Below are 57,323 nucleotides of genomic sequence, written 5' to 3'. Positions count from 1 at the left end.
GATCGAGATCGACACCACCGCGGAGATCAGACAAGTAGAGACGATCCGCCGGACGGTGTTCGGCGGTCTCGCACGGCGGCCGAGGGCGCATCTGGGTGAGGCGCAGACCTGCCACGTGATCCTCAACCGCGCCGAGTTGCGCGGTTCGCATTGGATCAGCGACGACCAGGAAGCCGTGTGCTACGCGAGCAGGCAGGGAATCCCCACGAGGCAGACCGCCGGACTCATGCAGGAAGCCGTGGCGCGGGAGCTGATCGACCCGGACAAGGCGTGGGACGTGCTCATGGACATGCTGCAGGAAGAACGGCACATCCGGATGCCCGCGACGGCGGACGAACTGTTCGGGTAGCGCGCTACTCGCCGTCGGTCCAGGTCGGTGGTGCGATCACGTGCAGGGCGTTGCGGGCGACCGTGAAGCGCTGCGGCGTGGTGGCGACGAGTTCGCCGTCCACGTTGATCGCCAGGTCGACGTCGGTGCGCAGGTCGACCGAGCGGGTCTGCACGTGGGTCACCAGCTTGCTGTCGGTGCTGCTGCCCGTGCGCAGTTCGCGCATCACCGAAAGCAGCTGCAGCGGGCTCCCGTGCCGCAGCACCGAAACGTCGAGGGTGTCGTCGTCGATTCCGGCGTCCTGCCCGGCGACCTGGCCGCCGCCGAAATAGCGCCCGTTGGCCACCGACACCTGCAACAGGTCCGGGAACTCCATCGGCTCGTGGTCGCCGTCGGGGAATTCCAGCGTCGCGGTGAACGGGCGGTGCTTGCGCAGCGCTTGCACCGTGGCGACCGGGTAGGCCAGCGCGCCGACGCGCTTCTTCAGCGACGCCGACATGTGCTGCGCCACGGCGGCACCGAGACCGGCCGAAGCGCGGTTGACGTAATAGTTCCCGCCGCACAGCCCGAGGTCGACGTCCACCACGTGGCCGCGCGCGATGGTGCGGCAAGCGGCGTCGAGATCGTCCGGGATGTGCATGGTGCGGGCGAAGTCGTTCGCGGTGCCCAGCGGCAGCAGGCCCATCGGCACCTCGCGGTGCGCGAGCACGTCGACCACCGAGCTCACCGTGCCGTCACCCCCGCCAAGCACGATCAGGTCGTGCCCGTCGTCGACGGCGGACTCGACGGTCTCCACCAGCCGCGAGGCGTCCTGCAACGGGTACGCCGCGTGCAGCGGCACGTCCAGCTCGCGCAGCCGATCCCGCGCGTACTCGAACGCGCGCCCGCCGGTGCGGGAGTGGGCGTTGACGATCAGAGCGGCCTTGGCCGCGGACCCGTCGTAGCGGATGGTGACCTCCTTCGGCTGCCGCGCGAGACTACCGGGCTCGGACCACCGGGGGTTCGCACCGGTGAGGACGCTCACGCGGGCTGGATGAGCTCGACGGTAGTGCCGTCCGGGTCGCGCGCGTGAGCCCGATCGAGGACCGTCCGGAGCCATCTGGCGGTGCGGTCGGTGGCCGTGATCCGGAACCTCACCCGGGGATGCTCGCGCAGCAACGGACCCCGCCTGCATTCGGGGTAGCAGGCGGGGTCCGTTTCCGGTGTCGCCACCGGTCTGCGGGCCACGACGGTTCGGGGCACGTCGCGGCCTGCGGTTCCGGACGGGGTCAGGCCGCCCGGAACCGCACTGCTCGGCACCTCACTGCTCGGCGAGGTTCTGCAGGTCGCCGACGCTGCCGTTGAAGTGGTCCAGGTCGACCTTGCCCTGCACGCCGTCGACCTTGCCCTTGTCCGTGTACTGCCAGAAGTTCCAGTTGTGGAACCCGGCAGGCGGAGTCGGCTGGTCCACGCCGTAGGAGGCGACCCACAGCGGGTGGTCGGCGAACTTGTCCGTGCCGCCCGCGCATTGCTTCCAGAACGACGGGTTGGCGTAGACGATCACGTCCGTGCCGGTTGCGGCCTTGATGCGGTCGTTGAACTTCTGCGTCCACTGGTGCATCTGGTCGGGCGAGAGGCCGTAGCACTTGCTGCCGGAGGAGTTCGGCTCCAGGTCGAGCACCGGCGGCAGCGTCTTGCCGTCCTTCTTGTAGTCGATGACCGACAGCATCTTGTCGGCCTGCGCCTCGGCGGACTCGTCGGGGCGGGCGAAGTGGTAGGCGCCGGCGATCATCCCGGCGTCCTTCGCACCGTGGTACTGCTGGTCGAACTTGGGACTGGCGAAGTCGGTGCCGTCGGTGGAGAGCACGAACGCGAAGTTCTGCCCGGCGCCGGCGACCCGCTTCCAGTCGATCGGGCCGTTGTGGTTGGACACGTCGATGCCGTGCGCGGGCGGTCCCGGCACCGGCCCTGGGGGCTCCTCGGAGTCGTCGCCGCCGAACAGGCCGCCGCCGGACCCGTCGGCCTGGGACTTCTGCTGGCCGGCCGAGGGCATGTCGTCGACGTGCGCGGCGGTGCGGACGTCATCGGACGAGGAACCGGTGCCGATGCTGACCAGCGCCACGCCGAGCACGCCGACCGCTGCCACGACGCCACCGGCTTGCAACGCCCGCAGCCGCGGGTGCTGCTTGCGGTGTTGCCCGGCGGTCGACTCGGACGTCGCGGAACGGACCCGGCCGGAGAGGTCGCGGGCCAGCGGGCGCACCCGCTGCTCGGCGCGCTGCCAAGCAGTCGTGCCCTGCACGCGCTTCACCAGCGGCAACAGCGCCAGCCAGATGCGGCGCAGCAGCGGAAGGACCCGCTGCCAGGCCCGGTGGGCGTGCGGACGCACCCGGTCGACACCGGAGCGCACCGCGTTGTCGGCGCGCAGCGCCGACGCCCGCCAGCTGTTGTCCGCGGAAACGTCTTGGTTCTGCGGTTGATCGGGGGTCGGGGTCGATGGCCCGCGGCCATCTTCGGGGTTCGTGTGTTGATCGGGGGGTGTCACGAGACCCCAGACTCCGGCACGGAGGGTGTACGTGCATCCCGGTAATTACGTACACAGGTACCTAGTTTGCTCAGTACGGGGGACGAGGTGACGACCAAATCGTCACAGCCCGTGTAGACGATCCGCCTGAGCGGAGAGCGGGCTCACCCTACCGGACCGCCGATCAATGCTCGCGCAGGGTCCGGGCCGCTACTGCTGCCGTCCGCGCAGCCAGTCCTCGATCTGCTCGCGGTCCTGGAAACCCAGCCGCGCCAGCACTCCCTCGAGCAGCTGCTCGGCCGACCGCCTTTCCATGCCCAGGCGCGCGGCGAGGTCGGCGCCGGTGACACCCTCTCCGGACAGGACCGCGGCGCGGAGCTCGTGCGGACTCAGCCCGCCGGGGGCGGAACGACCCGGCTCCGGACGAGCCGGTTCCGGGCGGCCGATGCCTTCCTCCAGCACGTAGGCGAACAGCTCCTCCCGGCTCCATTCCGCTCCGCGCTGGTAGGCCGCCTGGAACTCCCGCTCGCCCAGCACTTGCCGCCCCCACGCGAGCGCCGCCGCGTTGTAGTCGTCGAAGTAGGTCGACTCGCCCATCCGGCCACCGCTGATCCGGCGCAGCGCATCCGCGGCCCCAGTCAGGTGCGCGTTCCGGTGCGGCTGGTCGGCCGCGGTGGTGCACCACGACAGCACGTCCAGGTAGAGCGCCAGCCCGTTAAGGTCCCGCGCCGAGCGGTTCAACCGGACGGCTTGCTGCACCAGCAGTGCCGCCTCCCGGTGATCACCGGCGAGCCAGCGGTGCAGCGCCACCACCCACAACGCGTAGCACTTGGTCCACGTCGCGCCGCTGCTCTCGCACAACCGCAGGCATTCCACCGCTGCGGTCGCGCCCCGCGGATCGCCCGAGACGAAGGCGACGCTGGAGAGCAGGATCATCGCATTGACGTAGCCGAACGCATCGCCGTCCACCTTCTCCGCGGCCGCGGCCTGCTCCAGCAAGTCGGCGGCCTCCCGCATCCGTCCCTCGGACATCGCCACCATGCCGTGCACCATGCCCATCCGGGCGCGCAGTGCCGTTCTGCCGAGCTCGTCGGCGATCTCGTCCGCAGTGACCAGCGAGCTGCGGGCCACGTCCAGCTCCCCCAGGTGCACGGCCACGAATGCAGCGGTGGCCAGACCGACCGCACGAGGTCCGGTCCGCTCGGTGAGCAGCTCCACCGAACGCCGCAACCACCCGTAGCCCTCGCGCAACGCGTTGCCGGAGAACCAGTACGGCCACAGCAGTACGGACGTCCCCACCGCCATCGCCGCCCATTCCGGCTCGCGCAGATCGGCGGCCAGCACTTGGCGGATGTTCGGGTGAATCCGGATCATGTGCTGGATCCACTCGAGCTGCTGCGGCCCGAACTGCTCGGCGCTGAAGCGTTCGGCGAGCTTGTGGAAGCAGTCCCGATGCCGCTGCCGCAGCGAATCCTCCTCACCCGCAATTCGCAGCTGGGACAGGCCGTACTCCCGGATGCTGTCGAACATGCGGTAGTAGGCGCGGCCCTCGTGTTCCTCGCGCAGCACGACCGACTTGGTGACCAGCACGTCGAGCAGCTCCACGACCCGGTGGGCGGGCAACCGGCCGAAGGCGCACACCTGCTGAGCCGCGACACTGTCGAACCCGCCGATGAACACCGCCAAGCGGGCCCACAGCAGTTGCTCGTCCGCCGTGCACAACCCATAGCTCCAGCCGATCGACGCCACCAGCGCATCGTTACGGGACGGACGCTCGCCGCTGGTCAGCAGGCTGAACCGATCGTCGAGCCTGCGCAGCACCTCGCGCGGGGAGCAGTCGGCCAGCTGCGCCGCGGCCAGTTCGATCGCCAGCGGCATCCCGTCCAGCCTGCGGCAGATCCGCACCACCGTGTCCCGGTTGTGCTCGTCGAGCGCGAACCCGGGCTGCACCGCCGCCGCACGGTCGACGAACAGGCGGATCGCGTCGGCGAACACGTCGCCGTGCACCGAGGCCGGCGTGGAACCGCCCTGCGGCACCGAAAGCGGCGCGACCGGCAGCACCCGCTCACCCGCCACGCCGAGCGGCTCGCGGCTGGTCACCAGCAAGCGCACTTCGGACGGCACCGCCAGCACGTCGCGCACGAATCGGGCGGTGGCCTGCAATACGTGGTCGCAGTCGTCCAGGATCAGCAGCAGCCGGGCGTCTTTGAGCATTTCGAGCAGGTCGGCGGTGGGATCGCCCGCTTTCGGGCGCAGTCCGAACACGGCCGCGACCGTCTGCGGCACCAGCTCGGGGTCCTGCAACGCGGCCAGGTCGACCCGCCGCACACCGTCCGGGAACGCGCGGCGGACCTTGCGGGCCAGCCGCAGCGCCAGCCGGCTCTTGCCGACGCCGCCGGGGCCGGTCAGCGTCACCAGCCGCCCGAAGTACATCTGCCTGCGGGCTTCGGCGAGTTCGCGGCGCCTGCCGACGAAGCTCCCGGGCTCGGGCGGGAGTCCGCTGATCGAGCCGCCCGCGGTGGTTGCCGACTCCATGCCCACCTCCCTCGGTGAGGATATTCCGCAGGTCACAGCCGCACTCGCGCGCGAGGACGGCACTGCGACCGACACGCCGACGTGTGTCCCGGGCAGGCGGATTCGCGCGGTCGGGCAGAATGCCGCCGACGACCCCGCGAAGATCAGGAAAGGTCGGTTGGAAATCGTGACGACGGCTGTGCATCAACGGATCGCCGAGGAGCTCGGCGTGCAGGAGCGGCAGGTGGACGCTGCCGTGAACCTGCTCGACGGCGGCGCCACGGTGCCGTTCGTCGCCCGCTACCGCAAGGAGATCACCGGGGCGCTCGACGACGCGCAGCTGCGCACGCTCGAAGAACGGCTGCGGTACCTGCGGGAGCTCGAAGAGCGCCGGAACACCGTGCTGGAGTCGATCGACTCGCAGGGCAAGCTGGACGACGAGCTGCGCGCGCGGGTGCTGGCCGCCGACTCGAAGGCCCGGCTGGAGGACATCTACCTGCCCTACAAGCCGAAGCGGCGCACCAAGGGCCAGATCGCCCGCGAGGCCGGGCTGGAGCCGCTGGCCGACCTGCTGCTGTCGGACCCGCAGCAGGACCCGCAGACCCGCGCCGCCGAGTACGTCGACGCGGACAACGGGGTCGCCGACGCCGACGCCGCTCTCGAAGGCGCCCGCGCGATCCTGGTCGAACGCTTCTCCGAGGACGCCGACCTGGTCGGCGAGCTGCGCGAGAAGATGTGGAAGCAGGGCCGGGTGAGCTCCCGGGTGCGGGAGGGCAAGCAGGAGGAGGGCGCGAAGTTCGCGGACTACTTCGAGTTCGGCGAACCGTTCACCGCGCTGCCGTCGCACCGGATCCTGGCGCTGCTGCGCGGGGAGAAGGAAGAGGTGCTGGACCTGTCGCTGGAGCCGGACGACGGCTCCGAGCCGGACGGTCCCAGCGAGTACGAACGCGCTATCGCCGCCCGCTTCGGCATCACCGACGCGGGGCGGCCCGCGGACCGCTGGCTGAACGACGTGGTGCGCTGGGCTTGGCGCACCCGCGTGCTGACCCACCTGGGCATCGACCTGCGGCTGCGGCTGCGGCAGAACGCCGAGGAAGAAGCGGTTCGGGTGTTCGCCGCGAACCTGCGGGACCTGCTGCTGGCCGCGCCCGCGGGCACCCGCGCCACGATGGGCCTGGACCCCGGCTACCGCACCGGCGTGAAGGTCGCCGTCGTCGACGGCACCGGCAAGCTGGTCGCCACCGACACGATCTACCCGCACAAGCCGCAGCAGCGCTGGGACCAGGCGATCGACACGCTGGCGCGGCTGGCGCGGGAACACGACGTCGAGCTGGTCGCGATCGGCAACGGCACCGCGTCCCGGGAGACCGACAAGCTCGCCGGGGAGCTGATCAAGCGGCACACCGAGCTGAAGCTGACCAAGATCTCGGTGTCCGAGGCGGGCGCCTCGGTGTATTCCGCCTCCAGCTACGCCTCCCGCGAGCTGCCCGAGCTGGACGTGTCGCTGCGCGGGGCGGTGTCCATCGCGCGGCGGCTGCAGGACCCGCTGGCGGAACTGGTCAAGATCGACCCGAAGTCGATCGGGGTGGGCCAGTACCAGCACGACGTGACCGAGTCGAAGCTGTCGCGCTCGCTGGACGCGGTGGTGGAGGACTGCGTGAACGCGGTCGGCGTGGACGTCAACACCGCATCCGCACCGCTGCTGACCAGGGTTTCCGGCATCGGCGCGGGGCTGGCGGAGAACATCATCGCGCACCGCGACGACATCGGGCCGTTCCACTCCCGGCAGGGGCTCAAGGACGTGGCGCGGCTCGGGCCGAAGGCGTTCGAGCAGTGCGCGGGCTTCCTGCGCATCCCCGGCGGGGACGATCCGCTGGACTCCTCCAGCGTGCACCCGGAGTCCTACCCGGTGGTGCGGCGGATCCTCGAATCGACCGGTGACGACCTGGGATCGCTGATCGGCAACACGAAGGTGCTGCGGGGGCTCGCACCGGCCGAGTTCGTCGACGACTCCGTCGGGTTGCCGACCGTCACCGACATCCTCGCCGAACTGGAGAAGCCCGGGCGCGACCCGCGGCCGACGTTCCAGACCGCCACGTTCGCCGAAGGCGTGGAGAAGGTCACCGACATCGAACCGGGCATGCGGCTGGAAGGCGTGGTCACCAACGTGGCCGCGTTCGGCGCGTTCGTCGACGTCGGCGTGCACCAGGACGGCCTGGTGCACGTTTCGGCGATGTCGAAGAACTTCGTCAACGACCCGCACGACGTGGTCAAGTCCGGTGACGTGGTGACGGTGAAGGTGCTGGACGTGGACGTGCAGCGGAAGCGGATCTCGCTGACGCTGCGGCTCGACGACGACGTCACCGGCGGCGGGCGCGGTGGCGACCGCGGTGCTGACAAGGCGAAGGGCGGCGACCGCGCCAAGGGCAAGGACGGCGGGCGCGCCAAGGGCAAGGACGGCGGTCAAGGCCGCGGCGGCGAGCAGAACCGCCCCGGGCAGAACCGCACCGGGCAGGGCCGCAACGAGGGCCAAGGCCGCGGCGGGCGCAAGGGCCGGGACTCGGCACCGGCCGGTGGAGCCCTGGCGGACGCGCTGCGGCGTGCCGGATTCGAGGGCTCGGGCAAGTGAGCGCGCGGGCGTGCTGAGCGGTGCCGGGTCGCGACGGCTGCGCGACCCGGCTCCCCCGCCGCACAGGGTCGGCGGCGGGTTCGGCCGAGCAGGTGCAGCGGATCCGGCCGACGCGGCGCCCCGAGGGGCCACCTCGGACGCTCGGCCATTGCCGCCACGCCTCTAGTTCTGCATGCCCGAGTAGCCGTGTAGCGCTTCGCAGATCATCCACACCGCGAAGTCGATCTCGTCGGCAGCAGGGCGCTGACCACCGGCACCGCGCTCGTGCTGACGCCCGTCGCCCGGCGCACTCGCCACCGCTACGTCTACCGTCTTTGCAGGTCAGTGCGCCCCATCGGGAGTCGTCCCGGGTTCGAGCAGCTCCGCGAGCCGGTCACCGAGCACTTCGGGGATGATCCGTTCCGCTGAACGCGCCGCCGCCGCGTTCAGCGCCGACATCGCCAGCGGCCGCAGCCGCGCGACCACGTCGGAGAACCGGGCGACCTCTTCGTCGTTGAGCGCCGCCCCGGCACCGACCCGCAGCACGTGTTCGCGCACCAGCGACACCAGCAGGGCCGAGACGCGGTCGACGTCCTGCTGCAACTGCTCGGCCAGGTCGAGCACTCGCGCCAGCGGAACGCCGAGCTGCACCAGCTCACGACCGGCTTCCAGCAGCTGCGGCGAAGGGGCCACGAACCGCGCGCCCCAGCGCTCCAGCAGCTTCTGGTCCAGGGCGCGACGGATGTTGCGCTGGGTCAGCTCGCCGCCGAACATCTCCCGCAGCTGCGGCAACGACACCACTTTCGGCGCCTGCTCCGCCCAGGAACGCCCCATCACCTCTTCCACGCCGAGCACGTCGGCGAGGCTGCGTCCGGACTCCCAGGCCGAGACCATCTCGTGGATCTGGGCGAAGGCGTAGCCGCGCTCCAGCATGTTCATGATCAGGCGCAGCCGGACGAGGTGCGCATCCGAGTAGATGGCCCGCCTGCCCTGCCTGCGCGGCGGCGGCAGCAGGTCCCGGTCCTGGTAGACCCGCACGTTGCGCACCGTCGTTCCCGCAGCGCGAGCCAAGTCGTCGATCCGGTATTCGGACACCCGCAGGATTCTAGTTGCTCCGTTGATCACACGGGACCGGTGGCGGTGGCCCGTTCCGCCGGGGGTTCCGGAACGGGCCACCGCCTCCGCGCGGGGTGGGGCTCAGACCTCCACCCGGTCGGACTCGTGCTGTTCGTCCTGCGCACCCGGCCGACGCGGCAGCAACCGGGCCAGCAGCGGCCACAGCAGGATCAGCAGCACGATGACGTAGACCGTGATCGCGAACGGCGTGTTCACCAAACCGGTGACTTCGCCGTCACTGATCTGCAACGCACGCCGCATCTGCTGTTCCGCGGTGGGGCCGAGGATCACCGCGATGATCGCGGGCAGCACCGGAAGCCCGTAGCGGCGCATCGCGAACCCGATGAGCCCGATGATGAACAGCACCACCAGGTCCAGCGGCGAGCCACCGACCGCGTACGCCCCGATCGCGGCGAAGAACAGGATCCCCGCGTACAGGTACGGCCGCGGGATCCGCAGCAGCTTCGCCCACAGCGGGGCCAGCGGCAGGTTCAGCACCAGCAGCAGCACCGAGCCGATGAACATGCTCGCGATCAGCGCCCACACCAGCTCCGATTCCCGTTGGAACAGCAGCGGGCCGGGCTGGATGCCGTACTGCTGGAACGCCGCGAGCATCACCGCCGCGACCGCGGTGGTCGGCAGCCCGAGGGTCAGCATCGACACCATCGTTCCCGCGGCCGAGGCGCTGGCGGTGGCTTCCGGCCCGGCGACACCTTCGATGGCGCCCTTGCCGAACTCATCGCGGCGCTTGGACAGCCGCTTCTCCACCACGTAGGACAGGAACGTCGGGATCTCCGCGCCACCGGCCGGGATCGCGCCGAACGGGAAGCCGATCACCGGCCCGCGCAGCCACGGCTTCCAAGCCCGCCGCAGGTCGTCGGAACCCAGCCACGGCCGCCCGACCGGGATCGCGTTCCCGGAGGTCTGCCGCAGGTGCGCGGCCACCCACAGCGATTCGCCGATGGCGAACAACCCGACCGCGACGATGACCACGTCCACCCCGTCGGCCAGGTGCAGGATGCCGAAGGTGAGCCGCTGCTGGCCGGTCATCTCGTCCAGCCCGATCAGCCCGATCGTCAGCCCGATCAGCAGCGAGGCGAACCCGCGGATGCGGGACTTGCCCAGCACCGAGGTCACCGCGATGAACGCCAGCACCATGACCGCCAGGTAGTCCGGTGCGCCGATGTTCACCGCCACCGAAGCCACCGTCGGTGCCAGCAGCGTCAACAGCGAGATGCCGACGATGGCGCCGACGAAGTGCCCGATCGCGGCCGCTGCCAGCGCTTGCGCGCCGCGGCCCTGGCGCGCCATCGGGTTGCCTTCCATCGCAGCCACCACCGCCGCGCTCTCCCCCGGCGTGTTCAGCAGGATCGAGGTGGTGGATCCGCCGAACATGCCGCCGAAGTAGATCCCGGCGAACATGATGAACGCCCCGGTCGGCTCCAGCGCGTAGGTAACCGGCAGCAGCAGCGCCACGGCCATCGCCGGTCCGATGCCGGGCAGCACGCCGATCGCGGTGCCCAGCAGCACTCCGAGCGCGGCCCAAACCAGGTTCATCGGGGTCAGCGCGGTGGCGAACCCCTGCATCAGCAAGTGCAACGAGTCCACGTCACAACACCCCCATCAGCGGACCGCCCGGCAGCGGAACCCCGAGCAGCTGGTTGAACAGCACGTAGGTCACGACCGAGAGCACCGCCGCGATCAGCGGGTCCCGCGCGGTGTTGCGGCTGCCGAGGGCGTAGGCCGAACCCCAGAACAAGATCATTCCGGACAGCGGGAAGCCGACCACGTTGATCAGCGCTGCGTTGGCGAGGAACGCCGCGGCCAGCAGCAGCACGGTGCGCCAGTCGCTCGGCGCGGTGAGGTCGATGTCCTCGCCCGCTTCGGACTCGCCGCGCCCGCCGCGCAGCACGTCCCGTGCCAGCAGCAAGGACACGACCAGCAGCAGCACGCCCACGACGATCGGCACCGTCTTCGGGCCGAGCGGCCCGCGCTGGGTGAAGTCGGAGGCGATGGTGGCGGCGTCGAGCAGCACGAGCACACCGAGCGCGGCCAGCAGCGCGCAGATGCCGAGTTCGGAGCGCTCCCGCAGCCAATCCCGCCACGAGGTTCCGGTGGTGGTGTTCATGCCAGTCCCAACTCCTTGAGCACCGAGACGACCCGGTCGTTCTCCTGCCGCAGGAACTCGCCGAACTGCGGGCCCGGCTGGAACGCGTCGGTCCAGTTGTTGCGCCGCAACGCCTCTTTCCACTCGGGTGTGGCGCTGAGCCTGGTGAACAGGTCGATCAGCTTGTTGCGGTCGGCCTCGGAAAGCCCGGGCGGGGCGACGATGCCGCGCCAGTTGGTGAACGTGACGTCCACGCCGGCCTCCTGGAGCGTGGGCGCGTTTACGCCGGGGATCCGCTGCGCTCCGGTGACGCCGAGCACGCGCAGCTCGCCGGCTTCGATCTGGTCCCGGTACTCGCCCATGCCGGACACGCCGAAGTCGACCTTGCCGCCGAGCACGGAGGCCAGCAGTTCCCCGCCGCCGTCGAAGGGCACGTAGTTGACCTGCTTCGGGCTCAGCCCGATCGCCTTGGCCATCAGCATCGGGGCCAAGTGGTCCGGCCCGCCCGGCGAGGATCCGCCGCCGACCGGGGTCTGCCCGGGATCACGGCGCCAGTCGGCGATCAGCTGGTCCAGCGAGTGGTACGGCGAGTCCTTGGCGACCACCACCACGTTCGGTTCCTCGACGAGCTTGGCGACCGGCGTGGTGTCTTCCAGCGAAACCGGCGAGTGGTTGGTGTAGACGCTGCCGACCACGCCCAGGCCCATCGACATCGCGAGCTTGCCGTTGCCGCGCTCGTTGACCACCCGGCCGAGCCCGACGGTGCCGCCCGCCCCGGGCAGGTTGAACACTTCGACGTTGCTGTTGAGCTTGGTGTCCTCCATCGCCTTGACCGCGGTGCGGGCGGTGACGTCGTAGCCGCCGCCTGGCGAGTTCGGCACCAGCATCCGCAAGCCGCGGATCTGGTCGGTGCCCTCGTCGGAGCCGGTGCTCATCAGCGGTGGCACCAGCAGCACGAGCAGCACCGAGAAGACCACGGAAAGCGCAGTGCGCAGCCGCACGGGGATCCCGCCTCTCCATCGTGGTGGGACGCAAGTGACGCGGGACATGCTGCACAGCGGCGGTCCGATTGTCTGCGTTGCGGACGTAACGGTGGTTTTGGTCGTTGTGTCACTGAGGCCGGGCGCGATCACAGCAGGTCAGCGGGTTACCGTCAGCATGGTCAACGAGGAGGTGGGCCGGTGCGGGGACCGCTGTCGCGCCAGTTCCTCGGCTGGCAGCTCGTGATCATCTTCCTGCTGCTGACCTCGATCGCGGTGTTCTCGGTGTCGCAGTCGGGCTCGTCGTTCCGGGCCACCGAGGGCCGCCGGATGCTGTCGGTGGCCGAGGACCTCGCCGCCACCGAGGGCGTGCGGATGAGCCTGCTCGACCCGTTCCGGCAGGACGCGCTGCCCGCGTTCGCCGAGAGCGCGCGCAGCCTCTCCGGTGCCGACCACGTGATCATCGCGGATCCGCGGGGAACCGTGCTCACCTCGCCCGATCCGGATCAGCGCGGCCAACCGCTGCCGCTGGGCGCGAGCACCGTGCTGTCCGGGCACGCATGGGTCGGCGAAGTCCGCGCAGGCGGAGTGGATTCGCTGGTCGCGCACGTGCCGGTGATCGGCCCGGGCGCGCGGGTGGTCGGCGTGGTCGCGGCGGGCCGGGAAACCCCGGACTTCTTCGCGGGCGTCAAGCGAGCGCCGGGCGAACCGCTGGGACTGCTGGCCTTCGCCGGGTTCCTCGGCATCGCCGGATCGATCCTGCTGGCGCGCCGGGTGAAGCGGCAGACGCTCGGGCTGGAGCCGCAGGAGATCACCCGCCTGGTCGAGCACCGGGAGGCGATGCTGCACGGCATCCGCGAAGGAGTGCTCGGCGCCGACCAGCAGAACCGGATCACCGTGGTCAACGACCAGGCGCGCGAGCTGCTCGCGCTGCCCGCCGACTGCGTGGGCAGGCACATCGACTCGCTGGGATTGGGCGACCGCGCACGCGACGTGCTCACCGGCCGCACCGGCGGAGTCGACCAGATCGTGCTGCGGCACGGGCGCGTCGTGGTGCTCAACCGGATGCCGCTGCCCGCGGTCGGCGCGGTGGTCACCATGCGGGACCGCACCGAGTTGGTCGACCTGCAACGGGAGCTGGCGGCGCACCGCACGACCTCGGACACGCTGCGGGCGCAGGCGCACGAGTTCACCAACCGGCTGCACACCATCTCCGGGCTGATCGAACTCGGCGAGTACGACGAACTGGCCCGGTTCGTCGACCGGGTCAGCCACACCCACGAACAGTGGCGCGCGGAGGTCGGCAGGCGCATCGCCGACCCGGCCACCGCAGCGTTGCTGGTGGCCAAGTTCAGCCTCGCCGCCGAACGGGGCGTGCAGCTGCGGCTCAGCGAGGACAGCGAACTCGGCGAGCTCGACGAGCAGCTGTCCGCGGACCTGACCACCGTGCTGGGCAACCTCGTGGACAACGCGCTGGACGCGGCCGAAGGCCCGGACGGCCGGATCGAAGCCGACCTGCGCCAGCGCGACGGCGCGATCACGGTCGTGGTCCGCGACTCCGGGCCGGGGGTGGCGCCGGAGATCGTCGAGGAGGTGTTCCGGCACGGTTTCACCACCAAAGCCGCCCGCGACGAGCAACGCGGCCTCGGGCTCGCGCTGACCAGGCAGATCTGCCGCCGCCGCGGCGGCGGGGTGGACGTGCGCAACGAACGCGGCGCAGTGTTCACCGCCCGGCTGACCTCGGAGGTGCGCGCGTGATCAAAGTGCTGGTGGTGGACGACGACTTCATGGTCGCCAAGATCCACAGTGGCTACGTGCAGCGGGTCGCCGGCTTCGAGGTGGTCGCCGTGGCGCATTCCGGCGCGGAAGCACTGCGCTCGGTCGCCGACCTGCGGCCCGATCTGGTGCTGCTGGACATCTACCTGCCGGACATGGACGGGCTCGGCGTGCTGCGCGCGCTGCGCACCGGCGACCGGCCGGCGGCCGAACCGGACGTGCTGGTGATCAGCGCGGCGCAGGACCTGGACACCGTGCGCGGGGCGGTGCGCGGCGGAGCGCTGCACTACCTGATCAAGCCGTTCAGCTTCGACGCGTTGCGCGAGCAGCTGGAGCGCTTCCGGGAACTGCACGAGCGGTTGAGCGAGCTGCCCGGCGACGCACCTGCGGCGCAGCAGGACGTGGACCGGCTGTTCGGCACGCCGCAACGCGGGGCGAGCACGCCGAAAGGGCTCGCCAGCGAAACCGCAGCGGTCGTGCAGCGGGTGCTGCAGGGCACCGAGGGCGACCTGTCCGCCAGCGAGTGCGCGCAGGCCGCCGAACTCTCCCGCGTATCGGCGCGCAAGTACCTGGAGCACTTCGTCGCCACCGGCCGCGCCGAGGTGCGGTTGCGCCACGGCGGTGCGGGACGGCCGGAACGCCGCTACCGGTGGAGCCGCTGAACCGTCTCCCCCGGTCGCGTGCGCCGCCGTTGCGGCCACCGGTCCGGCGGCTGACACTGCCGCTCGTCCAGCACCTTTCGCTCGCCCGCGGGCCGGCCGTGCGCGAGCTCGCACACCTCGGGGAGGTGGCCGCATGACGCTCAGCAAGGCCCGCGCGGTGGCGGACGCCGTGCTGTTCGAGGGTTACCTGCTCTACCCGTACCGCGCCTCGGCGTTGAAGAACCGGATGCGCTGGCAGTTCGGCGTGCTCGCGCCCCGCGGGGCCGGTGCGGCGGAGAACTGGTTCGCACGAACCGAATGCGCGCTCGAGGCCACCCCTTCGACCACAGTGGACATTCGAGTCCGCTGCCTGCAACTGCGCCACCGCGGCGGAGAAAAGCCTTGGGACGAAGGAATCGTGCGCGAGTTCGCCGTGCCGGTGCCGTTGGCCGCGCTGGAGCAACCGCGAACCGTGATGTTCGAGCTGCCCGCCGGAACCGACCGCCGGGACGGTGCGAACTGGCACCGCTACCGCGTTCCCGGCCTGATCCACATCGAGAGCCGGCGCGTGGAGCACTCGCGCGACGTGCGCACCATCCAAGTCCGGGTGGAGAACCGATCCGAGTGGACACCGAGCGCGGCCGACGTGCGCGACGACGTGCTGCGCCGCTCGCTGGCTTCGGTGCACACCATGCTCGCCGTGCGCGACGGGAGCTTCCTCTCGCTGCTGGACCCTCCGGAGTGGGCGCAGGACATCGCGGCCGCCTGCCGCAACACCAACACCTGGCCGGTGCTGGTCGGCGACCCGCAAGACCGGGACGTCGTGCTGTCCTCGCCCATCATCCTCTACGACCACCCCGCCATCGCCCCGCAGAGCCCCGGCGACCTGTTCGACGCCACCGAGATCGACGAAATCCTCACCCTGCGCACGATGACCTTGACCGACGAGGAGAAGCGCGAGGTCCGCGAGACCGATCCGCGCGCCGCGGAACTGCTGGACCGCGTCGAGCAGCTGCCCGCTGAAGCCCTCGAACGACTGCACGGGACGCTGCGCTTCCCGCGGAACGAGCACTGATGCGCGTCCTGGTAGCCGGGATCGGGAACATCTTCCTCGGCGACGACGGCTTCGGCGTCCACGTCGTCGAACGCCTCGCCGAAAGCACGCCACCGGACGGGGTTCGCTTCGCGGACTTCGGAATCCGAGGACTGCACCTGGCCTACGAGCTCCTCGACGGCTACGACGTGCTGGTACTCGTCGACGCCATCGCAGGACGTGGCACGCCCGGCGCGGTATCCGTGATCGAGGCGGAAATGCCCACCACCGCACCGGACGTGCTGGACGCGCACGGCATGACCCCCGACGTCGTGCTCGGCCTGCTGCGCAAACTCGGTGGCACGATCGGCAAAACGTTCGTCGTCGGATGTGAGCCGGTGGATTGTTCCGAAAGGATCGGTCTTTCCGCTGCGGTAAACGCCTCAGTGGACCAAGCCGTCGATCTCACCCGCGGCCTCCTCGACGAGATCATCGACTGCCCAGCGGCATCCTGACACCTTCGGACCACGGTGCCGGTGCGCAGCTAGATCCCCCTGCACCGCAACGAAACCCCGCCTACCGTCGGAGCACGCCGCGGTCGTGGGGCACCGGAGACGCACGCGGCCATCCGACCACACGAGGTGTGCCATGAGTGCGACATCGGCCGAGCAGGACTCGCCGCCGCGGGCCATCGACGAACTGCACATCCTCTGGACCTCCGAGGGAATGAGCTGCGACGGCGACACGGTCTCGGTGACCAACGCGAAGCTGCCGAGCCTGGAGGACGTCGTGCTCGGCACCGTGCCGGGTCTGCCGAAGGTCCACTTGCACAACAAGGTCCTCGCCTACGAAACCGGCGAGGACTTCATGACGGCGTTCCGCAAGGCCGAGCGCGACGAACTCGGGCCGTTCGTGCTCGTCGTGGAAGGCTCCATTCCGAACGAACGGATCAACGGCGACGGCTACTGGACCGCAATGGGCAACGACCCCGAAACCGGCGAACCCATCACGGTCAACGAATGGATCGACCGCCTAGCGCCCAAAGCGTGGGCCGTGGTGGCGATCGGCACCTGCGCCACCTACGGCGGAATCCACGCCATGGCGGGAAACCCGACCGGCTCGATGGGGCTTGCCGACTACCTCGGCTGGGATTTCCGCTCCGCGGGCGGACTTCCGATCGTCAACGTGCCCGGATGCCCGGTGCAGCCGGACAACTTCATGGAAACCCTGCTGTGGGTGCTGCACCAAGCCGCAGGGCTCGCCCCGACGATCCCGCTGGACGACCAGCTGCGGCCCACCTGGCTGTTCGGCAAGACCGTGCACGAGGGCTGCGACCGAGCCGCCTACTACGAACAAGCCGACTTCGCCGCCGACTACAACTCCCCCAAGTGCCAGGTGAAAATCGGCTGCTGGGGCCCGGTGGTCAACTGCAACGTCACCAAGCGCGGCTGGATGGACGGCATCGGTGGCTGCCCCAACGTGGGCGGGATCTGCATCGGCTGCACCATGCCCGGCTTCCCCGACAAGTTCATGCCGTTCATGGACGAGCCTCCCGGCGCCACGTTGTCGTCCACACTGCTGCGCGCCTACGGCCCGTTCATCCGCACGATGCGCGGAATCACCAACCACACCGCGAACAAGGAACCCAAGTGGCGCCACAAGGAACCGGCGCTCACCAGTGGCTACGAGCCACGCTGGCCGAACGGCCGGGCACAGAGCTAAGGAGCCCTCCCGGATGACCACCCACCCCACCACGGACACCGAGCGGCGCACCCTGGTCGACGTCGAATTCGATCCGATCACCCGGATCATCGGCAATCTCGGGATCTACACCAAAGTCGACTTCGCCAACGGAGAAGTCGCCGAGTGCAAGAGCACCTCGTCGCTGTTCCGCGGCTACAGCGTGTTCATGAAGGGCAAGGACCCGCGCGACGCGCACTTCATCACCAGCCGGATCTGCGGGATCTGCGGCGACAACCACGCGGTTTGCTCGATCTACGCGCAGAACATGGCCTACGGCGTGAAGACTCCGCCGCTCGGTGAGTGGATCATGAACCTCGGCGAGGCCGCCGAGTTCATGTTCGACCACACCATCTTCCAGGACAACATGGTCTTCATCGACTTCTGCGAGAAGATGGTCGCCGAGACGAACCCGTCGCTGCTGCCCCGCGCGGAACGCAAGGACGCACCTCGCGGGGACGTGCACGGCTACCGCACCATCGCCGAGATCATGCGCGCCTTCAACCCGTTCGAAGGCGAGATGTACAAGGCGGCGCTGGAAATGTCGCGCATCACGCGGGAGATGTGCTGCCTCATGGAGGGCAGGCACGTCCACCCGTCGACGCTCTACCCGGGTGGCGTGGGAACCGTCGCCACACCGCAGGTATTCACCGACTACCAGGTCCGCCTGGTGCGGGTGCTGGACTTCATCAAACGCGCGGTGGCGATGAACGACGACGTGTTCGACTTCTTCTACGAAGCGCTGCCCGGCTACGAAGAAGTCGGCAGGCGTCGCACCCTGCTCGGCTGCTGGGGCTGTTTCCAGGATCCCGGCGTCGTCGACTACTCGTACCGGAATCTCAACGCCGCGGGAAACGCGATGTTCGTGACGCCGGGAATCGTGGTGGACAATCAGCTGATCACCACCGACCTGGTGGACATCAACCTCGGGATGCGGATCCTGCTGGGCAGTTCGTACTACGAGGACTGGACGGCCGAGCACACCTTCGTCGACCGCGATCCACTGGGGAACCCGATCGACCAGCGCCACCCGTGGAACCAGACCACGTTGCCCGCACCGCAGAAACGCGACCTCGACGGCGGCAATTACAGCTGGGTCATGAGTCCGCGCTGGTACGACAAGCGCACCGACGACCACTTGGCGCTGGACACCGGCGGCGGACCGCTGGCCCGGCTGTGGGCCACCTCGCTGGCCGGCAAGGTCAACACGCCCTACGTCCGCTCCACCGGCCACAGCGTGCAGATCGACCTGCCCCGCGGGCAGGGGCTGCCCGGCATGAGTCTGGAGTGGACACCGCCGAAGTTCCCGAACACCCTCGAACGCAACCGCGCGCGGATGTACTTCGTCGCCTACGCGGCCGGAATGGCGCAGTACTTCCTGGACCGCGCGCTGGCCGAAGTCCGTTCCGGGAACACCAAGGTCTTCGAGGACTTCACGGTGCCCGACGAGGCCATCGGCGTCGGATTCCACGAGGCCGTGCGGGGTGTGCTCTCGCACCACATGGTGATCAAAGACGGCAAGATCGCCAACTACCACCCGTACCCGCCGACTCCGTGGAACGCCAGCCCGCGCGACACCTACGGCACGCCCGGACCGTACGAGGACGCGGTGCAGGGCCAGCCGATCTTCGAGGAGAACGGGCAGGACGACTTCAAGGGGATCGACATCATGCGCACGGTGCGCAGCTTCGACCCGTGCCTGCCGTGCGGTGTGCACATGTCCCTGGGCAACGGTCGCGTGCTGCGGAAATCGCACTCACCGATGTTCGGCAACGGATCCTGACGAGGTTCGCGATGCCTTGGAACGACGAGGAAGCCCGCGACCGGGTCGCACGGACCGAGGCGGAACTGTCCGCACTCGGCGCGGAGACCGGTCTCGTTCCCGCAGCGCAGGCGATGGAAGCCATCGCGCAGATCGTGGCGCTGTACGGAGAAGCACTGACCCGCATGGTCGATCACGCGCTCGAGTCCACTGAGGTCGTTGATGCGTTCGTCGGCGACGAGTTGGTGTCGCATCTTCTCCTGGTGCACGACCAGCATCCGCTGGATTGCGCGACTCGGGTGGAGATGGCGTTGCAGCAGGTTCGGGAACGAGGCGTCGGCGCCGAGCTCACCGGCCTTTCCGGGAACACCGCGCGAATCCGCTGCGAAACAGCGGGATGCCGATCGACGTTGCATAACCTGCGCTCCGCCATTGAGGAACCGCTCGGGCGCCTCGCCCCCGAGATCGAGCACATCGAGATCGACGACGCGGGCGAGAACGGTTCACCGACCGTGATACCGGTAGATGCGCTGTTCACCGGTGGCCGCGTACCGGAAGCGGGGTGAGCCGGATGCCCGGCTCGGTGCTGCGCCGCATCGCACAGCAGGCGAACTCACGTCCCGCGGTTCGCGACGATTCCGCGCCGCGATGCGAACTTTGCGCGGACGCTTTGGACGAACGGCACCGGCACCTGCTCGACACCGGCAGCGGCGCGGTCTCCTGCGCGTGCCCTTCCTGCGGAGTGCTGTTCGACCACGGCAACGGTGGCGGGCAGCGCAGGCTCATTCGGTCACGACCTCGCCGGCTGGGCGATTTCGTGCTCGACGACCTGGCTTGGATCGCCCTCGGCGTACCCGTCGGCTTGGCGTTCTTCGTCCGAGACGGTGCGTCCGGTGCGGTCACCGCCTTCTACCCCAATCCGATCGGGACCATGCGAACCGACGTCGACCCGGAGTGCTGGAAGACCGTCACCGCATCGAACCCGCCGCTGTCCGATATGGACGACGACGTGGAGGCGCTGCTGATCGACCGCTTGCGCCAACCAGCGGAGTATTGGCTGCTGCCGCTGGACGAATGCCACCGCCTCACCGCCGTGCTGCGGACGCACTGGCGCGGTTTCGGCGGAGGCCCCGAGGTGTGGGAGCACGTCGACCGGTTCTTCGCGCGGCTGCGCTGATCCGGGCAAGGAGGAGCGGAACATGAGCAAGATCGAAGTAGGCAGGTCCGGGATCCACCCGGACACTCCGTCGCACATCGACGGCATCGCGGAAGGCAATGAGACCGGCAACTACGAGAAGCAACCCGGGCACCTGCCGGACGGGCACGCCACCGCGCGCCGCTCCACCGGTGTCCGTGCCAAGGACCGGGATCCGATCCTGCCTTCGATGCCGAACCTGTCACCGTCGTGAACGCGCCGAACGCGGACGCGGAACTGGCATTCGCCGTTACCGAGGCGCGCGCGGCGGAACTCGCAGCGGTTCCCACATTGCGCTTTGCGGTCCGGGTTTCGGACACGACGGGCGTGCCGATCCAATCGATCACGCTGAGCACCGCCATCCGCATCGCGCCGGCGAAGCGGCGCTACAGCAAGCGGCAAGCCGCGCTGTTGGCCGACCTCTTCGGCGCACCGTCGCGGTGGGTCGACACGATGCGTCCGCTCACCTGGGCACGTGTGACCACTGTGGTGCCCGCGTTCACCAGTGAGATCGTCGCTGATCTGCCGGTGGAATGCGGGCACGACAACGAGCTCGCGGTCGCGAAGTACTTCCACGCCGTACGCGCAGACGAGGTACCGCTGCAATTCTTGTTCAGCGGCACCATATTCCACACCGACCGGCAAGGATCACTTCGCACCCGGCGCATTTCCTGGTCGAGCGAGGCGCCTTTCGCCCTCCCGGCGGAAGTGTGGCACGACGCCGTCTCCGGCCCGCACGGTCACCGATGGCTCCGGCTGTCCGGAGACCGGTTCGACGCGCTGTGCGCCTACCGCTCGCGACGCGGTTTGACGGATTGGGATGCGGTGGTGGATGCGCTCACCGCAGGCGAAGAGAACGGAACCGCCACATGAACCGCGATCGAGCTTGGCGCGCCGGAACCCGCGTTCGGCTGCGCCCATCCCAGCGGGCCGACATCGTCGACCTGGCGCTGACGGGCCGGACCGCGCTGGTGGATCGCATTGAGGTCGGCAACGACGGACGGATCCACGTCGTGGTCGTACTCGATGACGACCCCGCCCGCGTCCTCGGGCCGATGAGCCAGATCGGACACCGCTTCTTCTTCACACCGGAAGAACTCGAGCGGCTCGACGAGCCCGGCGACACCGGCCCACGAACACTCATCGCAGGGCTGGGTGACGGATTCAATCCGGCCGACGTATTCGGGTCCACAGTGGTACAGCGGCTGCGCACCGCCGAGCTCCCCGGTCGCGTCGACGTCGACGACTTCGGCATCCGCACCGGCGACCTCGTGCACGCGGCACGCGGATACGACGCGGCGCTCGTAGCGTGTACCCGGCGACTCGGGCACCAGCCCGCGACGGTGCGGCTGGTCGACTGCGAGGAACTCCCGCACGTGCACCACGTCGTCGCGTACGAACCCGGCACCGGTGCGGTCCCCGAAACCGCCATCGGCGAGGCGGTGCGGCTCATCGAAGAACTCACGGCCGAACTCGCCGAATCGGCCACGCCAAGCGAGAGGTGAATCCCGTTGCACACCAGGACAAAGATCAAGCACCCGAACCTGCTGCTGATCGCAGGCGCGCTGACCGTCGTGGCCATCGCGGGCATCGCCATGCAGCTGCCCGAGATCCTGCGCTACATCAGGATCGAACGAATGTGATCCGGTCCTTCTTTCAGGCGTCCCGATCGGACTCGGATTGTGCGCGGCTCACCCGCGGTCGACGCTGAAGGTCGTTTCCGCGCGACTCCCCCAGGAATCGAGGTGGCGCACGAATGTCCTGGCAATCCACCGACAGCGCCGGGCAGGCGCTGCAAGACCTGTTCGACCGCCGCGTCGAGCCGGTCGAACGCCTGCTCGGGGACGCCGAAGCGGTGGCGCGGGCCTGCCACGACATGGCACGGCGATTTCATGCGGGCGGCAAGCTCATCGTGTCCGGAAACGGGGGACCGAGCACGGACGCGCAGCACGTCGCCGTGGAATTCGTGCACCCGGTGATCGTCGGCAAGCGCGCGCTGCCCGCGTTGTCGCTGACTTCGGACGTCGCCACCGTCACCGGGATCGCCCGCGGCGCCGGGATCGACGAGGTGTTCGCGCATCAGGTCCGGTGCTTGGGCGAGCCCGATGACATCGCCCTCGGGATCTCGGCCGACGGCGACTGCGAGAACGTGCTGCGCGGGCTCGTCGAGGCCGACCGGCGCGGACTGCTGAGCATCGGGCTAGCGGGCGGCGAAGGCGGTGCGATGGCGGCCACCGGACTGGATCACGTGCTGGTCGCGCACTCCGACGATCCCCGTGTCGTCAAGGAAGTGCACGTGACGATCTACCACGTGCTGTGGGAGCTCGTGCACGTCTTCCTCGAGCAGCCCGGCGTCTGGGAAGCCGCATGAGCGCCGATCTCGGCAACTCCTGCGAGTCCGCCGAGTCCTGCGTCACTTGTTCGGACCAAGCCGTTGCAGTGCGCGTGGAGCGGCTGCTCGGTTCCGGGTTGGCCATCGTGTCGACCACGAACGGCCGCGAAGAGATCAGCGTCGGCCTGGTGAACGCCCGCGAGGGCGACACGGTGCTCGCGCACGCCGGCGAGGCCATCGCAGTCCTGAAGGAGTAGTGACCACTGTGGAACAATCCGCACCCGCCGGGGCGGAAATGCTGTATCCGTTCCTGTCGCCGACCATCGCGGACATCGACGCGCTGCTGGTGGAAGTGCGCGAATCGACCAGGTCGAAAGCACGCGAGATCACCGAGCTGCGGGCGGAATTCCTGCGCCGCGACGGGGCTCGCATCCTCGCCTGCGCCGAAGCGATGGCCGAGCGGTTCGCCGGTGGCGGCCGGTTGCTGGCGTTCGGCAACGGCGGCAGCTCCACCGACGCGCAAGACCTCGCGAGCCTGTTCCTGCACTCCGACCCGGACCGGCGCTCGCTTCCCGCGTTCGGACTCACCAGCGACATCGCCGTGGTGACCGCGCTGTCCAACGACGTCGGCTTCGACGTGGTGTTCGCGCGCCAAATCGGAGCGTTCGGGCGCGCGGGCGACATCGCCATCGGATTGTCCACCAGCGGGAATTCCGCGAACTTGCTCGACGGTTTCGAGGCAGCTGCCCGGATGGGGATGTTGACCGTGGGGATCGCCGGAGACCACGGCGGACGAATGGCGGAATCCGCGAGCATCGAGCACCTCTTCGTGATCCCGTCCACCTCGGTGCACCGCATCCAGGAGGCGCAGACCACGCTGTACCACGCCCTGTGGGAACTGACCCTGCTCGCGCTCGGCGAGCCCGGAACGCTAGCGGGGAGAAGCTGATGTGCCTGGCGATTCCCGGTGAGATCGTCGAGGTACGCGGCGACGGCTCCGATCTGGCCACAGTGGACGTCGGCGGTGTACGCCGCGTCATCAACATCGGGCTGCTGAGCGAACAGCCGCCCGGACCCGGCGACTGGGTGCTGATCCACGTCGGATTCGCCCTGTCGGCCATCGACGAGCAAGAAGCGAAAGCCGTGCTGGAACTGCTCGAATCGGTCGGTCAGGCGTACGCCGACGAGCTCGACGCGCTGAGCGGCACGGACGTCGAGTAGAGGAGGGTCGATGCGTTTCGTCGACGAATACCGGGACGCCGCGAAAGCTCGTGCACTGGCTGCCGAGATCGCCAAGCTCGCGGACCCGGCGCGGGAGTACCGGTTCATGGAAGTCTGCGGCGGGCACACGCACGCGATCTACAAGCACGGCATCGAGGACTACCTGCCGGAGAACATCACGCTCGTGCACGGGCCGGGATGCCCGGTGTGCGTGATCCCGATGGGACGTGTCGACGACGCGATCCACATCGCGCGGCAGCCCGAGGTCTTGATGACCTCGTTCGGGGACATGATGCGCGTTCCCGGTGGCGACGGGAACTTCTTCGATTCCAACGCGGAAGGCACCAACATCCGCGTGGTGTACTCCCCGCTCGACGCGCTGAAGGCCGCGCGGCACAACCCCGGCCAGCACGTCGTGTTCATGGCGATCGGGTTCGAGACCACCGCCCCGTCGACCGCGATGACGCTGCTGCGCGCGCAGCAGGAAGGGCTGAAGAACTTCTCGGTCTTCTGCAACCACGTGACGATCATCCCGGCGATCAAGGCGATCCTGGACTCACCGGACCTGCGGCTGGACGGATTCCTCGGGCCCGGTCACGTGTCCACCGTGATCGGTTGCGCACCGTACCGGTTCATCGCCGAGGAGTACGGGAAACCACTGGTGGTGGCCGGCTTCGAGCCGCTCGACGTGCTGCAGTCGATCCACCTGCTGCTGGTGCAACTCGCCGAGGGCCGCAGCGAGGTCGAGAACCAGTACCGCAGGGTCGTGCCGTGGCAGGGAAACCGGGCCGCGCTGGAAGCCATTTCCCGCACGATGCGGCCGCGGCCGTACTTCGAGTGGCGCGGTCTCGGCTTCATCTCGCACTCCGCGCTGCGGCTGCGCGAGGAGTACTCGCGGTTCGACGCGGAAGAGCGCTTCGAGCTGCCCGGAGTGCGAGTGGCGGACCCGAAGTCCTGCCAATGCGGTGAAGTCCTCAAGGGAGTGCTGAAACCGTGGGAGTGCAAGGTGTTCGGCACCGCCTGCACGCCGGAGACACCGATCGGGACCTGCATGGTCTCCCCCGAGGGCGCTTGCGCGGCCTACTACAACTTCGGCCGGTTCAGCCGGGAACGCGTCCGGGAAGCGAGCAAAGCATGACCGAGAACCCGACCCGCGATGCGGAAGCACTCGTGCTGCACCGGATCGAGCGCGCCCGCGGGGCCCGGCCGCGGATCAAGGAAGAGCGGATCACCCTCGCGCACGGCGCGGGCGGCAAAGCCACCCAGACCTTGGTCGAGGCGCTGTTCCTGGCCGAGTTCCGCAACGAGTTGCTCGAACCGCTCGGGGACGGTGCCGAAATCTCGTTGCCGCACAACAGGATCGCGCTCACCACGGATTCGTTCGTGGTGTCCCCGCTGTTCTTCCCCGGCGGGAACATCGGTGATCTCGCGGTCAACGGAACGGTCAACGACCTCGCCGTCTCCGGCGCGGATCCGCTCTACCTGTCGGCCGGCTTCGTGCTCGAGGAAGGATTTCCGGTGGCCGACCTGAAGCGCGTGGTGCGCGCGATGTCCGCAGCCGCGACCGCCGCCGGGGTCCGCATCGTCACCGGGGACACGAAGGTCGTGGACAAGGGCAAAGCGGACGGCTGCTACATCAACACGACCGGGGTCGGCGTCCTGTCCGGTTCCCACAGGCTCGGGATTTCGCAGGCACAGCCGGGCGATGCAGTGCTGGTGACCGGGCCGATCGGCGCGCACGGAGCGACGATCATGCTCGCCCGGGGAGAACTCGACATCGAAGCCGACATCGTTTCGGACACCGCCGCGCTGCACGGGCTCGTCGCGAGCCTGTTGGACGACGTCCCCGGGGTGCGCGCGCTGCGGGACGCCACCCGCGGTGGAGTCGCCACCGTGCTCAACGAGATCGCGCGAGCCTCGGAAGTGGCCGTCGTCCTCGACGAAGGTTCGGTCCCGGTCGGCGGGCAGGTACGCGGAGCCGCGGAACTGCTCGGCATCGATCCGCTCTACGTCGCCTGCGAAGGGCGCGCCGTTGTCGTCGTCGACGGCTCGGAATCCGAAGCGGCACTGGCGTCGATGCGGAAACACCCGCTGGGGGCGGAATCGGCGGTGATCGGCCGGATCGGCGCCGACCCGCCGGGGATGGTGCTGGCCAACACCGCGTTCGGCGGTACGCGGGTGGTGGACCTGCTCGTCGGCGATCCGCTGCCGCGGATCTGCTGAGCTCGCACTGCGATCGGAGACGCTGTGCACGAACTCGGCATCACCCGAGGTGTCGTCGAAGCCGTGCTCGATGCGGCCGGTGATGCCCGGATCATCCGGCTGCGGTTGGAGATCGGCCGGTTGTCCGGGGTGGTGACGGACTCGGTGCGGTTCTGCTTCGAGCTGGCCGCGGAGGGCACTTCGCTGGCCGGGGCGCGGTTGGAGATCACGGAACCGGGCGGGCGGGCGGAATGCCGGGCCTGCGGGCGCGAGTTCGAAGTGGACTCGGTGCTCGCGCTGTGTTCCTGCGGCAGTGCGAACGTCGCGCTGATCGCCGGACAGGAACTTCGGATCAAGGAAGTCGAGGTGGCGTGAATGTGCGCGACATGCGGGTGCTCGGACGGGTCGGCGCGGGTGGACGGCCGGGCAGTCGGTGCCGCTGATGGGATCGTCCCGGAACACCGGCAAGGCCTCGAAATCGAGCATGAGAACGGCGTAGACCATGGCCACGGGCACGGGCACGAACGGTCCACATCGGACTCCGCTACCTTGCTGCTGGAGCAGCGGGTGCTGGCCAAGAACGACGGCCTCGCGCGCCGCAACGCGGCGTGGTTCGACGACGCGGGTCTTCTGGTGCTCAACGTGATGAGTTCGCCCGGTTCCGGGAAGACGACACTGCTCGCGCGCACCCTCACCGAACTCGGACCGAAGATCGCGGTCTCAGTGGTGGAGGGAGACCAGGAAACCGACTTCGACGCCGACCGACTGCGCGCCACCGGCCGCGACGTCGTGCAGATCAACACCGGTGCGGGATGCCACCTGGACGCCGAGATGGTCGCCGATGGCATCCGCACCCTGCGTCCCGAACCGCGGTCGGTGATTTTCGTGGAGAACGTCGGGAATCTGGTGTGCCCGGCGTTGTTCGAGCTCGGCGAGCAGCACCGGATCGTGGTGGCCTCAACCACCGAAGGCGAGGACAAGCCGCTGAAATACCCGCACATGTTCCGCGCGGCGAACATGGTGCTGCTCAACAAGATCGACCTGTTGCCGCACCTACGGTTCGATGTGGACAGGTTCGTGCGCAATGCGCAGCTGGCCAACCCCGCCGTGCGAATGCTGCGTGTTTCAGCGGATACCGGTCAGGGGATGCGTGCCTGGTACGACTGGCTCAGCGAGCGGGTGGACGAACTGGCCGCGAACACCCTCAGCTGATCCGGGCTCCGGCAACGACGGCCTGCCCCAGGCTGATGCCGCCGTCATTGGCAGGTACCCGTGAGTGCACCAGAACTCGGAACCCGTTGTGCTCCAACTCGGTGACCGCGCGGTTCAAAAGCAGAGCGTTCTGGAAAACCCCGCCGGACAGCGCCACCGACGACAAGCCGGTGGATTCCCGCAGCAGCAAGCAGGTTTCTGCGATCAGACGGGCGACCGAGTTGTGGAAGCGGGCCGCCACGGACGGTGCAGGGATTCCCGCCCGCAGTTCGGTGACCACCGAACGCACCAGATCGGTGCTGCGCAGCACGAGCTTCCCACCGTCCACAACGGACCCGGGAGGTTCGCCGAGTTCGCCGGTTTCGCCAGGGTCGGCGAGCTGTTCGAGCTCGATCGCGGCTTGGCCTTCGTAGCCGACCTGATCGCGCACCCCGAGCAGGGCCGCGACGGCGTCGAACAACCTTCCCGCGCTCGAGGTTCGCGGACACAGCTCGGGGTGGCCTGCGAGTTCGGTGACCGCGCGCCAATTCTGCTGGCGCTGCGCCAGTTCCGGCTCGGGACCGTCCAAGTCCGGGCAAGCGCGCAAGAAAGCCGCGGCCATCCGCCATGGTTGCAGGATCGCGGCCCGGCCACCCGGCATCGCCACCGGCTCCAGGTGCGCGGCGCGCTGGAAACCGGCCAAGTCCGCGATCAGGAACTCACCGCCCCACATCGTCCCGTCGGTGCCGAAGCCCAAGCCGTCGAACGCCACGCCGAGCACCGGCCCCGCCTCCTCGTTGTCCGCGAGACACGCGGCGATGTGCGCATGGTGGTGTTGCACCCCGATCAACTCGATGTCCGGGACCAACTCGGTCTCCATGAGGTGCTGGGCGTGCTTGGTCGAGAGATACTCGGGATGCAGGTCGTGCGCCACCACCTGCGGGTCGATGCCGAACAGCTTGCGGAAGTGCTCGACGCCCGCCCGGAAGGAACGCAACGTCTGGAAGTTCTCCAAGTCGCCGATGTGCTGCGAGACGAACACCTCCCTGCCGCGGGCGAGCGCGAAAGTGCTCTTCAGCTCAGCACCGCAGGCCAGCACCGCACGCGGGAACTCCCACGGCACCCGCACCGGCTCCGGAACGTAGCCGCGGGAACGGCGCAACGGCATCGGTCGGCCGCGGAACATCCGCACGACGGAATCGTCGGCGCGGATGTGGATCTCGCGGTCGTGGCCGAGGAACTCGTCGGCGATGCCGGAGAGGGCGCCGAGCACCTTGGCGTCCTCGTGGCAGATCGGCTCCTCCGCCACGTTTCCGCTGGTCAAGACGATCGGTCCGGCGAACTCGCGGAGCAGCAAGTGGTGCATCGGGGTGTAGGCGACGAGCACGCCGAGCTGCCGATTGCCCGGCGCCACCGAAGGGGCCAAGCCGGTGCTCGCCAGGCGATCCAGCAGGACGATCGGCGCTCGCCACGAGCTCAACACGCGCTCCGCGGCCTCGTCGACCGAGCACAGCCGCCTGGCTTCACGCACGCTCGGAACCATGACGGCGAACGGCTTCTCCGAGCGGTGCTTACGGGCGCGCAGCTCGGCCACCGCGGCCTCCGCTCGGGCATCGACGGCCAAGTGGAAGCCGCCGATGCCCTTCACCGCCAGGACCTCGCCGCGGCGCAACGCTTGCGCGGCCGCTGCGATCGGGTCGCCCGGGATGGGGGCTCCCGCGGCGTCGGACAGGTTCAGAGCCGGACCGCAAGCGGGGCAGCACACCGGCTGCGCGTGGAACCGGCGGTCGACCGGATCGTCGTACTCGGCCGCGCACGCCGGGCACATCCCGAAATCGGACATCGTGGTCGCAGGGCGGTCATACGGGATGTCGCGGACGATCGTGAAGCGCGGGCCGCAATGCGTGCAGTTGGCGAACGGGTGGGCGAAGCGGCGATCCGCCCGGTCGGTCAGCTCGCGCAGGCACTCCGTGCACGTGGCGCTGTCCGGCGGGACGAAGGTGCTGCGGGAATCCTCCCGGCGGCTCAGCACGATCCGGAACCCGCGCACACCGAGCGGGGGCAGCGCAACGACGTCGATGCCGTCCACCACCGCCATGGGCGGCGCCTGGTCGCGCAGATCGCCGAGGAACACCTCGATCTTCGCGGCGGGACCTTCCACGTCGATGAACACTCCGTGGCCGTCGTTGCCGACGTGCCCGCCCAAACCGAGGCGGGAAGCCAACGCGTGGGTGAACGGCCGGAAACCGACGCCCTGCACGACACCCGCCACCCGGACCCGCCTGCGCACCCGATCGACCACTCGCCGAGTCTGCTGCCGCTGCGTCGAGGCGGCGAACGCTGCTCACCCCACCGGGCTAAGCGGAGTGCCATCGCCACCAGCTGCACCGCAGGGCAGCCGCGGGTCGGTGGCGAAAGCGGGCACAACCGGATTGGTACCGTGACCGGCGTGCCTGAAGGAACCACCGCCCCAGCACGCACTGCCTCGGGCACGAAGAGCCGCCGCAAGATCAGCTGGGACCTCGTGCGGGCCGGCTGCGTGCTGCTGGTGATGCTCTACCACGCGACTTTCCTCGGTGTGTACCTGCACCCCGAGCTGATCCCGCGCAAGATCGCGTTCCCGTACCAGGTGGGCGCGAGCCTGCTGCTGGTGATCTCGGCCTACTTCGCGTGCGTGACGATCGGGCGCGGTACGACGCTGCGTTACTGGTGGGGACGGATCGCGCGGCTGCTGCCGCCGTTCATCGGCGCCGTGCTGGTCATCTTCCTGCTGACCCGGCTCGCCGCGATCGAGGGCTGGTTCTGGCCCACCTGGTACGACCTGACCTGGAACCTGCTCATGCTGTGGAACTGGCGACCGGCGGACTACGCGTTCATCGACGGGTCGCACTGGACGGTTCCGCTGCAGCTAATGGGGTTCACCGCGGCCGCAGTGCTGTACCGCAGCCGATGGGGGCACGGGCGGCGGATCCTGGTGGTGTTGTGGGCGGCAGTGCTGGTGCCGATGGCGCAGTGGCCGCTGCGGGTCTCCCAACCGCCGGAGCTGTACCGCACGATCGTCGACGGGATCGGCGTGCACCGCTGGCACCTGTTCGTGGTGGGCGTGGCGATCTGGCTGTGGTCGACCAAGCGGATCAGCTGGCCGCACTTCGCCGCGCTGCTCGGCTTCTGCATGATCGGACAAGCGCTGCACAACTACGCCGAAACGCCGGAGGGACTGGTCGCCGACTGGGGCTCGACCGTGGCGGTGTGCATCGGGATGGTCGTGATCGCGTTGACCGCGCGCGGGCCGGACTGGAACAAGGTGGTCTCGGGACGGCCGGCGCGGGCCGTGCAGTGGTTCGCCGGGATCTCCTACGGCGTGTTCCTGACTCACCAGAGCGTCGGCTACCTGGTCTCGCGCGAGCTCCAAGACCTCGGTTTCGGGCCGACGCTGCAAACCGCGGGGTTCCTCGTCACCGGTGTGTTGCTGGGCTGGGCGCTGACCAAGGTCGTGGAACGGCCGATGCACCGCTGGCTGATGAAGGGGTTCGACCGGCTGGCCGCCCGGCGGACCGCTCAGGCTTGAACTAGCGGGGCATCCGCGGCACGACCGGACGGTCCAGTTCGGTGTGGAGCGGAGCAGGTGGCCGCTCCACACCCGCCCACCGACGCACCGTCCCCTCGGCCTCGGCGCGTTGCTGCGGCGGCAGGTTCTCGATCTTCGAGCCGTGGTTGCCACCGGGCACGGTGTAGCGGTAGGAATCCCGGCTTCCCGGACCGAGACGGAACGGCTCCGCGCTCCAGGGGTCATTGCCGCCGTTGACGAACATCAACTCCGAACCGCGCCCGCGAACCCAGGCGTCCACCCGCGCCATCGCGCCCGGGCGGAAACTCATCTCGATCTCCCGCGGGACGAAATCGCGCGGCCTGCCGATCTCCGGGTCGTGCAGCAGGTCCGCCAGCGGCTCGTGCGAGATGTCCTGCCAGCCGAGCTGGGTGCCCGCCTGGTAGTAGTACGGCACGTAGGAGTCCAAGCCCTGGTCGGTGTAGGTGCCGAACTGCACCGTCTCGTCGAAGAAGGCGTACAGGGCGTCCGTGCTCGCCGACGGCGCGGGAATCTTCGGGCAGTCCTGCTGGCCGCGGTACTGCCAGAACGCGAACGGGGCATCCACGACCACCGCCTCCAGCGCACGGTCCACGTCGCCGACGATCCGATCGAAGGTCATGCCACGGGACTCGGCGTAGGCCACGTACTTCGCGCGCATCTCGTCGCGACGCAGCAACGCCTCCCGCTGCGCCGTCGTCAGCGCGCGGCGGCACGCCGGATCGGAACCGACGTTCGCGAGGAACTCGTCGTAGCGGTCGTCGTCGTTGTCCACGTCGTTCGGCGCGACATAAGCGATCGTTGCGGCGACGTCACGCGGGTAGAAGTGGCGGTGGTAGACCGCGGTCATCCCGCCCTTGCTCGCGCCCGTGGTCAGCCAGTGGGTCGAGTAGACCGAACGCAGCGCCTCGATCACCCGGTGCTCGTCGGTCGCCGACTGCCAGATGTCCAGATCGGTCCAGTCCGCGGGCTCCGGGCGGGACGGGGTGAAGAAGCGGTGTTCCAAGGACACCTGGTTGCCGTCCACCAACCGTGTCGGCTCGGCCCGCGTCGGCTGCTCCGGCAGGTCGTAGCCGGTGGTGTGGGCGACCGTGGGGCGGTCGAAACCGCGGTGCAACAGGGTGAGGCGCTGGACGAAACCGCCTCGTTCCGGATGGTGGTGATCGGCCGGTTGCGCGAAACCGAGATCCAGCAGGCGGAAGCCGGACTCGGTGGGCCGCTCGCCGAACACCGTCAGGCCGGGCACCGATTCCAGGCGAATCCGCAGCTCATCCACGGGTTGTGCCGCGGCCGGCATCCCGGCGAGCAACATGCACCCGGCCACTACCGCTGCCAGCCAGCCACGCACCGCGCCTCCCCATGACCATCAATCACGACGAACCTAATGGGTAACGGATCGGCACAACACCCGCGGAAGACGTGGCCGGGCAGCCGTCGCGGCAGGCCGAGCTGCACGCCGGCCGCCGAGGCCGGGCCGTCCGAGCTGACGACCCGGGCCTCGTGGACCTCGGCCTGCGGACGCACCAGCGCGCCCCGAGCTCAGGCGCACCAGCGGAGATCGCCGGCGCGGGTGGTGGTTCAGCGGGAGCTGGCCGACCCCGCCTCGGCGTTCGCGGCGACCGCTGGCTCCGGTGCCTCGGCCGCCTCCGCCTCGGCCGCCTTCGCCGTGAGGCCGCGCTGGCGGGGAACATCCACCTCCTGCTCATCGCCGAGCAGATCGTCGTGCACGACACCGGCGACGTAGGAGTCCCCCGCCTCGGAGTCCGCATCCGACTCCACCGCGGTCAAGAACGGCTCGGCGTCGGCCATGATCTGCTGGGCCGCCCGCACCCGCTTGGCCAGGTCCTGCCGCATCCGCAGCATCGCCTCCGAGTGCTCGTCGGCGCGGCGGAGCCGGCGCTCCGACTCGGCGGTGGCCTCCACGACTCGGCGCTGCGCCTCCGCACGGCTGCGCTGCTCGCGCTCGGCCTGGACCCTGGTGGCCTCCTCGCGGCGTGCCGCCATGGAGATCTCGAAATCGTTCTCCACCTGGGTGCGCCGGGCCTCCGCCTCGTTGTCCAGCTTGCGGCGGTGCGCCTCGGCCTCGCGCGCCATGTGCTGGATGTCCCGGCGGGTCTCGGCCAGCGCCTCGTTGCGCTGCGTCTCCGACTGCCTGCGCCACTGGTCGGCCTCGGCGACCAGGTTCTCGTAACGGGTACGCAGCTCAGCGGCGGACTGCTCGGCGCGCGCCCACTCGTGCTCGGACGCCGCCTGCGCGGACGACACGACCTCCGCGGCCTCGTCGTGGGCCAGCCGCACCATCCGGCGCATCCGGTCGGACAGCGCCGTCTCCTCGATCGGCGTGCGGCAGACCGCGTCGTACTGCTCGCGCAGCTGCTCGATCTCGGCACGCGCCTGCTCCAGCTCCGCCGAGAGGTCCGCGACCTGGCTCAACGCCGCGTCGCGATCCTCGGTGAGCATCCGGACCTCGGCATCGGTCTGCTGGATGTAGAACCGGACCTGCGAACGGCGGTAGCCGTACCAGACGGTGTCGAAATCGGACTTCAGCGGTACCAGGTCACGATCTTCGTTGTTGTAGCCCACGGTCTCACCCCATTGATCATCAGTTGTTCTGCTGGGAGCGAGCCACGCCCCGACGCGGCAAAATCCGTTGTACACCCGCGAAAGCCTTCGGCGATGTGCTCCGCCGGGAGGAACCGGCGAACCCCGGACGCCACTTGCGCGACATTGCCGCGACGAGCCTGCCGACCGGAAAGATCACGCCGGACCTCACCGGCAGGCGCCGCCGGGCAACGGTGTCACGGATCGCTGAGTGCATTGTCCACCCCGACCGCGCATAAGATCAACTGTTTGAATTTCCGAAACCCGCGGGACATCCTCGGTCGGCCGACCCGCCACCGAGGCCGAAAACCGTTGCGGCGTCAGCGATTTGCGGCAGGCGCCAGCACGCGCCGGAAAGTGGTTTCGATTTCATCTCGACTCGGCACCGACTCCCGGACGACGCCTTGCAGCAACAAGCCGCAAAAAAGCGCCGACAGTGCACGGCCCGTCACCGAATCGGTATAGCACGTGAACAGCTCCACCAGCTCCGCGTCCCACTCGTTGCTGACGTGCGCCAACGCGGGCCGGTGCAACGCGGCCATGTAGAGCTCGTGTTGCACGACAGTGCGCGAACGTTGCGGGCCGAGGTAGCGCAGTATGAGATCACCGAGCGCGGCGGCCAAGTCGTCCTCGCCGGACAGCGAGTTCGCCCACGCGCGCAGCTCGGCGACGTCGTCCTGCGCGGACTGGCGCAACGCCTCCGCGAGCAAATCGTCGAGCGTCCGGAAGTAGTACGTCGTCGATCCGAGCGGCACGCCGGCGGCAGCCGCGACAGCGCGGTGCGTGAGCTTCTCGATCCCCCGCTCGGCCACGACGTCGATCGCCGCCCTGGCGATGCGCTCCCTCCTCGCCGGATCCTTGCGGCGCGTCGCAGCCCCCGTCGACACCATGCGGCAAGCCTGCCACGAAACGTCCTCGCAGCGTTGCGGCCCACATCACGCTGCGTGCGTTTCCCCTGCGCACGATCCTGAAGTGAGCGCCGAAACGCGAGCCCCGAACCACGATGATGTACAGATGTACACGACCGGTGCTAGGGTCCTCCGGCAGCGCCGCCGCAGGGCACCGACGTCCCGGCCAGGCGCGCCCCGACGCCGACCGCACCGGCGCGCCGCGGAAGAGCCCGCGCAAACCCGCCACGCAGCCAACTACAGGGACACCCATGTCGAACGACGAAAGCCCGAACACGCTGTTCATCGACGGAACCTGGCAACCCGCAGGCGCCGGCGGCGTGCGCGAAATCCGCAGCCCCGCCGACGGCACCCTCGTCACCACCGTCTCCGAAGGCGACCGGAACGACACCGAACGGGCCATCCACGCCGCCCGCCGGACCTTCGACGACGGCACCTGGGCGAACACCTCCGCATGGGACCGCGGTGACCTGCTGCTGCGCGTCAGCGACATCCTGGTGCGCGACCAAGCCGAATTCGCCCGCGCCGAATCCGGCGACACCGGCAAACGCCTGGTGGAGAGCGAACAGGACATGGCCGACATCGCCGCCTGCTTCCGCTACTTCGGCAAACTCGCCGGGGTCAACGGCGGCGACGTGGTCGACACCGGCTCGCCCGACTCGTTCAGCCGCGTGCGCTACGAACCCGTCGGCGTCTGCGGCATGATCACGCCCTGGAACTTCCCGCTGCTGCAGGTCGCGTGGAAGGTCGCGCCCGCGATCGCCGCAGGCGACACCTTCGTGCTCAAACCCAGCGAACTCACGCCCAGCACCGCGATCCTGCTGATGCGCGCGCTCGACGAAGCAGGGCTGCCCGCAGGCGTGGGCAACCTCGTGCTCGGCAGCGGTCCGGAAACCGGCGCGCTGCTGGCCGAACACCGCGACATCGACCTCATCTCGTTCACCGGCGGACTGCACACCGGCCGGTCCATCGCCGCCTCCGCCGCAGCCACCGTCAAGAAGGTCGCCCTCGAACTCGGCGGGAAGAACCCCAACGTGGTCTTCGCCGACGCCGACTTCGACACCGCCGTCGACTACGCGCTGATGGCCGTGTTCCTGCACTCCGGGCAAGTGTGCTCCGCCGGGGCGCGACTCGTCGTGCAAGACGACATCCACGACGAGTTCGTCGACGAACTCGTGCGGCGAACCGAGAAGATCCGCATCGGCGGGCCCTACGACGAAGACGCCGAAACCGGGCCGCTGATCTCCGCCGCACACCTCGAGAAAGTTTCCGCGCACGTGGCCAAGGCCGTGGAAGAAGGCGCTGTGTTGCGCACCGGCGGGCGCCGCCCCGAAGGCGAGCGCTACGCCAACGGGCACTACTACCTGCCGACCGTGCTCGACGAAGTCGCGCAAGGCAGCTACGCCGTCACCGAAGAATCCTTCGGGCCCGTGCTCACCGTGGAACGCTTCACCGACGAAGACGACGCCGTGCGCATCGCCAACGACACGCACTACGGGCTCGCCGGCGCGGTGTTCAGCAGCGACGTGAGCAAAGCCCAGCGCGTCGCGCACCGGCTGCGGCACGGCACCGTCTGGATCAACGACTTCCACCCGTACCTGCCCCAAGCCGAATGGGGCGGCTACAAGCAATCCGGCATCGGCCGCGAACTCGGACGCGCCGGGCTCGGCGAATACCAGGAGGCCAAGCACATCCATCAAAACCTGCGCCCGCAGCCGCCGCGGTGGTTCGACGGCCGCTGACCGGGGGCAGGCACAAACCCATACTGCGCAACAACCACCCGCCGCTCGGCCCCGCAGCCCGCGGGACACCGAGCGCGGGAAAGGAGTTCGGGCATGAGCGCGCCCACCGGGGACGCCGAGCTCAGCGAGTTCGGCTACACCAACAAACTGAAAAGATCCCTCGGCGGCTTCCACACCTTCGCCGCAGGAATCAGCTACATCTCGGTGCTGACCGGCACCTTCCAGCTCTCCTACTTCGGATTGTCGTCCGGAGGACCCGCCTACTGGTGGTCCTGGCCGCTGGTGTTCTTCGGCCAGCTGATGGTGGCGTTGAGCTTCGCCGAACTGGCCTCGCACTACCCCATCGCCGGATCGATCTACAACTGGTCGAAAAAGCTCGGGGGCAAACACGTGGCCTGGCTGGCCGGCTGGATGATGCTGCTGGCGTCGATCGTTTCCATCGCCGCCACCGCACTCGCCTACCAGCACACGCTCCCGCAAATATGGGGCGCTTTCCAAATCATCGGTAACGGGAGCGGAACCAGCGAAGCCGCCAACGGCGTGCTGCTCGCGACGATGCTGATCGTGTTCACCACGCTGGTCAACGCTTTCGGCGTGAAACTCATGGCGCGGATCAACAGCGCCGGGGTGACCATCGAACTGATCGCGGCCGTGCTGCTGATCCTGTTCCTGGCCGTGGCCGCGACCCGCGGGCCGGACGTCGTGCTCGAAACGCAGAACACCGGAAGCACCAACCCGCACGGATACCTCGGCGCGTTCCTCGTCGCCGCGCTCGCGTCGTCCTACGTGATGTACGGGTTCGACACCGCCTCGTCCCTCGGCGAAGAATCGATCAACCCGCATCGGAACGCGCCCAAAGCCATTCTGCGATCGCTGATCGCATCGTTCGTGCTCGGCGGGTTGATCATCCTGCTGGCGCTGATGGCCGCCAGAGACCTCAACGCGCCGGAGCTGACCGAAGTCGGCCTCCAGTTCGTGCTCACCGACTCGCTCGGACCACTCATCGGACGGCTGTTCCTGCTCGTGGTGTTCGTGGCGATCACCGTGTGCGTGCTCGCGGTGCACACCGCGGCCATCCGCATCGCATTCGCCATGGCGCGGGACAACGCACTGCCCGGCGGGTCGAAACTCGCACGAGTCAGCCCACGCTTTCAGACGCCGGTCGTACCGGCCATCGTCATCGGCGTCATCGCAGTGGCACTGCTGGTCGTCAACATCGGGCAACCGCAGATCTTCTCCGCCGTCACCAGCCTCGCGATCATCCTCATCTACGTGTCGTACCTGCTGGTGACCATCCCCATGCTGGTCGCCCGCCTGCGCGGCGAATGGTCCTCCCGGAAGCAGGAAGGCCGATTCACCCTCGGGCGGTGGGGACTGCCCGTGAACGTGCTCGCGGTGCTGTGGGGAATCGGGATGACCACCAACCTCGCCTGGCCGCGGCGCGACGTCTACAACGCCGAACCGCCCTACCACTGGTACCTGCAGTGGAGCTCCGTGCTGTTCGTCGGCATCGCCGCGCTCGGCGGATTCGCCTACTACTGGTTCGTGCAGCGACACCGCGTCGGCGTGCTCGCCGACCACGCGGCCACGGGCGACACCGATACGACCAAGTCCGCACTGTCCTGAAGGGAACGGAGCTGAGACCATGGCCGAAGAATTCGACTACGTCGTGGTGGGCGGCGGAAGCGCAGGCGCCGCGCTGGCGGCTCGCCTTTCCGAAGACCCCGGCACCACTGTTTGCCTGCTCGAAGCCGGACCATCCGATGTCGGGGACAAAGCCATCCTCGAACTCGACCGGTGGATGGCGCTGCTCGAATCCGGCTACGACTGGGATTACCTCGTCGAACCGCAAGAGCAAGGCAACTCCTACATGCGGCACGCCCGTGCCCGCGTGCTCGGCGGCTGCTCCTCGCACAACTCGTGCATCGCGTTCTGGGCGCCCGCCGAAGACCTAGACGAATGGGAACGGATGGGCGCCACCGGATGGGGCGCCAGCGACGTCTTCCCGCTGTACAAGAGGCTCGAGACCAACGACGGACCAGGCGACCACCACGGGCGCAGCGGGCCGGTGAACATTCGCAGCGTTCCGCCCAACGACCCGTCCGGGGTTGCGCTGCTGCAAGCCTGCGAACAAGCGGGCATCCCGACGACCGAATTCAACTCGGGACGCACCGTCACGCACGGCGCGAACTGGTTCCAGATCAACGCGCGGGAAGACGGCACGCGGTCGTCGTCCTCGGTGTCCTACCTGCACCCGATCATGGGCAGGCGGCCGAACCTCGAGGTGCGCACCGAAGTGCGGGCCAAAAAGGTCGAGTTCGATGGGAAGCGGGCGACCGGGATCGCCTACCTCGACCCCGACCTCGTCCACACCCGCACGGTGCGCGCCCGGCAAGAAGTGGTGCTGTCCTCCGGGGCCATCGACACGCCCAAGCTGCTGATGCTGTCCGGAATCGGGCCGGGCGAACACCTGCGGGAAGTCGGGATCGACGTGCTCGTCGACTCACCCGGTGTCGGATCCAACCTCCAGGACCATCCCGAAGGCGTCATCGGATGGGACGCGAAGCAGCCGATGGTCACCGAATCCACGCAATGGTGGGAGATCGGCATCTTCACCACCACCGAAGCCGGCCTGAACCGGCCCGACCTGATGTTCCACTACGGTTCGGTGCCGTTCGACATGCACACCATGCGGCAGGGATACCCGACGACGGAGAACGGCTTCTGCCTGACGCCGAACGTCACCCGCAGCCGCTCGATCGGCAACGTCCGGTTGCGCACTCGAGATTTCCGGGACAAGCCGAAGGTCGACCCCCGGTACTTCACCGACCCGCACGACATCAGGGTCATGACCGAGGGCATCAAACTCGCGCGGAAGATCGTCTCGCAGCAGGCGATGCACGAATGGGCCGGTGCCGAACTGCACCCAGGCCCCGATGTACGCAGCGACGACGAGATCGCTGACTACATCAGGAAGACGCACAACACCGTCTACCACCCCGCGGCTTCGGTCCCGATGGGCGCGGCCGACGACCAGAACGCGCCGCTGGACGCACGCCTGCGGGTCAAGGGCGTCGACGGCCTGCGCGTCGCTGATGCCTCCGCGATGCCGTTCCTGGTCGCGGTGAACCCGAACATCACCACGATGGCCATCGGCGAGAAGTGCTCCGACATGCTCAAGGAGGACAACGCCGGCTGAACCCGTGGTGATCTTGCAGCGGTCCCTCCAGCCCCCCGTTCTGGAGGGACCGCTTGCTTGCCATCGCCCAGTCCGCGAACGTCAACGACCGCGGACATCCCGAATGGCGCACCATCCGGTGGATGGTGCGCCGCGGGCGTCCCGCAGTCACCCGGGCGGTTCCCGAGTCCGCTGATGTCGAGTTCTCGCCCGGCCCCGCGGGCTGCGTGCCGGATCCACCCAAACCGGCGGTAGGAAGGCAGGCCACCCGTCGTCCATCGTCACTTCCCACCGCTGACGGTGGATCAGCCTGTGGTGGTGTCCGCACAACATGACCATGTTGTGCAGCGCTGTTGCGCCGCCGTCCGCCCAGTGCCGCACGTGGTGCGCCTGCGAGGTCCCTGGCGGCCGGTCGCAGTCGGGGAACGCGCAGGAGCCGTCACGCGCCGACAGCGCGGCCCTGATGTGCGCGGGCGCTGTCCGTTCGGACCGCCCGACGTCCAACGGCTGCCCGTCTCCGCCGACCACGAGCGGCAGCACTTCGGCATCGCACGCGAGCCGTCGCGCGGCGGCCGCCGTGATCGGCTGCTCGGTGTTGTCGACCGTGCCGCCCGTCCTGGGTGCCCGCCCGAAGACGTCCGGCTGCGGATTCCGTTCTTCGCAAGCTCCGTCAGCGACCAACCCTTCGGTGAGCTGGTCGTAATCGATGGTCACGCGCACCTGCGCACGCGCATCGCCGTGCTTGCGCTCGAGCAGGTCGACGAATGCATCGGCGTTCCGCTTGGCCGGGCTGCGCGTGTCCGGCACTCCGTCGGCTTCCCGCCGCGGCGCGGCCAACGGCTGCAACGCCGCGCGCAACTCGGCGCCCGACTCCCGGTCGAGGCGTCCGTTCAGGACCGTCATGCCGTCGCGCCCCGTAGCGATCCGCAGTTCGCGGTGCTCGACCTGGTATTCCTCGGTGCGCAACGCGCCGTCCTGGTCGAGCAGGTACCGGAGGTGCTCGCCCGCGGAGCGCAGCTCGTGCGGCGGCAACTCGCGCGCCTGCCGCGCCAGCAGGGCGTCCGCCGCGTGCCGCTCGGTGGCGTCGACCCCCGGCGGCATCGCCGCAACACCGTCCACAATGGTCCCTGCGTGCGCCAGCGTGATCTCGCCGTTGCGCATGGCTCCAGCGGTCTCCGGCAGGGCGGGTGGCAGCTGTTCTCCACCGAGCCCGACTCGTTCGGTGACCTCCCTCGCCACCTGCACCCGCCGCCGCGCCTCGCCCGCGGCCAGGTTCAGCATCTCCCGCAACCAGGCCTGCACCGACCGCGCTCCGCTGGTGCCGTGCAGACCACGCCGCTCGGCTTCGGCGATCCGCAGCAGCTGACCGAACAGCGCATCCCGCATGACTTGCTCACCGCGCCGGATCTCCGCGACGAGCTCGTCGTCGGATTCGGCCACCACACCGCCGCGATCCGACTCGCCGTCCTCCCGTGGTCGAGGCACGCGCGAACCGAGCTCGCCGACCTCCTCGGCGAGCCCCGGACGCGCAGAAATCCCGACCACAACCCCATGATCCACGATCGAACACCCGTTCACCACTACACGACCGAGTGATCACGCCCGCACCGTCCGCCCTCGCCCGTAACCTCCGCCGCATGCACGCACGCGAGGAAGTGCTGGACCAGCTCGACTTCTACTGGGACCAATGGCGCCCGCACCTGGATGGCCTGACCGACGAGGAGTACTTCTGGGAACCGGTCCCCGGCTGCTGGTCGGTGCGGCCCACCGACCGGGGCCACGAGTTCGACTTCGCCTTCCCCGAACCCACCCCTCCTCCGTTCACCACGATCGCCTGGCGCCTGTGCCACATCGCCGATCACGTGCTGGCGATGCGCGTGTCCAACCACTTCGGCGACGGCTCGTACCGGATCGACCACACCCACTACCCCGCCAGCGCCACCGTCGCGCTCAAGCACCTCGACCACCAGCACCGCCAGTGGCGCGACTGCATCGGCGGAATGGACGCCGAGGCCTGGTCCCGCCCGGTCGGTGCCGCCGAGGGACCGTTCGCCGACCGCCCCTACCTGGCACTGGTGCTGCACCTCAACCGCGAGCTGATCCACCACGGAGCCGAGGTGAGCCTGCTCCGCGACCTGTACCGCGCCTCGGGCGGCGCCCACTTCCAGCGGTGATCTCGCGCGCACAGCGGTACCTCCGGCACCCGCTTCGTGATCGAATGCCCGCGATCACCGAACACCCCGAGCCGGAGCGAGCATGTCGACTGCACGATCGAGCAAGCGCACCCCGCTGTGGATCTCGGTGCTCTCCGCGTTGATCATCGCCGCGGGGTGGGTGGTGTTCGAGTCCGGGTTGCTGGACCGGTTGGCCCCGGACGCCGCGTCCTCCGACGCTCCGGCCGCCGCGCAGCTCGCCCAGCTCGAGGTCGCGCCGGAAGGTTCGATGGACGGCTACTCGCGCGACCGCTTCGAGCACTGGAAACCGGCGCCGCAGGCGGGCAAGAACTGCAACACCCGGGAGGCGGTGCTGCGCCGCGACGGCGAGGACGTGGCGGTGAACAACGCGTGCGAGTCGACCTCCGGATCGTGGGTGAGCAGCTACACCGGCGGTACCGTCCGCAGCGGGTCCGATGTGGACATCGATCACATGGTGCCGCTGGCCGATGCCTGGCGCAGCGGTGCCGACGAGTGGACCGACCAGCGCCGCGAGCAGTTCGCCAACGACATGAACCTGCCGCAGCTGGTCGCAGCCGATGCGAAGTCGAATCGCGCCAAGGGCGACAAGGACCCGTCCGAGTGGAAGCCGGCGAAGGCGACTTGGTGCGAGTACTCGACGGATTGGGTCACGGTCAAGCACTCCTACGGTCTCACCGTCACCGAGCAGGAGAAGTCGGCGTTGCAGGAGATGCTGGCCACCTGCTGAGCGCGTTGATCGCTCGACGCGGTCCGCCCGGCCCGGAACCCTCGGATCACGACCGGCGCGCCGCGACGAGGTCATGGTAACCGTGGCGCAGCACGAATGATCGATGCCAAGCTGCCCGCATGCGCCTAGGACTCGGACTTCCCCAATTCGGCCCGTTCGCCGACCCGGCCTGCGTGCACGAGGTCGCAACCGAAGCCGAGGGGATGGGTTTCGAGAGCTTGTGGGCGGGAGAGCGCCTGCACGCGCCCCGCAATCCCAGTACGCCATACCCGGGTTCCGCCGATGGTTCGCTCCCCGACCGGATGCGAGCGAGCCTGGATCCGCTGCTGGTGCTGACCGTCGCCGCGTCCGCCACGAATCGCGCCGCGCTGGGCACCAGCACTCTCAACGCGCCGCTGTACGCACCGATCGCGCTGGCCCGCGCGCTCACCGGCGTCGATCGGCTGAGCAATGGCCGGCTGATCCCCGGCTTCGGGCTGGGCTGGATGCGCGACGAGTACGAGGCAGCGGGCGTCCCGTGGCACCAGCGCGCCGCTCGACTGGACGACGCGCTGACCGCGTTGCGCGCGTTGTGGGGCCCGGATCCGGTGCGGCATCAGGGCCGCTTCAGCACCGTCTCGCCGGGTGATTTCCAGCCGAAGCCGGTGCAGCCGAGCCCGCCGATCTACCTCGGCGGCAGTTCCGAGGCCGCCTTGCGCCGCACGGCCACGCGTGGTGACGGCTGGCTCGGCGTGGCCTTGCCCTTGCCCGCGCTGGAGCGGGTGCTCGGAATGCTGCGCGAGTTCGCGGCCGAGGCCGGTCGCGCCCCGGTCGCCACGGCTTTGCGGGTCAACGTGGAGCTCGGCCCGCCCGGTGCTCGGCCGGTGCAGGGCCCGGTGGAGCGCATCGTCGACTACTTGCACGCCGTCGCCGAGCTCGGTGTGCAGGATGCCTTCGTCGATCTCCAGTTCACGACTCCGGACGTTCCGTCGTTGCTGCGCACCGCAGCGCGCTTCCGTTCAGCCTTCCCGTCCTGACCGCCCGGACCGCCGAACCCGGCCGCGGTCATTTCCGGAACGTTCCAGACCCTGGCGCACATACCGGCTAGTCGGTACGGTCCCTGTCATGCCTGCCAACCCCAGCGTCGCGATCTTCGACTACGGCGGGGTGCTCACCACGCCCGGCCGGTTGGCCATCTCGGCGTGGACCGAAGCTGAAGGCATCGAGCCGGAGTCGTTCTCCACCGCGTTGAAGGAGTGGCTGTCCCGGAGCGCTCCGGCGGGCACCCCGATCCATCGCCTGGAGACCGGCGAACTCTCCGCCGCGGAGTTCGACCGGCTGCTCGCGGCCAAGCTGCGCACCGTCGACGGCGACACGGTCGAACCGGAGGGGTTGCTCTCCCGGCTGTTCGCGAACATGCGCCCGGACGAGTCGATGCTGCAGCTGGTGCGCGACCTGCGCGATCGCGGGGTGCGCACCGCTCTGCTGTCGAACAGCTGGGGGAACAACTACCCGTGGGAGTCGTTGCGGGACCTGTTCGAGCTGGCGGTCATTTCCAGCGAGGTGGGCCTGCGCAAACCCGACCCGCGGATCTACGAACTCACGTTGCGGCGGCTCGACCTGCCCGCGGAGCAGGCCGTGTTCGTCGACGACGGTGCACCGAACATCGAGGCGGCCGAGCGCTTGGGCCTGCGCAGCGTACTGCATTCGGAGGCCGCGAAGACCCGTGCCGAACTGGCCACCTGGTTCCCCGAGCTGACCACGCGGCACTTCCCGTGACCCCTTGCACCACCCCGTGACACCGGCGCGCGGCAGCGCGGCCGCTCCCGCAGGCAGAACGAGTTCACCGACGGAGGAGATCCGATGAGCGCTGGCGACCCACCCGGCCTGGACCTGTCCCGGTTGCGCGAACACTTGGAGTCGCAGCTGCCGGGCCTGACCGCGGGACCATTGACCGCGGAGCTGGTGCAGGGCGGCCGCTCCAACCTCACCTACATCGTCGGCGACGGCGCGAACCGCTGGGTGGTGCGCCGCCCGCCGCTCGGTCACGTGCTGGCCACGGCGCACGACATGAGCCGCGAGCACCGCGTGATGTCGGCGCTGGCGGGCACTTCGGTGCCGGTGCCGCGGACTTACCTGCTGTGCCAGGACGAGGACGTCATCGGCGCGCCGTTCTACGTGATGGAGTTCGTGCCGGGCACGGTGTACCGCTCGCCGGAGCAGACCGCGCAGCTCGACGCCGGGCAGCGCCGTGATCTGTCCATGCAGCTGGCGGACGTGCTCGCGGACCTGCACACGCTGGATCCCGAGCAGGTCGGGCTGGGCGATTTCGGCCGCCCGGAGGGCTTCCTCCAGCGGCAGGTGCGCCGCTGGAGCAAGCAGCTCGCGGCCTCGCACAGCCGGGAGATCCCGGGCATCGACCGGTTGGCGCAGCGGTTGGGCGAGCGCGTGCCGCCGACCCGGCACGCCGGCATCGTGCACGGCGACTACCGGCTGGACAACGTGCTGGTCGACGAGCAGCGCAACATCTCGGCGGTGCTCGACTGGGAGATGGCCACGCTCGGCGATCCGCTCACCGACGTGGGCCTGCTCAAGGTGTACTGGGAAGGCATGGACGGCGTCGAGTACAACCCGATCGCCAAGGGCATCGGCCCGGAGTACGGGTTCCCGCCGGTCCGCGAGCTGTGGGACCGCTACGCCGCCCGCAGCGGCATCGATCTGTCCGATTTGGACTGGTACGTGGCGTTCGGCTTCTTCAAGCTCGCGGTGATCAGCGAGGGCATCCACTACCGCTACGTGCACGGCCAGACGGTCGGCGAGGGCTTCGAGCACGTCGGAGCCCTGGTCGAGCACTTGGTCGCGCAGGGCTTGTCCGCACTCGACTAGGAACTGTTTCATAAGCGGCGCCAGCCGCTTGCCGGTGCCCCAGGACTCAGCCGGACCACCGGCGGGTTCTCAGGCGTCTTCTGGCGAGGACAGCTCAGACGCCGAGTAGGGCGCTACTTAAGGAGGAGATCCCGGAGCCAGAAGACGTCTGAGGTTCCGCTGGGTGACCCACTACGCACACCCTTTCAAAACACTCCCTAGGAGGCATGGCGTGGACTTCGGGTACGACGACCGCACCGAGCAGCTGCGCGCGCAGCTCACCGAGTTCATGGACGAGCACGTCCACCCGGCCGAGCCGGTGCTGCACGAGCAGCTCGCGGCCGCGGACAGCCGGTGGACGCACGCACCGATCATCGACGAGCTCAAGGCCAAGGCCCGCGAGCGCGGCCTGTGGAACCTGTTCCTGCCGGGCGCGGACGGCGCCGGGCTGACGAACCTGCAGTACGCCCCGCTGGCGGAGATCATGGGCCGCAGTCCCACGTTGGCGCCGGAGGTGTTCAACTGCTCGGCGCCGGACACCGGCAACATGGAGGTGCTGGCCGAGTTCGGCACCCCGCAGCAGCGCGAGCGGTGGCTGAAACCGCTGCTGGACGGCGAGATCCGCTCGGCGTTCTGCATGACCGAGCCGGAGGTGGCGTCTTCGGACGCGACGAACATCGGCACCCGCATCGAGCGCGACGGCGACTCCTACGTGATCAACGGCCGCAAGTGGTGGTCGTCCGGCGCGATGAGCCCCCGCTGCAAGGTGCTGATCGTGATGGGCAAGTCGGACCCGGAGGCAGAGCGGCACCGCCAGCAGAGCCAGATCCTGGTGCCGGTCGACACCCCTGGCGTGCGCATCGAGCGCGGCATGCACGTGTTCGGCTACGACGACGGCGACCACGGTGGGCACGCCGAGATCGTGTTCGACGACGTCCGCGTCCCGGCCGAGAACATCATTTCCGGCGAGGGCGAGGGTTTCGCCATCGCGCAGGCGCGCCTCGGCCCTGGCCGCATCCACCACTGCATGCGCGCGATCGGGATGGCCGAGCGCGCGCTGGAGCTGATGTGCCGCCGCGTCACGAGCCGCCGGGCGTTCGGCGGACCGATCGCCGATCAGGGCGTGGTGCAGCAGTGGATCGCCGATGCCCGCATCAGCATCGAGACGAACCGGCTGCTGACGCTCAAGACCGCGTGGCTGATGGACACCGTCGGCAACAAGGGCGCGCACACCGAGATCCAGGCGATCAAGGTGGCGGTGCCGCAGATGGTGACGACCATTGTGGACCGCGCCATCCAGGCGCACGGCGCCGCCGGGGTCAGCCAGGACACGCCGCTGGCGAGCCTGTACGCGCACGCCCGCACGTTGCACATCGTCGACGGCCCCGACGAGGTGCACCGCCGTTCGATGGCTCGCCGGGAGCTCAAGAAGTACCGGTGAACAGGCAGGCCCGCCACCGGAGTTTTTCCGCCCCTCGTAACAGAAGTGAGGAATCATGCCCGAAAAGACCGCGATCGTCACCGGCGCCGCCCGCGGTATCGGCGCGGCCACCGCGCAGCGCCTGGCCGCGGACGGATACGCCGTCGCGGTGATCGACCTGGACGAGCAGCAGTGCGCCGAGACCGTGTCCGCGATCGAGTCCGCGGGCGGCAAGGCGCTGGCCGTCGGTGCCGACGTGAGCGATTCCGATCAGGTCACCGCGGCCGTCGATCGGGTCTCCGCCGAGCTCGGCACCCCGCTGGCGCTGGTCAACAACGCCGGCGTGCTGCGCGACAACATGCTGTTCAAGATGTCCGATTCGGACTGGGACACGGTGATGTCGGTGCACCTGCGCGGTGCGTTCCTGATGAGCCGCGCGGTGCAGAAGTTCATGGTGGAGGCCAAGTGGGGCCGGATCGTGAACCTCTCCAGCACCTCGGCGCTGGGCAACCGCGGCCAGGCCAACTACTCCACGGCGAAGGCGGGCATGCAGGGCCTGACCAAGACGTTGGCGATCGAGCTGGGCAAGTTCGGTGTCACGGTCAACGCCATCGCGCCGGGCTTCATCGCCACCGACATGACGAAGGCGACGGCGGAGCGGGTCGGCGCCAGCTTCGAGGATTTCTCGAACGCGGCGGTTTCCACGATCCCGGTCGGCCGGGCCGGTGCTCCGGACGACATCGCCAACGCCGCGTCGTTCTTCCTGGATGAGCGTTCCGGGTTCGTCTCCGGCCAGGTGCTCTACGTCGCCGGTGGTCCGAAGGCGTGAGCCCGCAGTACGAACCCGGAGCATGAAGGAGTGCGGCTATGACCGACGCAGCACGACTGCGCAACGAGGTCCGGGAGTTCCTCACCGAGCACGATCCATCCACTTCGGACCGCCTGGAGTTCTTGCGCGCGCGTTTCGACGCCGGGCTGGCGTGGGTGAACTACCCCGCCGGGCTCGGCGGCCTGGACGCTCCGCGCGAGCTGCAGCAGGTGGTGGACGCGGAGTTCGCCGCGGCCGGTGCACCGGACAACGACCCGGCAGGCAACGGCATCGGCCTGGGCATGGCCGCTCCGACCATCCTGCGGTTCGGCACCGACGAGCAGCGCAACCGCTACCTCCGTCCGCTCTGGACGGGCGAGGAGATCTGGTGCCAGCTGTTCAGCGAACCCGGAGCGGGTTCGGACCTGGCGGCGCTGGCGACCCGGGCGGTGCGGGACGGCGACGACTGGGTCGTAGAGGGCCAGAAGGTGTGGACCTCGTTCGCGCACAAGGCGAAGTGGGCGATCTTGGTCGCCCGCAGCGACCCGGACGCGCCCAAGCACAAGGGGTTGTCGTACTTCGTGTGCGACATGACCGACCCGAACGTGCAAGTCCGTCCGCTGCGCCAGATCACCGGTGAGGCCGAGTTCAACGAGGTCTTCCTGAACGGGGTGCGCATCCCCGATTCGCAGCGCCTCGGCGAAGTCGGCCAGGGCTGGCAGGTCGCGATGGGCACGCTGATGAACGAGCGGGTGGCCATCGGCGGCGGCAACACCGGCCGGGAGTCCGGGATGATCGGCGTGGTTTCCCAGGAATGGCGGGAAAATCCGCAGAACCGCACCCCGGCCGCGCACGATCGGTTGTTGCAGCTGTGGGTCGAGGCCGAGGCGACCCGGCTCACCGGCCAGCGCTTGCGCCAGCAGCTCGCGGTGGGCACCCCGGGCCCGGAAGGTTCCGCGGTGAAGCTGGCGTTCGCCCGGCTGAACCAGGAGATCTCCGGTTTCGAGGTGGAGCTGGCCGGCGAGCGCGGCTTGGAGTACGACGACTGGACGTTGCGGCGGCCGGAGAACGTCGCGTTCACCGGACGCGGTCCCGGCTACCGATACCTGCGCGCGAAGGGGAATTCCATCGAGGGCGGCACTTCCGAGGTGCTGCGCAACGTGATCGCCGAGCGCGTGCTTGGGCTGCCACCGGAGATCCGCACGGACAAGGACGTCCCGTGGAAGGAGTTGCCGCGATGAGTGCCGATCTGCTCTACGGAGAGGTCGAGGAGGACCTGCGCGGCACGGTGCGCCGCGTGCTGCGCGACCGGTGCGATTCTTCCGCGGTGCTGGCCCGCTGCGAATCCGAGGAACCGTACGATTTCGCGCTGTGGCGCACGTTGGCCGGTGATCTCGGCGTCGCGACGTTGCCGGTACCGGAGGAGTCCGGTGGTGCGGGCGCGAGCGCACGGGAACTCGCCGTGGTCGCCGAGGAGATCGGCCGCGCGGTTGCTCCGGTTCCGTTCCTGGGCACCGTGCTCGCCACATCCGCGCTGAGCGCCGCTGGACCGGCGAACAAGGAGTTGATCGCCGAAATCGGCGCGGGATCCCGGATCGCCACTGTCGCCATTGGACTGACGACGGCTCCGTCAGCGCCGTTGACGCCTTCGGTGCGGGTGGAGAACGACACGCTGACCGGTTCGGTCCGAGCGGTCGTGGATCTGGAAGCGGCCGACACGGTGCTCGTCCCGGCCAGCACCCCTGGCGGTGTAGCACTGTTCCGCGTGGACGTTTCGTCGCCCGGCGTGACGTGCACCCCGGTGACTTCCCTGGACCTGACCCGCAGGATCGGGACGCTCGAGCTGTCCGGCGCGCCGGCGCACGAGGTCAGTTCCGACGGCGAAGCAGTGCTGCGCCACGCGTTGCGGATCGCGGCCGGGGTGCTCGCCTCCGAGCAGACCGGGCTCGCCCAGCACTGCCTGGATTCCACAGTGGAGTACGTGCTCACCCGCTACCAGTTCGGCAGGCAGGTCGGCTCGTTCCAGGCCGTCAAGCACCGCCTGGCCGACCTGTGGTCGGGGCTGAGCACCGCGCGAGCCACCGCCCGCAACGCCGCGGACGCGTTGTCCGGGCGGTCCGAAGCCGACACCGCCGAAACCGACCCTGCCGAGACCGAGCTGGCCGTGGCACTGGCCCAGGCGTACTGCTCCGACCTGGCGGTGCGGGCCGCCGAGGACTCGCTGCAATTGCACGGCGGCATCGGCATGACTTGGGAACACCCGGTGCACCTGTACCTCGGGCGGGCCAAGAGCGCGCAACTGGCCTTCGGCACCGCGGAACGCCACCGCGCCCGAATCGCCGAACTCACCGGTCTCCCACCGGCCTGAGCCGTCCCGACCGAAAGGAATTCCATGCGCGTGTTCACCAGTCCCGACGAGGTTCGCGAGGCCGCGGGCGGCGAGCTCGGGACCAGTGATTGGCTGACGATCACTCAGGACCAGGTCGACAAGTTCGCCGATTCCACGCTGGACCACCAGTGGATCCACGTCGATCCCGACCGCGCCGCGAAGGGCCCGTTCGGCGCCACCATCGCGCACGGTTTCCTGACGTTGAGCCTGCTTTCCGCGCTCAACGCGCAGACCTACCGGTTCGAGAACGTCAAGATGGGCATCAACTACGGCCTGAACAAGGTGCGCTTCCCCAGCCCGGTGCGGGTGGGTTCGCGGGTCCGCTCGCACACCCGGCTCGTCGAGGTCACCGAGATCGACGGCGGCCTGCAGCTCACCGTCGAGTCCACTGTGGAAATCGAGGGCGAGTCGAAGCCGGCCTGCGTTTCCGAAGGTCTGACCCGCGTGCTGTTCTGAAGCACCCCGCGAGAACGCCCGCCCGTGCCGCGCAGGGCGGGCGTTCTCGCGTTCCGCGGTCCGAGTGCGAACTAGTTCAACGACGGACGCTCACAGGTGGATGCCCATGCCGGGTCCGAGTGGCAGGTCGGCGAAGTAGAACACGGTCAGGATCAGCGCCCACAGCAACCAGAACGGCACCACGAACGGCGTCATCCGCGCCACCAGGGTGCCGAGTCCCGCGGACGGCTCGTAACGCCGCAGGTAACCCAAGATAATGATCATGTAGGGGTTCAGCGGAGTCATGATCTGGGTGGCCGAGTCGCCCACCCGGAACGCGGCCTGCGCGAACCCCGGCTCGAAACCCAGCAGCACGAACATCGGCACGAACACCGAGGCCATCAGCGTCCACAGGCTGGATCCGGAGATGATGAACAGGTTCAGCACCGAGGCCAGCACCATGAAGCCGAGGAACGCGGGATAGCCGGCCAGGCCCAGCACGCGCAGCAGGTCGGCGCCGCCGACGGCCAGCGCGGAACCCAGGTTCGTCCAGTTGAACAGCGCGATGAACTGCCCGAGCATGAACGCCAGCACCAGGAATCCGGTCATGTCCCGCAGCACGCCGCCCATCAGCTTCGGCACGTCACCGGGCGTGGTGATCGTCCGAGCCGGGATCCCGAAGGCGATGCCGGGCACCAGGAACGCCACGAAGATCAGCGTGGTGACCGAGTCGAGCAGCGGCGATTCCGGCAGGAACGCGCCGGATTCGTTGCGCATCGCCGAACCCGGCCACAGCACCAGCGCGAGCACCAGCCCGGTGGTGACCAGCGCCGCCACTCCGGCCCAGCGCAACCCACGCCGTTCCGAACCGGTCAGCGAAGCCGAAATCGCACTGTCCGCTGTGGACTGCTCTGCGTCCGCGGCGGACTCCGATTCCTCCCGGGGCACACCGCTGCGCACCATGCGCGGCTCGATGACGCGGTCGATGAGGAAACCCGCCAGCAACGCCAGCGCCACCGACGACACGAGGTTGAAGTAGAAGTTCGACACCGGCGTCACCGTCGTGCCCGGATCCGGCAGCACCCCGGCGACCTTGTTGCTGATCCCGGAGAACAGCGCGTCCAAACTGGTCACCACCGGAGCGGTGGAGTATCCCGCGCCGGACGCGGCGAACCCGCCGAGCAGCCCGGCCACCGGATGCCTGCCCGCGGCTTTGAACACCAGCGCCGCCAGCGGCGGGATGACGATCATCGCGGAGTCGGCCATCACGCTGGAGCTGATGCCGACGAAGCCCACCGCGTAGGGCAGCACCCAGCGCGGCGCTCGCCCGAACGCGGCCCGGATCATGGCGGTCAGCAGCCCGGCCCGCTCCGCCAGCCCCACCGCCAGCATGATCGTGACCACCGTCTCCAGCGGCGGAAACCCGATGAAGTTGCCGGGCATCTCGGTGAGCAGGAAGGCCAGCCCCGGTCCGGACAGCGCCGCCCGAACCGGAGTCGGCTGCGCGGCGCCGGGGATCTGCACCGTGACACCGGCCGCCGCGACCACTGTGGACACAATGGCGACGACCAGGAACAGCAGCGCGAACAGCAGGAACGGCTGGGGCAGCTTGTTGCCCACCCGTTCCAGGGCAGCTAGTGCGCGATCCAGCCTGGACGGTTTCGGCGAGGCTGCGGTCTCGGCCATGCGGTCTCCTGCGTGGACAGCTCGGGCGCGGTCTCCGCATCCCTACCAGGGGAACCGCCGGAAACCTAACCCCTGAGCCGACGAAATCGACGCCAGGCCACGGAATCCTCCGAGATCCGCCGCAGCCGATGCCGCCGCTCCGCGGGTGGAGTCGAGCAGGTGCGCCTCACCGCACGTAGGCCACGCGCCCGACGGTGCTGCCCTCGCCGACCCGCTGCACCCCGTCGGCGACCGCGTCGAACCCGAGCTCCTCGCTGATCAGCGGCCGGATCAGGCCCTGATCGGCCAGTCCGGTCAGCGCCTCGTGCGCGTCGGCGACCAGCTGCGGGCTCCGCTCGTTGTACAGGCCCCAGTGCAACCCGACGATCGAGTAGTTCTTGATCAGGGCGTGGTTCAGCCCGGGCGTCGGGATGCTGCCGCCGGCGAACCCGATGATCAGGATTCGCCCTTCGAACGCGATGCACTTCGTGGAGCGCTTGTAGGTGTCCCCGCCGACCGAGTCGTACACCACGTCCGCACCCCGGCCGCCGGTGAACTCCTTGACGATCGGCACGAAGTCCTCGCTGTGCCGGTCGACGACCACGTCCGCGCCGAGTTCCCGCGCGACTTCGGCCTTCTTCGGCCCGCCGACCACGCCGATCACGTTCGCGCCCGCGGCTTTGCCGAGCTGCACGGCCGCGCTGCCGACACCGCCCGCGGCGGCGTGCACCAGCAGCGTCTCCCCTTCGCGCAACCCCGCGCGGCGGTGCAGTCCGAAGTAGCCGGTCTGGTAGCCGATGAACAGCGCGGACGCTTCCGCGTCGGACAGCGCTTTCGGTGCCGGGAACGCCCGCGGTGCATCCATCAGCGCCAGTTCCGCGAATCCGCCCGTGGGCAGCGCCGAGGAGCCGAGCACCCGGTCTCCGGGCGCGAAACCGGTCACGCCGGCACCGACTTCGACGACCTCACCGCACAGTTCGACGCCCGGTGTGAACGGCAGGTCCGGCGTGATCTGGTACTGCCCGCGGCAAAGCAGCACGTCCGGGAAGTTCACCGGGCACGCCAGCACCCGCACCAGCAGTTGCCCTTCCCCGGGGCTCGGGTCGGCCACGTCGGCCTGCCCGAGCACGTCCCGCGGCTCGCCGTTCGCCTCGAGCTGCCACGCCTTCACACGCCACCTCCGAAAAACTCGAAAAGCCGGAAATTCCGTTGCAGGAGCGGCTACGGCCGCAGCGACGCGATCAACAGGTCCGCGAAGTGCGAACCGACCTGTTCTCCGGTCAGCTGCCCGTCTTCGCGGAACCAGGTGCCCAGGTGGTGCACCGCCCCGAAGAAGTAGTCCACGACCAGCTCCGCCGATTTGTCCCCGCGGAACGTCCCGGCGGCCTGCCCTTCTTCGATCAACGCCCGCACCCGCTCGTGGTAGCGGCGGCGCTGCGCGCGGACCTCGGCGCGCTTGTCCGCGTGCAGCAGGTGCATCGACCGGAAGAAGATCACCGTGTCGTCCAGGTTCGCCGCGGTCGTCGCCACCACGTCGGCGGCCACCGCGTGCAGCCGGTCCTGGACCGGTGCGGAGCTCTCGGCGTCGCGTTCCATCCGGGCGGTCTGCACCCGCAGCAGCCGCGCGTAGATCTCGTAGAGCAGATCGTCCTTGGAGCCGAAGTAGTGGTACATGGCGCCTTTGGTGACGCCGGCGGCGTCCACGATCTGCTGCACCGAGGTCGTCTCGAAACCGTGCTCGGCGAACAGCCGCGTCGCCGCCGCCAGCAATCGCTGCGGCACCGTCTCGGCCACTTCCGGTGCCGTGCGCAGATCCGCGCCACCCATCTCCACGCCTCCCTGTCGCTACGCCTGACACCCCAGGTTATCGGGCGTTGATCAGGGCAGACCGCGCTGGAGCTTGCGCATGCCGCCCTGCCACTTGCCGGGTTCTGCCGCGCGCAGCGCGTAGTACCCGGCGACCTCCGGGTGCGGCAGGATCAGGAACCGGTCGTCGCCGAGCGCGGCCAGCACTTCGTCGGCGACCTGTTCCGGTTCGATCGCCGAGTCGCCGAGCAGCAACTTGCCGGTCTCGCCGGTGTCGTCGAGCAGGTTCGTGCGCACGCCCTGCGGGCACAGCGCCTGCACGGTCACCCCGCGGTCGGCGTAGGTGATCGCGAGCCATTCGGCGAATCCCAGCGCCGCGTGCTTGCTCACCGAGTACGGCGCCGAGCCGAGCATGGTCAGCAGCCCCGCAGCGGACACCGTGGACAGGAACCGGCCTTGCCCGCGCTCCAGCCACTGCGGCAGCACCGCCCGCGCGGCCCGCACGTGCGCCATCACGTTGATCTCCCAGGACCGCTCCCAAGCCGACTCCGCGGCTTCCGGTCCGCCGGACTCGCCGATGCCCGCGTTGGCGCAGAACATGTCGATCCGCCCGTGGCGCTCGTTCGCGGCCCCGACGAGTTCCGCGACGCCGTCCTCGGTCGCCGCGTCTCCGGGCGCGGCCAGTCCGCCGATCTCATCGGCCACCGACCGCGCCGCTTCCGCGTCGAGGTCGTTGACCACCACCGCCGCGCCGTGCGCGGCGAACCGGCGGCACAGCGCGGCACCGATGCCGTTGCCGCCACCGGTCACCACGACCACCGAGTCCGACAGCTGCACCGCTCACACACCTCCCGTGAGGGTCAGGCCGCCGTCGAGGGTGAGGATCTGCCCGGTCACCCACGACGCTTCGTCGGACAGCAGGTACGCCGCCGCGCCGCCGATGTCCTCTGGCACGCCGAGCCGCTTGAGCGGGTAGCTCGCGGAAACGCCCTCTTCGTCCTCCGCGTAGAGCGCCGTGGCGAACTTCGTCTTCACCACGGCCGGAGCGACCGCGTTCACCCGCACGTCCGGCGCCAGTTCCACGCCGAGCTGCTGGGTCAGCAGCGACAGCATCGCCTTCGTGCCGCCGTAGTAGCCGATGCCCGGCGAGGGCCGTTGCCCGGCGACGGAGGAGACGTTGAGGACCGATCCCCCGTGCTGCTGCATCCACCCCCGGTACACCTGCTGCGTCCAGGACAGCGCGGCGAGCACGTTGACCTCGAAGGTCTTGCGGGCGACCGAGTGGTCCACGTCGATCACCGGGCCGTAGGCGGGGTTGATGCCGGTGTTGTTGACCAGCATGTGCACGCCGCCGAAGTCCTTCACGGCGCGGTCGACGACCTCGGCCTGGTGCTCGACGTCGTCGGCCTTGCCCGCCACGCCGATGGCGTGCTCGGAGCCGCCGAGCGACTCGACGGCCTCCTCCAGCGGTTCCGGTTTGCGGGCGGTGATCACGACCTTCGCGCCCTCGGACACCAGCCTGGCGGCGATGCCGAGGCCGATCCCGCGGCTGGCGCCGGTCAGGACGGCGACCCGTCCGTCGAAACGCTTGCTCATGCGCTGCTACTCCCACTCGAAAGACCGACCAGTCGGTACGGCCCAGTCAACGGCGTCGAGCGGTGCCGCGTCAACCCTCCCGGACCGGCGCGCCGGACACGCCCGGCCCAGCTGCTCCGACCGGAGCAACACCCGAGCGGACCACTCGCAGCGCACCGCCGTCACCCCACGCACCTGGCGGCGCCGCGCAACGCGGCGCCGCCGGAGCTGATCCACTGCGCACTCGCCAGCGACGACGAAGATCATCCCGCCGCGCGGAGGCGGTCCGCGGCCGGTCACCTGGTCGAACCGGCAGGTGTCCTCCGTCAGCCGGACGGACGCGGCACGCTGTGCGACGGGAATGCTACGTCCAGTGATTCCTCACGCTGGCGCGCACGTTTGCGCACACTTTTGGCCCAGGACGCGCTACGCTGGGGACATGACAGTCGCGCTGGAGACCGTGCTGGCCCGGGCAGGACTGCGGGTCACCGCCACCGAGTTCCTCTCCCTCGTCGAGGACGCCGCCAAGCGCCTCACGACGCCGCAGGTCGACCCGTCCGCGCACTTCACCCCCGCCGAGCGCCAGGCCCTCGGCGAAAGCGGCCTGGACCTGTCCCCGCTGGGGACCGGCGAGGTGGACCCGCGCGCCCGGACCGTAGCCGAGCAGGCCGTGCTGCGCGATACCGCGCTTTCGGTGAGCCAGGCCGCGGACCGCATCAGCGTGGACTCCAGCCGCATCCGCCACCGCATCGGTGACGGGCGGCTGATCGGCTGGAAGGACCGCGGCGGCTGGCGGTTGCCCGCGTGGCAGTTCAGCGACGACGACGTGCTGCCCGGTCTGGAAACGGTGCTGGCATCGATGCCGCAGGACCAGCCCGCACTGGTGCTCGCGAAGTTCATGACCACGGCGCAGGACGACCTGGAACTCGGCGACCGCCCGGTCAGCCCGCGCGACTGGCTGCTGGCCGGTGGCGGCGCGCGCCGGGTGGCCGACCTGGCTTCGGCGATCGGCACCCCCGCTTAACGGCCGTCGTCGGCGAACGGTTGCGTGATTCGGCAACCGCAGCGGTTCCCCGAGCGTCTGCCACTACACCGGCTCGCTGCGCCGCGGCGCGTAGCCCACCGCAGTGCGACGACGCGCTGCACGGCCCGCCGGCTGTGCAGCCGACACGGCGCGCAGGCGTGCGGGTTCCGCTGGACGAACACCACGCGGAGCACTTCTGCAACACTCGGAGAGGACGTTCACGAGAGCTTTTGTTCTTTGCCTTGTCAGCGGCAAAGCCGCTGAGGTTCCGCTACCGGCACCGCCACGCAAATCCAGCCCGGACAAATCCCTCAAGCCGCCGAAGTGACCAGGACATCCGTTGGCACGACTTCCCCAGCCGCCGGCACCGGCGGTGCTGCAGGCGATGCTGCGGCGCACCGAGGACGTGATCGCGGTTCCCGCGGGAACCCGGCTCTCGCGCGTGTTCACCTCCGGCGGCAACCACCCGCAGCAGTGGGACAGCTTCCGCTACGCGGGCCCGCTGCCGCACGCCCGGTTCGACCCGCACCTGCCGAACACCCAAGGTGGGCCGACGGTGACCCGGGAGCACGGGGTCCTCTACTTCTCGCTGTCGGTGCGGACCTGCGTGGCAGAGGTGTTCCAAGCGACCTCGACGGTCGATCGGCGCACCCGCAAGCCGCACCTGGTGCTCTGCAGGCCGCGGCGCACGCTGCGGCTGCTGGACCTCGGCGGGCTGTGGCCGACCCGCGCCGGAGCGTCGCAGGCCATCAGCAACGGCCCGAAGGAGCGCACGCAGGCGTGGGCGCGCAGCATCCGCGCGGCGTACCCGGAGCTGGACGGGCTTTGGTACCGCTCGGCGATGGACGCGGGGAACCCGTCGCTGTGCCTGTGGGATCCGCCGTCGGCGACCGCGCTGCCGGATTCGCCGGACGTGCTGCTGCCGCTGGACCACCCGGGCCTAGACGTCCCGCTGGGGCGGGTCTGCAAGGAGTTGAACTACACGCTGCTGGACTGAGTCGCGGAAAGGGCGCGCGACCTGCAGCCGCGCGACCTTTCCGGTGCCTCCGGATGCGCCGCCCGCTAATCACCGGGCACGGCGCGGAAATTTCACGAGGAGCTTTCCGGCTGATGCGCCTTCTGCTCTTCTTCGTCCTTCCGGGATTTCGCGAGGCTCGCGACGGTGGTGATC

The 57,323-nt window shown here is 69.3% G+C and carries 57 protein-coding genes (2 of these 57 cut by a window edge); 38 read left to right on the top strand and 19 right to left on the bottom strand.

Going from position 1 to position 57,323, the window contains the following annotated elements; all coding sequences use genetic code 11:
- A protein-coding gene (locus tag INP57_RS21445) for a PIN domain-containing protein (RefSeq protein WP_200072077.1) crosses the window boundary here: on the top strand, positions 1-349 show its 3' portion. It extends 161 nt beyond the left edge of the window; 349 of the gene's 510 nt are visible here — the last part of the coding sequence; the start codon falls outside the window, past its left edge; its stop codon occupies positions 347-349.
- A 4-nt stretch (positions 350-353) separates the two neighbouring features.
- Here INP57_RS21445 and INP57_RS21440 read toward each other — a convergent pair whose 3' ends face one another.
- From INP57_RS21440 to INP57_RS21430, 3 genes are all read right to left on the bottom strand, one after another.
- Entirely contained in the window at positions 354-1,352 is a 999-nt protein-coding gene (locus INP57_RS21440; protein ID WP_295145804.1) for a lipid kinase, read from the bottom strand.
- Between the two features lie 276 nt (positions 1,353-1,628).
- Positions 1,629-2,852: a GH25 family lysozyme gene (locus INP57_RS21435; RefSeq protein WP_200072076.1), complete on the bottom strand. Its 1,224-nt coding sequence runs from the start codon at positions 2,850-2,852 to the stop codon at positions 1,629-1,631.
- A gap of 189 nt (positions 2,853-3,041) precedes the next feature.
- On the bottom strand, positions 3,042-5,366 hold the full coding sequence (locus INP57_RS21430; protein WP_200072075.1) for an ATP-binding protein: 2,325 nt from the start codon (positions 5,364-5,366) through the stop codon (positions 3,042-3,044).
- Between the two features lie 166 nt (positions 5,367-5,532).
- On the opposite strand from INP57_RS21430, the gene INP57_RS21425 reads away from it, so the two are divergent.
- Positions 5,533-7,974, top strand: a complete 2,442-nt coding sequence (locus tag INP57_RS21425; RefSeq protein WP_200072074.1) for a Tex family protein — start codon at positions 5,533-5,535, stop codon at positions 7,972-7,974.
- A 162-nt stretch (positions 7,975-8,136) separates the two neighbouring features.
- Here INP57_RS21425 and INP57_RS30115 read toward each other — a convergent pair whose 3' ends face one another.
- The 5 genes from INP57_RS30115 to INP57_RS21405 form a co-directional block, all read right to left on the bottom strand.
- Positions 8,137-8,271 (bottom strand): hypothetical protein, encoded by a 135-nt coding sequence (locus tag INP57_RS30115; RefSeq protein WP_255520921.1) that lies wholly within the window; start codon positions 8,269-8,271, stop codon positions 8,137-8,139.
- A 24-nt stretch (positions 8,272-8,295) separates the two neighbouring features.
- Positions 8,296-9,048, bottom strand: a complete 753-nt coding sequence (locus tag INP57_RS21420; protein WP_200072073.1) for a MerR family transcriptional regulator — start codon at positions 9,046-9,048, stop codon at positions 8,296-8,298.
- 102 nt (positions 9,049-9,150) lie between these two features.
- Positions 9,151-10,656 carry a tripartite tricarboxylate transporter permease gene (locus INP57_RS21415; protein ID WP_200072149.1) on the bottom strand — a complete coding sequence of 502 codons (1,506 nt, stop codon included), beginning with the start codon at positions 10,654-10,656 and terminating at the stop codon, positions 9,151-9,153.
- 22 nt (positions 10,657-10,678) lie between these two features.
- Positions 10,679-11,197, bottom strand: a complete 519-nt coding sequence (locus tag INP57_RS21410) for a tripartite tricarboxylate transporter TctB family protein (protein ID WP_200072072.1) — start codon at positions 11,195-11,197, stop codon at positions 10,679-10,681.
- Positions 11,194-12,177: a Bug family tripartite tricarboxylate transporter substrate binding protein gene (locus tag INP57_RS21405; RefSeq protein WP_307850201.1), complete on the bottom strand. Its 984-nt coding sequence runs from the start codon at positions 12,175-12,177 to the stop codon at positions 11,194-11,196. The genes INP57_RS21410 and INP57_RS21405 overlap by 4 nt, the downstream gene beginning before the upstream one ends.
- A 180-nt stretch (positions 12,178-12,357) precedes the next feature.
- Here INP57_RS21405 and INP57_RS21400 point away from each other — a divergent pair, with 180 nt between their 5' ends.
- The 20 genes from INP57_RS21400 (at position 12,358) to hypB (ending at position 27,270) form a co-directional block, all read left to right on the top strand.
- Positions 12,358-13,914: a sensor histidine kinase gene (locus INP57_RS21400; protein ID WP_307850199.1), complete on the top strand. Its 1,557-nt coding sequence runs from the start codon at positions 12,358-12,360 to the stop codon at positions 13,912-13,914.
- On the top strand, positions 13,911-14,594 hold the full coding sequence (locus INP57_RS21395; protein WP_200072070.1) for a response regulator: 684 nt from the start codon (positions 13,911-13,913) through the stop codon (positions 14,592-14,594). The genes INP57_RS21400 and INP57_RS21395 overlap by 4 nt, the downstream gene beginning before the upstream one ends.
- Before the next feature lie 133 nt (positions 14,595-14,727).
- Complete coding sequence (locus INP57_RS21390) at positions 14,728-15,648, top strand: hypothetical protein (protein ID WP_200072069.1); 921 nt, start codon at positions 14,728-14,730, stop codon at positions 15,646-15,648.
- The gene (locus INP57_RS21385) at positions 15,648-16,121 is read left to right on the top strand and encodes a hydrogenase maturation protease (protein ID WP_200072068.1); all 474 of its coding nucleotides are present in this window, start codon (positions 15,648-15,650) and stop codon (positions 16,119-16,121) included. The genes INP57_RS21390 and INP57_RS21385 overlap by 1 nt, the downstream gene beginning before the upstream one ends.
- 133 nt (positions 16,122-16,254) lie before the next feature.
- Positions 16,255-17,328, top strand: a complete 1,074-nt coding sequence (locus INP57_RS21380) for an NADH-quinone oxidoreductase subunit B family protein (protein WP_200072067.1) — start codon at positions 16,255-16,257, stop codon at positions 17,326-17,328.
- 13 nt (positions 17,329-17,341) lie between these two features.
- Positions 17,342-19,129, top strand: coding sequence for a nickel-dependent hydrogenase large subunit (locus INP57_RS21375; protein WP_200072066.1), 1,788 nt, complete (start codon positions 17,342-17,344; stop codon positions 19,127-19,129).
- A gap of 11 nt (positions 19,130-19,140) precedes the next feature.
- Positions 19,141-19,674, top strand: coding sequence for a NifU-related iron-sulfur-binding protein (locus INP57_RS21370; RefSeq protein WP_508620965.1), 534 nt, complete (start codon positions 19,141-19,143; stop codon positions 19,672-19,674).
- 5 nt (positions 19,675-19,679) lie between these two features.
- The gene (locus INP57_RS21365) at positions 19,680-20,285 is read left to right on the top strand and encodes a DUF5947 family protein (protein ID WP_233628038.1); all 606 of its coding nucleotides are present in this window, start codon (positions 19,680-19,682) and stop codon (positions 20,283-20,285) included.
- Between the two features lie 22 nt (positions 20,286-20,307).
- Entirely contained in the window at positions 20,308-20,517 is a 210-nt protein-coding gene (locus INP57_RS21360) for a hypothetical protein (RefSeq protein ID WP_233627977.1), read from the top strand.
- Positions 20,514-21,176: a DUF6084 family protein gene (locus tag INP57_RS21355; protein ID WP_200072063.1), complete on the top strand. Its 663-nt coding sequence runs from the start codon at positions 20,514-20,516 to the stop codon at positions 21,174-21,176. Before INP57_RS21360 ends, INP57_RS21355 begins: the two co-directional genes overlap by 4 nt.
- The gene (locus INP57_RS21350) at positions 21,173-21,808 is read left to right on the top strand and encodes a hypothetical protein (protein ID WP_200072062.1); all 636 of its coding nucleotides are present in this window, start codon (positions 21,173-21,175) and stop codon (positions 21,806-21,808) included. The genes INP57_RS21355 and INP57_RS21350 overlap by 4 nt, the downstream gene beginning before the upstream one ends.
- Positions 21,809-21,814: 6 nt before the next feature.
- Positions 21,815-21,946 carry a DUF6893 family small protein gene (locus INP57_RS30110; protein WP_255520920.1) on the top strand — a complete coding sequence of 44 codons (132 nt, stop codon included), beginning with the start codon at positions 21,815-21,817 and terminating at the stop codon, positions 21,944-21,946.
- Between the two features lie 113 nt (positions 21,947-22,059).
- Positions 22,060-22,674 (top strand): D-sedoheptulose-7-phosphate isomerase, encoded by a 615-nt coding sequence (locus INP57_RS21345; protein ID WP_200072061.1) that lies wholly within the window; start codon positions 22,060-22,062, stop codon positions 22,672-22,674.
- Complete coding sequence (locus INP57_RS21340) at positions 22,671-22,892, top strand: HypC/HybG/HupF family hydrogenase formation chaperone (RefSeq protein ID WP_200072060.1); 222 nt, start codon at positions 22,671-22,673, stop codon at positions 22,890-22,892. The genes INP57_RS21345 and INP57_RS21340 overlap by 4 nt, the downstream gene beginning before the upstream one ends.
- Before the next feature lie 38 nt (positions 22,893-22,930).
- Positions 22,931-23,584, top strand: coding sequence for a D-sedoheptulose-7-phosphate isomerase (locus INP57_RS21335; RefSeq protein WP_200072146.1), 654 nt, complete (start codon positions 22,931-22,933; stop codon positions 23,582-23,584).
- The gene (locus INP57_RS21330; protein ID WP_200072059.1) at positions 23,584-23,856 is read left to right on the top strand and encodes a HypC/HybG/HupF family hydrogenase formation chaperone; all 273 of its coding nucleotides are present in this window, start codon (positions 23,584-23,586) and stop codon (positions 23,854-23,856) included. Before INP57_RS21335 ends, INP57_RS21330 begins: the two co-directional genes overlap by 1 nt.
- 10 nt (positions 23,857-23,866) lie before the next feature.
- Complete coding sequence (gene hypD, locus INP57_RS21325; RefSeq protein ID WP_200072058.1) at positions 23,867-24,994, top strand: hydrogenase formation protein HypD; 1,128 nt, start codon at positions 23,867-23,869, stop codon at positions 24,992-24,994.
- Positions 24,991-26,079: a hydrogenase expression/formation protein HypE gene (hypE, locus tag INP57_RS21320; RefSeq protein ID WP_200072057.1), complete on the top strand. Its 1,089-nt coding sequence runs from the start codon at positions 24,991-24,993 to the stop codon at positions 26,077-26,079. The genes hypD and hypE overlap by 4 nt, the downstream gene beginning before the upstream one ends.
- A gap of 24 nt (positions 26,080-26,103) precedes the next feature.
- A complete protein-coding gene (locus INP57_RS21315) occupies positions 26,104-26,433 on the top strand; it encodes a hydrogenase maturation nickel metallochaperone HypA/HybF (RefSeq protein ID WP_200072056.1) in 330 nt (109 codons plus the stop codon).
- Between the two features lie 174 nt (positions 26,434-26,607).
- Positions 26,608-27,270, top strand: coding sequence for a hydrogenase nickel incorporation protein HypB (gene hypB / locus INP57_RS21310; protein WP_255520919.1), 663 nt, complete (start codon positions 26,608-26,610; stop codon positions 27,268-27,270).
- Here hypB and hypF read toward each other — a convergent pair.
- The gene (hypF, locus tag INP57_RS21305; RefSeq protein WP_200072054.1) at positions 27,263-29,551 is read right to left on the bottom strand and encodes a carbamoyltransferase HypF; all 2,289 of its coding nucleotides are present in this window, start codon (positions 29,549-29,551) and stop codon (positions 27,263-27,265) included. The two genes, hypB and hypF, sit on opposite strands and share 8 nt — an antisense overlap.
- A 147-nt stretch (positions 29,552-29,698) precedes the next feature.
- Between hypF and INP57_RS21300 the strand changes: the two genes are divergently transcribed.
- Complete coding sequence (locus INP57_RS21300) at positions 29,699-30,817, top strand: acyltransferase family protein (RefSeq protein WP_295148524.1); 1,119 nt, start codon at positions 29,699-29,701, stop codon at positions 30,815-30,817.
- 1 nt (position 30,818) lies between these two features.
- Here the strand turns inward: INP57_RS21300 and INP57_RS21295 are convergent, their stop codons facing one another.
- From INP57_RS21295 to INP57_RS21285, 3 genes are all read right to left on the bottom strand, one after another.
- Positions 30,819-32,183, bottom strand: coding sequence for a S28 family serine protease (locus INP57_RS21295; protein WP_307850198.1), 1,365 nt, complete (start codon positions 32,181-32,183; stop codon positions 30,819-30,821).
- 230 nt (positions 32,184-32,413) lie between these two features.
- Positions 32,414-33,418 carry a coiled-coil domain-containing protein gene (locus INP57_RS21290; RefSeq protein WP_200072052.1) on the bottom strand — a complete coding sequence of 335 codons (1,005 nt, stop codon included), beginning with the start codon at positions 33,416-33,418 and terminating at the stop codon, positions 32,414-32,416.
- Between the two features lie 338 nt (positions 33,419-33,756).
- On the bottom strand, positions 33,757-34,326 hold the full coding sequence (locus INP57_RS21285) for a TetR/AcrR family transcriptional regulator (RefSeq protein ID WP_200072051.1): 570 nt from the start codon (positions 34,324-34,326) through the stop codon (positions 33,757-33,759).
- A 269-nt stretch (positions 34,327-34,595) separates the two neighbouring features.
- On the opposite strand from INP57_RS21285, the gene INP57_RS21280 reads away from it, so the two are divergent.
- The 3 genes from INP57_RS21280 (at position 34,596) to INP57_RS21270 (ending at position 39,285) form a co-directional block, all read left to right on the top strand.
- Entirely contained in the window at positions 34,596-36,086 is a 1,491-nt protein-coding gene (locus tag INP57_RS21280) for an aldehyde dehydrogenase family protein (RefSeq protein WP_200072050.1), read from the top strand.
- Positions 36,087-36,179: 93 nt separating this feature from the next.
- On the top strand, positions 36,180-37,712 hold the full coding sequence (locus INP57_RS21275; RefSeq protein ID WP_200072049.1) for an APC family permease: 1,533 nt from the start codon (positions 36,180-36,182) through the stop codon (positions 37,710-37,712).
- A 19-nt stretch (positions 37,713-37,731) separates the two neighbouring features.
- Positions 37,732-39,285, top strand: coding sequence for a GMC family oxidoreductase (locus INP57_RS21270; protein ID WP_200072048.1), 1,554 nt, complete (start codon positions 37,732-37,734; stop codon positions 39,283-39,285).
- Positions 39,286-39,432: 147 nt separating this feature from the next.
- Here INP57_RS21270 and INP57_RS21265 read toward each other — a convergent pair whose 3' ends face one another.
- The gene (locus tag INP57_RS21265; protein WP_200072047.1) at positions 39,433-40,809 is read right to left on the bottom strand and encodes an HNH endonuclease signature motif containing protein; all 1,377 of its coding nucleotides are present in this window, start codon (positions 40,807-40,809) and stop codon (positions 39,433-39,435) included.
- Positions 40,810-40,901: 92 nt separating this feature from the next.
- Between INP57_RS21265 and INP57_RS21260 the strand changes: the two genes are divergently transcribed.
- From INP57_RS21260 to INP57_RS21215, 10 genes are all read left to right on the top strand, one after another.
- Positions 40,902-41,438 (top strand): DinB family protein, encoded by a 537-nt coding sequence (locus tag INP57_RS21260; protein ID WP_200072046.1) that lies wholly within the window; start codon positions 40,902-40,904, stop codon positions 41,436-41,438.
- 82 nt (positions 41,439-41,520) lie between these two features.
- Positions 41,521-42,186, top strand: a complete 666-nt coding sequence (locus tag INP57_RS21255; RefSeq protein WP_200072045.1) for an HNH endonuclease family protein — start codon at positions 41,521-41,523, stop codon at positions 42,184-42,186.
- Positions 42,187-42,305: 119 nt separating this feature from the next.
- Positions 42,306-43,202 carry a TIGR03619 family F420-dependent LLM class oxidoreductase gene (locus INP57_RS21250; protein ID WP_200072044.1) on the top strand — a complete coding sequence of 299 codons (897 nt, stop codon included), beginning with the start codon at positions 42,306-42,308 and terminating at the stop codon, positions 43,200-43,202.
- 88 nt (positions 43,203-43,290) lie between these two features.
- Positions 43,291-43,944: an HAD family hydrolase gene (locus tag INP57_RS21245; protein ID WP_200072043.1), complete on the top strand. Its 654-nt coding sequence runs from the start codon at positions 43,291-43,293 to the stop codon at positions 43,942-43,944.
- Between the two features lie 84 nt (positions 43,945-44,028).
- Positions 44,029-45,051 (top strand): phosphotransferase family protein, encoded by a 1,023-nt coding sequence (locus INP57_RS21240; protein WP_200072042.1) that lies wholly within the window; start codon positions 44,029-44,031, stop codon positions 45,049-45,051.
- 211 nt (positions 45,052-45,262) lie between these two features.
- On the top strand, positions 45,263-46,471 hold the full coding sequence (locus INP57_RS21235) for an acyl-CoA dehydrogenase family protein (RefSeq protein WP_200072041.1): 1,209 nt from the start codon (positions 45,263-45,265) through the stop codon (positions 46,469-46,471).
- Between the two features lie 55 nt (positions 46,472-46,526).
- A complete protein-coding gene (gene fabG, locus INP57_RS21230; RefSeq protein WP_200072040.1) occupies positions 46,527-47,279 on the top strand; it encodes a 3-oxoacyl-ACP reductase FabG in 753 nt (250 codons plus the stop codon).
- 38 nt (positions 47,280-47,317) lie between these two features.
- Positions 47,318-48,499, top strand: a complete 1,182-nt coding sequence (locus tag INP57_RS21225) for an acyl-CoA dehydrogenase family protein (RefSeq protein ID WP_200072039.1) — start codon at positions 47,318-47,320, stop codon at positions 48,497-48,499.
- Positions 48,496-49,626: an acyl-CoA dehydrogenase family protein gene (locus tag INP57_RS21220; protein WP_200072038.1), complete on the top strand. Its 1,131-nt coding sequence runs from the start codon at positions 48,496-48,498 to the stop codon at positions 49,624-49,626. The genes INP57_RS21225 and INP57_RS21220 overlap by 4 nt, the downstream gene beginning before the upstream one ends.
- 24 nt (positions 49,627-49,650) lie before the next feature.
- A complete protein-coding gene (locus INP57_RS21215; RefSeq protein WP_200072037.1) occupies positions 49,651-50,103 on the top strand; it encodes a MaoC family dehydratase in 453 nt (150 codons plus the stop codon).
- A gap of 90 nt (positions 50,104-50,193) precedes the next feature.
- On the opposite strand, the gene INP57_RS21210 is transcribed toward INP57_RS21215, so the two are convergent.
- The 5 genes from INP57_RS21210 to INP57_RS21190 form a co-directional block, all read right to left on the bottom strand.
- Positions 50,194-51,768, bottom strand: coding sequence for an AbgT family transporter (locus tag INP57_RS21210; protein WP_200072036.1), 1,575 nt, complete (start codon positions 51,766-51,768; stop codon positions 50,194-50,196).
- 166 nt (positions 51,769-51,934) lie between these two features.
- A complete protein-coding gene (locus INP57_RS21205; RefSeq protein WP_200072035.1) occupies positions 51,935-52,918 on the bottom strand; it encodes an NADPH:quinone oxidoreductase family protein in 984 nt (327 codons plus the stop codon).
- 50 nt (positions 52,919-52,968) lie between these two features.
- Positions 52,969-53,574, bottom strand: a complete 606-nt coding sequence (locus INP57_RS21200) for a TetR/AcrR family transcriptional regulator (protein ID WP_200072034.1) — start codon at positions 53,572-53,574, stop codon at positions 52,969-52,971.
- 51 nt (positions 53,575-53,625) lie between these two features.
- The gene (locus tag INP57_RS21195; protein WP_200072033.1) at positions 53,626-54,390 is read right to left on the bottom strand and encodes an SDR family oxidoreductase; all 765 of its coding nucleotides are present in this window, start codon (positions 54,388-54,390) and stop codon (positions 53,626-53,628) included.
- A gap of 3 nt (positions 54,391-54,393) precedes the next feature.
- Positions 54,394-55,149 (bottom strand): SDR family oxidoreductase, encoded by a 756-nt coding sequence (locus INP57_RS21190; RefSeq protein ID WP_200072032.1) that lies wholly within the window; start codon positions 55,147-55,149, stop codon positions 54,394-54,396.
- A 418-nt stretch (positions 55,150-55,567) separates the two neighbouring features.
- Between INP57_RS21190 and INP57_RS21185 the strand changes: the two genes are divergently transcribed.
- Positions 55,568-56,152, top strand: a complete 585-nt coding sequence (locus INP57_RS21185) for a DNA-binding protein (protein WP_200072031.1) — start codon at positions 55,568-55,570, stop codon at positions 56,150-56,152.
- 340 nt (positions 56,153-56,492) lie between these two features.
- Complete coding sequence (locus INP57_RS21180) at positions 56,493-57,149, top strand: RES family NAD+ phosphorylase (RefSeq protein WP_200072030.1); 657 nt, start codon at positions 56,493-56,495, stop codon at positions 57,147-57,149.
- A 92-nt stretch (positions 57,150-57,241) separates the two neighbouring features.
- Here INP57_RS21180 and INP57_RS21175 read toward each other — a convergent pair whose 3' ends face one another.
- Positions 57,242-57,323, bottom strand: partial view of a TerC family protein gene (locus INP57_RS21175; protein WP_233628029.1) — the final stretch only. The gene runs 935 nt beyond the window's last position; 82 of the gene's 1,017 nt are visible here — the last part of the coding sequence; the start codon falls outside the window, past its right edge — the gene reads right to left on this strand; its stop codon occupies positions 57,242-57,244.

It is taken from the genome of Saccharopolyspora galaxeae (assembly GCF_016526145.1).
Taxonomy (GTDB): domain Bacteria; phylum Actinomycetota; class Actinomycetes; order Mycobacteriales; family Pseudonocardiaceae; genus Saccharopolyspora_C; species Saccharopolyspora_C galaxeae.
This window is presented reverse-complemented; position numbering and strand designations above follow the sequence as displayed.

Coding starts and splice junctions, on each gene's coding strand:
- INP57_RS21285 (WP_200072051.1), bottom strand. CDS start 34,326: ATGGTGTCGACGGGGGCTGCGACGCGCCGCAAGGATCCGGCGAGGAGG.
- INP57_RS21370 (WP_508620965.1), top strand. CDS start 19,141: ATGCCTTGGAACGACGAGGAAGCCCGCGACCGGGTCGCACGGACCGAG.
- INP57_RS21220 (WP_200072038.1), top strand. CDS start 48,496: ATGAGTGCCGATCTGCTCTACGGAGAGGTCGAGGAGGACCTGCGCGGC.
- INP57_RS21250 (WP_200072044.1), top strand. CDS start 42,306: ATGCGCCTAGGACTCGGACTTCCCCAATTCGGCCCGTTCGCCGACCCG.
- hypD (WP_200072058.1), top strand. CDS start 23,867: ATGCGTTTCGTCGACGAATACCGGGACGCCGCGAAAGCTCGTGCACTG.
- INP57_RS21430 (WP_200072075.1), bottom strand. CDS start 5,366: ATGGAGTCGGCAACCACCGCGGGCGGCTCGATCAGCGGACTCCCGCCC.
- INP57_RS21390 (WP_200072069.1), top strand. CDS start 14,728: ATGACGCTCAGCAAGGCCCGCGCGGTGGCGGACGCCGTGCTGTTCGAG.
- INP57_RS21200 (WP_200072034.1), bottom strand. CDS start 53,574: ATGGGTGGCGCGGATCTGCGCACGGCACCGGAAGTGGCCGAGACGGTG.
- INP57_RS21215 (WP_200072037.1), top strand. CDS start 49,651: ATGCGCGTGTTCACCAGTCCCGACGAGGTTCGCGAGGCCGCGGGCGGC.
- INP57_RS21380 (WP_200072067.1), top strand. CDS start 16,255: ATGAGTGCGACATCGGCCGAGCAGGACTCGCCGCCGCGGGCCATCGAC.
- INP57_RS21340 (WP_200072060.1), top strand. CDS start 22,671: ATGAGCGCCGATCTCGGCAACTCCTGCGAGTCCGCCGAGTCCTGCGTC.
- INP57_RS21410 (WP_200072072.1), bottom strand. CDS start 11,197: ATGAACACCACCACCGGAACCTCGTGGCGGGATTGGCTGCGGGAGCGC.
- hypE (WP_200072057.1), top strand. CDS start 24,991: ATGACCGAGAACCCGACCCGCGATGCGGAAGCACTCGTGCTGCACCGG.
- INP57_RS21335 (WP_200072146.1), top strand. CDS start 22,931: ATGCTGTATCCGTTCCTGTCGCCGACCATCGCGGACATCGACGCGCTG.
- fabG (WP_200072040.1), top strand. CDS start 46,527: ATGCCCGAAAAGACCGCGATCGTCACCGGCGCCGCCCGCGGTATCGGC.
- INP57_RS21345 (WP_200072061.1), top strand. CDS start 22,060: ATGTCCTGGCAATCCACCGACAGCGCCGGGCAGGCGCTGCAAGACCTG.
- INP57_RS21260 (WP_200072046.1), top strand. CDS start 40,902: ATGCACGCACGCGAGGAAGTGCTGGACCAGCTCGACTTCTACTGGGAC.
- INP57_RS21240 (WP_200072042.1), top strand. CDS start 44,029: ATGAGCGCTGGCGACCCACCCGGCCTGGACCTGTCCCGGTTGCGCGAA.
- INP57_RS21365 (WP_233628038.1), top strand. CDS start 19,680: ATGCCCGGCTCGGTGCTGCGCCGCATCGCACAGCAGGCGAACTCACGT.
- INP57_RS21385 (WP_200072068.1), top strand. CDS start 15,648: ATGCGCGTCCTGGTAGCCGGGATCGGGAACATCTTCCTCGGCGACGAC.
- INP57_RS21225 (WP_200072039.1), top strand. CDS start 47,318: ATGACCGACGCAGCACGACTGCGCAACGAGGTCCGGGAGTTCCTCACC.
- INP57_RS21270 (WP_200072048.1), top strand. CDS start 37,732: ATGGCCGAAGAATTCGACTACGTCGTGGTGGGCGGCGGAAGCGCAGGC.
- INP57_RS21360 (WP_233627977.1), top strand. CDS start 20,308: ATGAGCAAGATCGAAGTAGGCAGGTCCGGGATCCACCCGGACACTCCG.
- INP57_RS21245 (WP_200072043.1), top strand. CDS start 43,291: ATGCCTGCCAACCCCAGCGTCGCGATCTTCGACTACGGCGGGGTGCTC.
- INP57_RS21185 (WP_200072031.1), top strand. CDS start 55,568: ATGACAGTCGCGCTGGAGACCGTGCTGGCCCGGGCAGGACTGCGGGTC.
- INP57_RS21280 (WP_200072050.1), top strand. CDS start 34,596: ATGTCGAACGACGAAAGCCCGAACACGCTGTTCATCGACGGAACCTGG.
- INP57_RS21190 (WP_200072032.1), bottom strand. CDS start 55,149: ATGAGCAAGCGTTTCGACGGACGGGTCGCCGTCCTGACCGGCGCCAGC.
- INP57_RS21375 (WP_200072066.1), top strand. CDS start 17,342: ATGACCACCCACCCCACCACGGACACCGAGCGGCGCACCCTGGTCGAC.
- INP57_RS21255 (WP_200072045.1), top strand. CDS start 41,521: ATGTCGACTGCACGATCGAGCAAGCGCACCCCGCTGTGGATCTCGGTG.
- INP57_RS21350 (WP_200072062.1), top strand. CDS start 21,173: ATGAACCGCGATCGAGCTTGGCGCGCCGGAACCCGCGTTCGGCTGCGC.
- INP57_RS21330 (WP_200072059.1), top strand. CDS start 23,584: ATGTGCCTGGCGATTCCCGGTGAGATCGTCGAGGTACGCGGCGACGGC.
- INP57_RS21415 (WP_200072149.1), bottom strand. CDS start 10,656: ATGCAGGGGTTCGCCACCGCGCTGACCCCGATGAACCTGGTTTGGGCC.
- INP57_RS21275 (WP_200072049.1), top strand. CDS start 36,180: ATGAGCGCGCCCACCGGGGACGCCGAGCTCAGCGAGTTCGGCTACACC.
- INP57_RS21210 (WP_200072036.1), bottom strand. CDS start 51,768: ATGGCCGAGACCGCAGCCTCGCCGAAACCGTCCAGGCTGGATCGCGCA.